Origin of the sequence: Pseudonocardia xinjiangensis, from assembly GCF_012911925.1 — a bacterium.
Lineage (GTDB): Bacteria > Actinomycetota > Actinomycetes > Mycobacteriales > Pseudonocardiaceae > Pseudonocardia > Pseudonocardia xinjiangensis.
The window spans coordinates 1-42,590 of record NZ_JAAXKY010000054.1 but is presented as its reverse complement, the minus strand read 5'-3'; the positions used below and the strand labels follow the sequence as shown (position 1 = coordinate 42,590).

Here is a 42,590-nt window from a genome sequence, read left to right as displayed (position 1 = left end):
CCCCACCCCCGCGAGTCGCCCGAACCGGACCCGCGAGTCGCCCGAACCGGACCCGCGAGTCGCCCGAACCGGACCCGCGAGTCGCCCGTTTCCCGTGCGCGAGTCGCCCGAACCGGCCCCGCGAGTCGCCCGTTTCCCGTGCGCGAGTCGCCCGAACCGGCCCCGCGAGTCGCCCCGTTCCGCCGCGCGAGTCGCCGTTTTCCGTGCGCGAGTCGCCCCGCTTCATCCCGGTTCGATCCCGAGCACCGACCAGCCGCGGTCCGCGAACCCGGCGGCCGTGGCGACGCTCGCCGAGGCCAGGTTGCCGGGCGCGTGCAGGTAGGTGGGGACGGCGCCCTCGTCGAGGACGCGGCGCGCGGCCTGCGCCACCAGCCGGCGGGCCAGGCCCCGGCCCCGGGCGGCCTCGGCCGTCACCACCGCGAGCTCGTGACCGTACGCGTCGTGCCGTTTGATCCCGACGCCGGCGAGGTGGACGCCGCTGGGCGGGTCGACGGCGACCAGCACCTCGCCGGCGAACGGCCGCAGCCACAGGGGGACCGACGGCGCGTCGGCGGCGATCCACTCGCCGGCGTCGGGCAGCGCGGCGGGCGAGGTGGTCCAGCGGAACACGCCGGTGAACCACCTGCCGGCGAGCCCGGCTGTCGCGGGGATCTGCGTCAGGTCCGCGCCGTCGTCCACGAGCGCCGCGACGGCGGCCACGGCGTGCGGCGGCACCGAGAGCACGCCGGCTTCGGGCGTCGACACCCCCACCACGGCATGCACCGTGCCGTCCCAGGCCGGCTCGCGGCGCCGTCGGGAGCCGACGACCGTGAGGCCGGGGCCGGTACCCGGCCACCGCCCGAGCCAGCTGGACAGGTGCGCGGTCAGGCGTGGGTCGGACACACCGGAGTAGACCATGCGCGACCAGACGGCCGGACAACACCGAACGGGCTAACCCCGGCGATCCGTTCGGAGTAGCCAGAGGGCATCCTGCCGCCATGGAGATCGAGGTGCGGGCCCTCGGCGAGGACGATGTGGAGGGTGCCGACCGCATCCTGCGCACCGCGTTCGGAGCGTTCCTCAACATCGACATGAACGACGACACCGACGTGATCGGCACGCGCTTCCGTGCGTCGCACACCGTCGCGCTCGCCGCGGTCGTCGACGGGACCCTCGCCGGTTCCGCACTGGTGACGCTGTGGGGCAGCGTGGGCTATCTCGGTCCGGTGTCCGTGACGCCGTCGCTGTGGAACTCCGGCGTCGGCAGCCGGCTCGTGCAAGCGGCCACGGAAGTCCTCGACGCGGGGGACGCGACCCACCAGGGCCTTTTCACATTCCCCGAGAGTCCCAGGCACCACTGGCTGTACCACAAGTTCGGGTTCTGGCCGCGGTTCCTCACGGTGATCATGTCGCGCCCGGTGGCAGGGGAGGCGCCCGAGCTGGGGTGGCGGATGTCGGCCGCCCCGGCCGACCGGCGGGAGGCACTGCTGGACGCGTGTGCCGCGGTGACCGACCCGATCATGCCGGGCCTGGACGTCCGCGGCGAGATCATGGCCGTGCTCGACCAGGGTCTCGGCGAGGTCGTGCTCGTCGGCGAGCCGGACGCGCCGCGCGGGTTCGCCGTCTGCCACACGGGGCCGGGCACGGAGGCGGGCAGCGGGAGGGTCTACGTGAAGTTCGCCGCCGTGCGTCCCGGGCCGCACGTGGCGGACGTGTTCGCGGCCCTGCTCGCCGCCTGCCACGGCTTCGCCGCCGGGGTCGGTGCCCGCAAGCTCGTCCTCGGGGTGAGCACCGCCCGCCACGAGGTGTACCGACACCTTCTGGCCACCGGGTTCCGCGTCGACACCGCGGGCGTCACCATGCACCGGCCGAACGTGCCCGGCTACGCCCGCGAGGACGTCTACCTGCTGGATGACTGGCGCTGACCGGGCCGCCCGCCCCACCTGCGAGTCACGCACAGATCCGGCGACTCGCGGGCGGAATGCGGGCGACTCGCGGGCGGAGAACGGGCGACTCGCGGGCAGAAAACGGGCGACTCGCGGGGCAGAGGCGGGCGACTCGCGGGGCGGAGGGCCGTCGCCGCCCCGCCCCGCTGCGATGCTGCTCGTCAGTCCGCTCTCAGCGCGGCACGTGCTGCCTCTGCGGTTCGGGCGGCGTAGCCCCGGCCGAACAGCACCGTATGCACGAGCAGGGGGAAGAGCTGGTGCAACGGGACGCGCTGGGCCCAGCCGTCGGCGAGGGGGGCCGTCCGGTCGTAGGCCCGCAGCACGGTGTCGAGGTGGGGGCACCCGAACAGCGCCAGCATGGCGAGGTCGGTCTCGCGGTGCCCGCCGTGGGCGGCGGGGTCGATCAGCCACGCGCCTGCGGGGGACCAGAGCACGTTGCCCGACCACAGGTCGCCGTGCAGCCGGGCAGGCGGTTCGGCCGGTCCGGCCAGCGCGGGGAGCCGATCGCACACGAGTTCGACGACGGCGGCCTCGTCACGGGTGAGGTCCCCGGCGTCGGTCGCGGTGCGCAGGTAGGGGAGCAGCCGGTCGGCGGCGTACCACTCGGGCCAGCTCGGGGCCGGCTCGTTGCGCATCGGCGCGTGTCCGATCCAGGCCGCTGACGGTCCGTCCGGCGGCGCGGCGCCGAAGGCGGGAGCCCCGGCCGCGTGCAGCCGGGCCAGCCCGCTGCCCAGGGCCGCCGCGGCGGCGGAGTCGGGTGCGCCGGGCGGGACGAACTCCGTGACCAGCCGCTCCGGGTCCACGTCCAGCACCGCGGGCACGGGCGTCGCACCAGCCACCCGCAGCCAGCTCAGGCCGGCCGCCTCGGCGCGCAGGGCGCTCGCCTCCGCCTTCTTGACGACGACCGTGCGCCCGTCGGCGAGCTCCACCCGCTCGGCACCGCCGCCGAGCGGAGCGCCGGCCCGCACTGCGACGCCGAGGACGGTCATCGCCGGCTGCGGACCCAGTCGACGAGACCCGGCATCGCCGCCCGGATCATGGTGAGCACCTCGGTGAACCCCTCGACGCCGCCGTAGTAGGGGTCGGGTACCTCGGCATCGTCCGGGGCGTCGGGGTCGAAGGAGCGCAACAGCCGTACCCGGTCGGGCTCGGAGATCATCGCCCGCAACGCGCGGCGGTGGGACTGGTCGAGCGCGACGAGCAGGTCGGCCGACAGCTGCTCCGCGTCGATCTGCCGTGCGGTGTGCGTGTCCGGGTAGCCCTCGGCCCGCAGCAGTGCGGCGGCCCGGTCGTCGGCGGGGGAGCCGATGTGCCAGCCGCCGGTGCCCGCGCTGCTGACGCGCACGGCGTCGGCCAGGCCCGCGCGCTCCAGCTCGTGGACGAAGACCTTTTCGGCGATGGGGGAGCGACAGATGTTGCCGGTGCAGACGAAGACCACGGACAGGGGCGTGGGGGCGTCGCTCACCCCGCCAGTCTGCCGAGACGTTGGTCCCCGACGTCAACGGCCCCGGCTGCGCCCGAAGCGGCCGAGGGTCCGGCTCGCCGGGCCCGCCCCCGTAGGCTGCCGCGATGGATCTCGCGCGGGACGGAGCCGCAGCGGACGGTCTGGCGGACCTGCGTCACCACGGGGACGTCGAGGCCGAGCCCGGCCTGCTCGACTTCGCGGTGAACGTCCAGGGCGCCGGTCCGCCGTCGTGGCTGCGTGATCGGCTTGTCGCTGCGCTGCACGGGCTGGGTCGCTACCCGGCGGCCGCACACGACGCGCTGGCCCGGGAGGCGGTTGCGGCGCGGCACGGGCGCAGGGCCGAGGAGGTGCTGGTGCTCGCCGGGAGCGCGGAGGGCTTCGCGCTGCTGCCGGCGTTGCGTCCCCGGCTCGCCGCCGTGGTGCACCCGGGTTTCACCGAGCCCGAGGCTGTGCTGCGGGCCGCGGGGGTGCCGGTGGTGCGGGTGCTGACCAGCGAGTCCGACGGCCATCGGCTCCACCCCGGCGACGTCCCTCCCGACGCCGACCTGGTGGTGGTCGGCAACCCCACCAACCCGACGGGGGTGCTGCATCCCGTGGCCGACGTCCGGGCGTTGGCCGCGCCGGGCCGGGTGCTGCTGGTGGACGAGGCGTTCGCCGACGCGATCCCCGGCGAACCGGAGTCCCTCGCGGGCAACGGCGACGTGCCGGGCCTGCTCGTGTTCCGCAGTCTCACCAAGACCTGGGCGCTGGCGGGGCTGCGGGCGGGGTACGCCCTCGGTGAGCCCCGCCTGCTGGCCCGGCTCGCCGCGCCGCGCCCCCCGTGGCCGGTCTCGACGCCCGCACTGGAGGCCGTCATCGCCTGTTCCGAACCCGGCGCCGTCGCCGAGTCCCACCGGTCCGCCGAACGGCTGGCCGCCGCCCGTGCCGAGCAGGCCGAAGCCCTCGCCGCCGTCCCCGGCGTCACGGTGCTGCCGGGACGGGCGCCCTACCTGCTGCTCCGGCTGCCCGACGGGCGGGGCGAGCGGGTGCGCACCCTGCTGCGTGAGGCCGGCATCGCGGTGCGTCGCGGCGACACGTTCCCCGGCCTCGGGCCCGACCATGTCCGCGTGGCGGTCCGGCCGGCTCCCCAGGTCGCCCGGCTCGCCGCCGTCCTGGCCGAGACGCTCGTGGAGGTCGGCGCATGACGACCACCGTCGGCGACGTCATCGCCGCGCTGGAGAAGGCGTACCCACCGGCACTCGCGGCCGACTGGGACGCGGTCGGGCTCGTCTGTGGTGACCCCACCGAGCCCGTGTCCTCGGTGCTGTTCGCGGTGGATCCGGTGCCCGAGACCGTCGACGAGGCGATCGACGGCGCCGAGGGCGCGTCCCAGCTGCTCGTCACTCACCATCCGCTGCTGCTGCGCGGGGTGCACGGCGTGGGCGCGGACACCCCGAAGGGTGCGCTGCTGCACCGGCTGATCCGTTCGGGCACCGCGCTGTACACCGCGCACACGAACGCCGACTCCGCCGATCCCGGCGTCTCCGACGCGCTGGCGTCCGCGATCGGCCTGGAGGTCACGGGTCCGCTGGTCGGCGCCCCGGGCGAGCCACTCGACAAGATCGTCACGTTCATCCCGGTCGGCCCGGCCATCACCACGGTGCACGACGCGCTGTCCGCAGCCGGTGCCGGCCGGATCGGCAACTACAGCCACTGCTCGTTCGCCACCGCAGGCACGGGGCAGTTCAAGCCCCTCGACGGCGCGGATCCGACGATCGGGTCGGTCGGGAAGCTGGAGCGGGTAGCGGAGACGAGGCTGGAGATGGTGCTCCCGCGCGGGCGCCGGGCGGCCGTGGTCGCCGCGCTCCGGGCCTCGCACCCGTACGAGGAGCCCGCGTTCGACGTGTTCGAGCTCGCCGACCTACCCTCGGCCCAAGGGCTCGGCCGGATCGGCACGCTGCCCGCGGCCGAGCCGCTCGCGGCGTTCACCGAGCGCGTCGCGGCGGCGCTGCCGTCCACGGCGTGGGGAGTGCGGGCCGCGGGTGATCCGGAACGGCTGATCGAGCGGGTCGCGGTCTGCGGCGGGGCGGGGGACTCGGCGCTGGACGCGGCCGTCCGCGCGGGCATCGACGCCTACGTCACCGCCGATCTGCGCCACCATCCGGCGTCGGAGCACCTGCTGGCCGGGACACTCGCCGGGCGTCCCACCCCGGCCCTCGTCGACGTCGCACACTGGGCGTCGGAGTGGCCGTGGTGCGTGCAGGCGGCGGACGTGGTCCGCACGGCGCTTGCCGGTAGCGTCGAGGTTCGCGTTTCGCGCCGCTGCACGGATCCCTGGACGGTGGCGCCGACGACCGGAAGGCACGAAAAGATGGATGTGATGGCTGAGTGAAGGCCGACCCCGCCGTCCAACGGAAGCTGCTGGACCTCTCCGAGGTCGACGCCGAGCTCACCCGGCTCGCCCACCGCCGCCGCACCCTGCCCGAGCACGACGAGCTGACCCAGGCCGAGGCGGCGGTGCGCCAGGCCAAGGACAAGCTGGTCGAGGTGGAGACCGCCGCGGGCGACCTGGACCGCGACATCCGCCGCATCGAGCGTGACGTCGACGGGGTCCGGGCTCGCACCGAGCGCGACAACCAGATGCTCACCGGCGCCGGTATCGGCGCGAAGCAGGCCAGCGACCTGCAGCACGAGCTCGAGACGCTCGCCCGGCGGCAGAGCATCCTCGAGGACGAGCAGCTCGAGATCATGGAACAGCGCGAGGCCATCGGCGTCGACGTCGAGCACTCCCGGGAGGCGCTGGCCGCGGCCGAGCAGAAGCTCTCGGAGCTGGCCGAACGGCGCGACTCGGCGCTCGCCGACATCGACGCCGCGGAGGCCGGCAGGCGCCGCGCCCGCGAGGAGGCGCTCCCCGGCATCCCGGCCGACCTGCTCGCCGCCTACGACAAGCGGCGCGAGCAGCGGGGGGTCGGGGCGGCGCTGCTGCTGCAGCGGCGCTGTCAGGCGTGCCGGTTGGAGCTGGACCGCACCGCCATCTCCGAGCTGCGCGGCGCACCCGCCGACGAGGTGGTGCACTGCGAGGAGTGCGGCGTGATCCTCGTCCGGACGAAGGAGTCGGGTTTGTGAAGCTCATCGTCGAGGCCGACGGCGGCTCCCGCGGCAACCCGGGCCCGGCCGGGTACGGCGCCGTGGTGCTCGACGCGGACACCGAGGAAGTGCTCGCGGAACGCGCCGAGGGGCTGGGGATCAGCACCAACAACGTCGCGGAGTACCAGGGCCTCATCGCGGGGCTGCGGGCGGCGATCGAGCTGGGCGCCACCGAGGTGGAGGTCCGGATGGACTCCAAGCTGGTCGTCGAGCAGATGTCGGGACGGTGGCAGGTCAAGCACCCGGCGATGAAGCCGTTGGCGCTGGAGGCGGGCGGCCTCGTACGGGAGCTCGACTCGGTGCGGTTCGGGTGGGTGCCGCGTGCGCGCAACTCGCGGGCGGACGCCCTCGCCAACAGGGCCATGGACGAGCAGGCCGGAGTGACGCGGCAATGACCGAGCTGCCCTCCACGGTCGCCACCGCCCCGGCCTCCGCGTCGTGGACCGGTCAGGTCGGGGCCCCGTCCCGCCTGCTCCTGCTGCGGCACGGGCAGACCGCCCTGTCGGTCGAGCGCCGCTACTCCGGGCACGGTGACCCGGAACTGACCGACCTCGGCCGCCGGCAGGCCGCCGGTGCGGCCACCCGCCTCGCTGCCGTCCCCGGCGTCGCCGCCGTGCTCACCTCACCGCTGCTGCGGGCGCGCCAGACCGCCACCGCCGTGGCGGAGGCAACCGGTGCGCCGCTCGTCGTCCGGCAGGGCTTGATCGAGACCGACTTCGGCGACTGGGAGGGCCTGACGTTCGCCGAGGCCCGCGCCCGCGACCCCGAGCTGCACGCGGCGTGGCTCGGCTCCGAGGACGCGGCGCCGCCCGGCGGGGAGAGCTTCGCGGCCGTCGGCAGGCGGATCGAGACCGAACGTGCCGCCGTGGTGGACGAGTTCCCCGGATCCACGGTGGTGCTGGTGAGCCACGTGACGCCGATCAAGATGCTGCTGCGTGCCGCCCTGGAGGGCGGCCCCGGCATCCTCTACCGCCTGCACCTTGACCTGGCCGCACTGTCCATCGTGGACTTCTACCCCGACGGCGGCGCGAGCGTCCGGCTCGTGAACGACACCAACCACCACCCCGCGGCCTGACCACCCGCCGGTCAGCGGCGCTCACCGAGCAGGACGGCCACCCGGACGTCGTCGACGAAGTCACCCTTGGGTTGGGCCGACCTGAGCGCGTCCTCGACCTGCTGGGCGAAGGCGGGCCGGTCCTCCTTCCGCGGGAGCTGATGGGGCGACATCGCGGAGTAGAGGTTGCCGACGATCCACTCGATGTCGATCGCCTCGTGGTAGCCGAGCTCGGCGTGGCTCGTGGCGAACCCCGCGGTCTCCAGCTCCGTCCGGTAGCCCTCGCGCGTGACGTCGTCGGTGCCACATGTCGCGGTCAGTGGTCGTCCGAAGTGCTGCTCGAGGACGCCTCGCAACGCCCGGGACCAGGCGCTTGCCTGGAGCCAGATGGGCGTCCCGTTGGCGATCACCGCGACCCGTCCACCGGGAGGCAGCAGCTCGCGGAGGCCGGCGAAGAGCGTGGTGGAGTCCATGAGGTGGATCGCGCAGCTCACCGTCACGGCGGCGACGTGCGTGCCACCGAGCAGCCCTCCGAGGGTCGGGAGATCGGCGTCCGAACCGAGCACCCAGGACGCGGACCCCACCCCGTGCTCCCGTGCGGCCCGCCGGGCGTGGGCCAGCATGTCCGGCTCGGGGTCGACACCGACGACGTGCCGCACCCGGGACGCGAGCGGGATGGCGAGCTGCCCGGTCCCGCACCCGAGATCGACCACGACGTCCTCGGCTCCGACCCCGAGCTCACAGACCAGGAAGTCCGTCACCGGCGGCGGGTACCCCCGACGGAAGCGCGAGTAGTAGTCGGCAACCTCTCCGGCGAACGTCACGCGCCGAGCCTGCCCGCGCCCGCCGGTTCTGTCCGCGATGTCCGCTCGCGGTGAACGGTGGCGGGCCGAGTAGAGTTCGCAGCGCGGACGAGCTGGCCGGGCGGCCGCGGAGGTGGCCTTCGGGTCACCGCCGAGGAAAGTCCGGACTCCGTAGGGCAGGGTGGTTGTCAACGGCAACCCGGGGCGACCCGCGGGACAGTGCCACAGAGAACAGACCGCCTCGGCCCGGACGACAGTCCGGGAGCGAGGTAAGGGTGAAACGGTGGTGTAAGAGACCACCAGCACCCCGGGTGACCGGGGTGGCTCGGTAAACCCCACCCGGAGCAAGGTCAAAAGGCTCTCCAGCCTCAGGTACGGGGAGCTGCGCAGGCGTTCGAGGGCGGCCCGTCCGAGCCTGCGGGTAGACCGCTAGAGCCTGCCGGCGACGGCAGGCCCAGATGGATGGTCGCCGAACGGTGCGCCGCAAGGCGCCCGGGAACAGGATCCGGCTTACAGGCCAGCTCGTCCGCCCCCAGCCTGACCTGCCCAGATGGCACGGCTTCTCGCGTCCGGTCATCGGAGTCGGGCTGGCCCGGACGGCGCTGCACCGCCAGCTGCCGAAGGCAGCAGTCGATCATCGGCAGGCCGCCTCACCTCGCGCGAAGCCTCTCGAAGCTGACCGCCACGAGTTCACCCCGAGAGGTCGCTGGTCCCGTCTCCCGGCATCGCCCGCTGCGGGAATAGCGCCCAGCCGGCGCAAGTTCGCCGAGGCGTGGCGATCACTCTCCCGGCGGGCGTGCGCGCCCTGATCGACGGCCCGAATTTCGCGACGGTGGCGACGCTCGACCCGGACGGAGGTCCGCAGACGTCGGTCGTCTGGGTTGGCCTGGATGAAGGCGCCCTCGTGTTCAGTGCCACTGAGGACCGCCGCAAGGTTCGCAACTTGCGGCGGGATCCCCGCATCAGCGTGTCGATCACCGACGGGGCGAACCCGTATCGACACACCCAACTCCGGGGCACGGTGACGATCACTGAGGACCCGGACAAGACGCTGCCGAAGACACTGAGCCACAAGTACCTCGGCGAGGACCCACCCTCGGAGGGCTCGGAGGTTGAGCGGGTGATCGTTCGGCTCCACGTCGAGAAGGTCGCCGGCAACGTCCGGTGACCGGAACCGCACATCGGAGCTCGTCCGACGTCACATCTGCTTGGTCAGCTCGGTAGCGGCTTCGACGGCGATGTGGATGGCTCGGGTCGCGAGTGGTGATCGGGTGCGTCCGGCCGGCCAGTGCAGGTACATCTCGCGGGCGGGGGATGGGTGCAGTGGGTGGATGCTGAGCCGGTCGTCGGACGAGGCATCGGATCCGTGGAGAGCGAGCCATGGCAGCACCGCCGACCCGATGCCCGCCCGCACCATCGACAGGATGGTGTCGTGGCCGGCGGTCCGGAACACGATCCGTGGCTGTGCGCCGTAGCCGGCGAGCGTCCGCTCCAACCATCGCTGGTGATAGGTGGGCGGCCAGGCGACCATCGGAGCATCGTCGAGCAGCGTCACCGGCACTGGACCATCGGGGAACGCGCCGGCGCCGGCGACGAGGAGGTACGGCTCGTCGAGCAGCTTGACGTGCTCGACGTCGCCGCCGATCCGGCCGTCGTGGAACACCAGGTCGAGGTCTCCGACCTGCGGATCGTCCGGTTTCACCTCGGACAGCCTGATGTCGCAGCCGGGGTGCTCGTCCAGCAGCCTGCGCACGACGGCCGGCAGGATCAGGGTGGACACGCTCTGGAAGGTGCCGATGTCGATCCGGCCGCCACCCGCCCTGAAGCGGTCGACGGCGTCGGTCAGCGCCTCCGATCTGCTCAGTAGATCGCGGCCGTGGGTCAGCACCACCTCGCCGAGGGGAGTGATCCGTACCGGCCGGGGACCTCCGGGCCGGTCGAAGACGGGGCCACCGAGGGCCCGCTCCAGCGCGGCGATCTGCTGGCTCACCGACGACTGGGTGTAGCCGAGCCGGGCAGCTGCTCGCCCGAACGTTCCTTCCTCGGCGATGGCAGCCATGGTCCGCAGGTGGCGCAGCTCCACGTCGGCCATGAGCCTTAGCATAGGCGATGGCGATCAACTCGATCGGAAACAATCGCTTTTATTGATGCATCGGCGCCCATAGCGTCGTCGACATGACGACCGTCGGCACGCCGCGTCCCGAGCAGCTGTCCAGCCCTCGTGGTGCACCCCTGACGGCGCTGCATTGGGCGGACGTACGGACGCGGGTGGCCGAGGCGGGCGACTTTCTGCTCGCGATCACCGATCCGGATGGGCGGCCACACGTGGTGCCGGTGCTGGGTGTGTGGCTCGACGGAACGGTCTGTTTCGCCACCTTCCGGGAGTCCCGCAAGGCCCGCAACCTCGTGCGGAACAACGGATGCGCGGTCACGGTGCCCGGTCACGATGTCGACGTGGTTCTCGAAGGCGTCGCTCGTCTCGTGCGGAACGCAGCCCGACTCCAGAAGGTCGCGGACCTGTTTCCGGTCAAGTATCCGTGGTGGCATCCGTTCGTCAGAGATGGCGAGTTCTTCGATCCGGCCGACACCGCCCTCGACGATCCTCGGCACGTCTACGCAGTCGAGCCGGCGCAGGTGTTCGCATTCGGCAAGGAGAAAGGGTTCAGCGCCACCCGCTGGCGCTTCCAGAAGCGCACTTTCGAACGAAAGGAAAAGGCATCAATGGCAGCAATGACCGACGACGAATGGCGATCCTTCGTCGCAGCAGGAACACGGCTCGGGCACGTCGCTCTCGCCCGCGCCGACGGGCGGCCCCACGTCACCCCGGTCTGCTTCATCCTCGACGGCGATGAACTCGCCTTCGCCCTGTCGCCCGGGAGCGTCAAGGGCAGGAGCCTGGCCCGTGACCGGCGCGTCGCGGTCTGCGTCAGCGATGAGCGGCAGCCCTACAGCTTCGTGACCGTCGAAGGACATGCCCGAATCTCTGCCGAGCCGGACCAGGTCAAACACGTCGCCTCGGGCATCGCCGGCCGCTACTACCCCGCACTGCCCGCAGCGGACATCGCTGAGTCGTTCGTGCAGGAAGGCTTCACCGCCGTTCGCATCGGCATCACCACCGTCATCGCCCGATCCGGCCTCGGCTGACAGTCCCGCGCCGGCTCGCCGAGATCGTCGCCACCCTCGCCGGGCGCCGGCTCGTTCGTCCTAATCCTGCGGCGCGAAGCCGAGTTTCGGTGGAGCCGTGAATATTCACGTGCGGCTCTCGGGATTATCATTTCTGCGCTGCGTGCAATTTGGTGCGGTTTCCGTTTCGGTGGTGACTGTCCGCTGAACCTGTCTGCCGTCTGGGTGACATCATGTCCTGGCCATTGCCATGGCCTTTCATCGGTGGGCTACTTCGGGCAGTCGAGCCGCTGCGGTTGTCGACGCCCCGATGGATCCAGGGAGCGCACCATGCCCGTCACACCGAACCAGGGATCCACCGGCGGAGGGGATGCCGTGACTCTCACCGGTACCCGCTTCACGGGCACCACCAGCGTGCGTTACGGCATCCGCCCGGCCGCGAGTTTCACGGTACTGAGCGATACGACCACGGCCACCGTCACACCGTCGGGAAACGGCGCTGTGCCGGTCGCTGTGACAACCCCGGGGGGAACGGGGGTCGTCGGCACCTTTTTCTATCTGCCGCCGCCCTCTTTCCGTATCACCCCGCCTGCTGCCGGCCCGGTGGCGGGCGGTAACACGGTGACGTTCACCGGGCGGGGTCTCTCCACCACGAGCGAGGTCCGGTTCGGTACGCAGACCGCCGGATTTGTCGTCGATTACGACGGCCGGCTCACCGTGACCGTCCCGGCGGCGGCCGCGGCGGGTCCGGTCGCGGTCACCGTGCGGACCAGGGGTGGAATTGGCGGCGGGGCCACCTACACCTACCTCGCCCTCCCTTCTGTCACCACCGTGACGCTCGACTCGGGGCCGGTGGGCGGGGGCAACCTCGTCGTCATCACCGGAACCGCGTTCTCCGACACCACCGGCGTCACCTTCGGCGGGACACCGGCCGCCGTCTTCCGGATCGCCTCGGACACCGAGATCGACGTCCTGGTGCCGGCCGGAGCACTCGGCTCGGCCGATGTCTCGGTCACCACGCTCGGCGGTACCACCACCGCCGTGGACGCCTACACGTATCTGGGCACTTTCGCGGTGCTGGGCGGGGTGTCGGTCACCAACACCGGCCTGTCCCAGGTCACCGGAGACCTCGGGGTGAGCCCGGGAGTGTCGGTCACCGGATTTCCGCCCGGCCAGGTGAACGGGACCATCCATGTCTCGGATGCGGCCGCCGTCGACGGCCATGCTGATCTGGTCGCGACGTACGCCGACGCGGTCGCCCGGACCCCGGACGCCGGCCTCCCCGGAGATGTCGGCGGCGTGACCCTGACTCCGGGCGTCTACAACGCGGCTTCCTCCCTCGGGCTGACCGGCACGCTCACACTGGATGCCCTGGGTGACCGCAACGCCGAATGGATCTTCCAGATCGGATCGACCCTGACGACGGCGACCGCGAGCAGCGTCCTTCTCATCAATGGCGCCACGGCCCGCAACGTCATCTGGCAGATCGGAACCTCCGCCACCCTCGGCATCAACACCGCCTTCGCCGGCCGGATCCTGGCCGCTGTCTCGATCACGGTGAACGCCGGTGTGAGCGTCAACGGTCAGGTCCTCGCCCGCGACGGCGCCGTCACCCTGGACACCAACATCATCGCCCGGCCCTGGTGAACCACGTCGCTGCCTCCCGGCCACGGCGAGGAAGGCCCATCCTCGCCTTAGGCTGAATCCCACACGAAACGGACAGGAGGCCGAGGTGGCCGAGGCGACGGCAGCTGAGGAGATGGTGTCTGAGGTGATGGCCGAGCTGGCCGCGCTCGAGGACCCGAGAGCTCGTGAGGTGAACGAGAAGCACGGCGACGATCACGGAGTGAACCTCGGCAAGCTGCGCGCGCTCGCGAAGCGGCTGAAGACACAGCAGGAACTCGCACGACAGCTCTGGGCCACCGATGACACCGCGGCCAGGCTCCTGGCGATCCTGGTCTGCCGCCCGAAAGCGTTCGAGCGCGCCGAACTGGACACCATGCTGCGCCAGGCGCGGACCCCCAAAGTGCACGACTGGCTCGTGAACTACGTGGTGAAGAAGAACCCGCACGCCGAGGAGCTGCGGCTGACCTGGTTCCCGGACCCGGATCCCGTGGTCGCGAGTGCGGGCTGGGCGTTGACGACCGAGCGGGTGGCGAAGAAGCCCGATGGCCTCGACCTCGCAGGGCTGCTCGACGTCATCGAGGCGGAGATGAAGGGCGCTCCGGACCGCCTGCAGTGGGCGATGAACCACTGCCTGGCGCAGATCGGGATCGAGCACGTCGAGTACCGCGCCCGCGCGATCGAGATCGGTGAGCGCCTGGAGGTGCTCAGGGACTACCCGACACCCCCGAACTGCACGTCGCCGTTCGCGCCCATCTGGATCGGGGAGATGGTGCGCCGCCGGAATGACGGGTGAGGAGTCGCGCGCTCACACGCGTGCCGCTGCTCTGTGATGGACGTCAGCGGGGGCCGAGGCCGGTCTTCCCGTCGATGAGCTCGCGAACGATGTCGAGGTGACCGGCGTGGCGGGCGGTCTCTTCGATCATGTGCAGGATGACCCCGCGCAGGTCGGTGATCTGGTCTCCCAGGTACCCGGGATGACGGGCGCGTGGGGGTGACGACAGCGGCAGGGCCGCGACGATCGCGTCGGAGCGTGCGCACTGATCGCGGTAGAACTCGAGAACCACCGACGGCGGCCGCGAGGTGATCAGGGGAGTGTTGTCGTCGGGCCAGGGCAGCGGAACGGCGGAGCCGGTGGCGATCTCCTGGAACCAGTGCCGCTCGGCATGACCGAGGTGTTCCACGAGCCCCAACGGGGTCCAGCCCGACGGCAGGACCGAGGTCATGAGGGCTTCTTCGTCGAGCCCGTCGATGATCGCCAGCACGCTGGCTCGCTGCCACGCGAGGAACTCCAGGAAGGCCCTCGTCTCGTCGTCCACCGGAGCTGCCCTTCTCCTGAAACGGGAGCCGGACGCTAGCAGGCGGCGCGCCGACATGGTCAGCTGACGATCTCGGTGAGTGCTTCGGTCCAGGGTGTCCCGGGGTGCCGGCCGCTGGTCCGTGCCGTCAGGCGCGGACCAGCTTGCGTGCGGCGTCGCGGGCGCGGCGCTTGGTCAGCTCCAGCGCCTGCACCGGATCGCCGAAGACACCCTCGGAGAGGAACGCGGCGAAGCCGTGCGCGACCGCGCCCACGGCCTGGACGAGATCGAGGGCTGCGTCGGGATCGGCCCGCAGCTGCTCGGCCGGGCCGCGCAGCAACTGCAGAACCCGGTCGCCGGCCTGCGCCAGGTCCGCGTAGCGGTCTTTCCTCAGCCCGGCGCTGAAAGTGATCTCGAACAGGGCCCGCTCGTCGGACGCGAACTGCACATAGGCGGCGGCGAAGGCCGCCAGCTGCTCCACCGGGTCGTGGTCGGCGCCCATGGCTCTCTCGAACCGTTCGTGCTGCTCGTCGTACCCGCGCCGGGCCAGCGCGGCGAGCAGCGCGTCCCTGTCGGCGAAGTGCTTGTAGGGCGCCGCCACGCTCACACCGGCTCGGCGGCTCGCTTCGGCGAGGGTGAAGCCCTGCGGGCCGCGCTCGCCCACCAGGTCGAGAGCGGCCCGCTCGAGCGCGTTCCGCAGGTCGCCGTGGTGCTGCCCACGTCCCCGTCGCACCGCACCGGTCATGACGTCAGGTTAATCCGTTTCACGTTCAGCCGGGGGAGGCGAGCTGAGGCGGGGGGGAAGGGGCTACCGTGGTTAATGATGCTAACTTGGTTAGCGTCATTAACCACGATGATCAGGATGGAGAAGAAGCGATGTCGGTCTTCGTCTTCGACCACGTCGGCCTGTCGGTCACCGATCTCGACGTGGAGCGCCTGTTCTACGCTCGGGCCCTGGGGATGACCGAGGTCGAGGAGAGCTTCGAGATGCCCGAGGCGCAGGTCCGCTCGACGATCCTGCGCGCCGAGAGCGGTCTCAAGATCGAGTTGGTCGAGCGAGGTGGTTCGGCCGCGCAGGAGTTCGCCGATCCGTTCGACGCGGCGGGTACCCAGGGGTACTTCCACTGGGCCTTGTACGTGGCGGACCTCGACGCTGCCTTCCGAGACCTGTTGGCAGCCGGCGCGCAGGCGGTCTCCGGGCCCGCGAACGGCGTTCGCCCCGGGATGCGCTTCGCCTACGTGAAGGATCCCGAGGGCAACCTGCTGGAGCTGATCCAGTCGCCGAACTGATCGCAGGCTGGGCTCGGTGTGGTCAGGTGCCGTGGTGGGTCACGGCGTCGTGCAGCGTGGTTGCGTTCTCGGCCAGCCACTCCTGCTGGCGCAGGATGCGGTCCCCGATGCCCTGCTCCCACATGCGCTGCCAGCCGCCGCCCAGCCGTCGTGCTCGGTCCCGCATCAGGAACCAGGAGCGGTCCGCGCTGTTGCGTGCGACCGCCACCACCTGGCGCCGCTCGATCGGGTCGAGGCCGTACTCGTCGACGAGCAGCGCTGCGCGGGCAACGGCGTCGACGTCCCGGACGGCGGCCTCGCGGTCGGCGACCGGCATGAGTGGGGCCCACCACCGCAGCATGTTGCAGAGCTCTCCTACCCGGTCGGTGGGGCGGGCCAGGTCGAAGTCGATGAGGGCTGCCGCGTGTCCGTCGCGGAACACCACGTTCTCGGGGGTGATGTCCATGTGCCCCACGAAGCTCGGCGGGCCGGCGATCGAGGGTGGGGTGCCCGGCGGGTCCGGTTGCGTGCCCGTCCACGCGATCTCCGGGATGCCGAAGGACTGCGCGGCGTCGTCGTATCGGCGGACCAGGCGGGCGACGCCGGCGATCCGCTCGTCGTCAGCGACCCAAGCGGGCCACGGCCGCCCGGCGGCCTCGCCGCTCACGTAGGACAGAGCGTGGCGCCCGCGCGCATCGATCCCGAGAAAGCGGGGTGCACCGTCGAAGCCGACGCGCTCCAGGTGGGTCAGCAGTGCCTCGACCAGGTCGGAGCCGGGCTGTCGAGGACGCCGGACGGTGTCCCCGACGCGGACGACGCCCTCGGTGACGTCGCCCCCGAGCAACGGTTCCTCGGGACCGTCCTCGATGATCATCTCGCCGACGATAGCCGTTGCCGACACCGGCCGAGAGCCGCTCGACGTGGTGACGTCAACCGGGGTCAGGCCAGCGTGACCGGTGCGGTCGCAGTGATGAGCCGACGGGCGTAGGCGACGGGGTCGCGCGGCGCCGGGCGACCGAGGCGCCGACCGCCGCGCCACTGCGGGATTCGGCCGCGGCCGCCAGCGTGGCGTCGTTCCCGGCTACGAAGACGGGCGCGTCGCGCCACAGCTCGTGCAGGTCGACGTCGCGCCACAGCAGGGTGGCCGCGTCGAGGCGATGAGCGGGCGAGACCGTGCCGGGGACGGACAGGCCCAGTGCTCGCGGCCGATCCGCGTACCGGTCGCGGAAGGCGTCGATCGAGGCAGAGAGCGCTGCGGCGACCGTGGGCCAGTCGGCCCCGTCGTGTCGTCCGTGCTCGGTCGAGCGAGTCGCCCAGGGCGGCCACCCCCGGCCGCGGTCGGTGGGCCGGGTTCCTGTGGGCAGGCGCGGCAGGGATCCTGTGGGGGAGCTACTTCGTGCCGGCTCAGTGGGCCGCGGTTCCCCCTCAGGTGAGCAATTTCCCGCTCGCGCTGGGAATTCTGGGTGGGGCCCTTGTCCTGGCTCTCCCCGCCGGCGAGCCGGTCAGGTTGGGCCTGCGCGCCACGGGCACGCAGCTCGGCGCCGGAGTTCTCTTCGGCATCGGCAATCTCGCCCTGCTCGCCCTGGTGGCACGGGTGGGCACCGGTACGGGCTTCACCGTCGCCCAGCTCAGCCTCGTGGTCAACGCCGGCATCGGGATCTGGGTCTTCGGCGTTCCCCAGCCGGGCACGCGCCAGGCCCGGAAGGTACTGGCCGGCATCCTGATCGCCGGGATCGGCGGCTGCGTCATCGCCGCGATGCGGTAGCACCATCAGCGGGCCCGTGGCGGCCGCCCGGATCTTCTGAGGTGAACAGCGGGCCGGCCCCGGCTCGCGGGCTCCCACGTCTCGTCAGGCCGGTGACCTTCCCGGAGCGGGAGAAGGCGGCACGACCACCGCCGTCAGCACCGCCCCGGCAACGGCGAGCAGCACGGCGGTGTTGACCGCCACTGCCAGGCCTGCGACCTGCGCCAGGACGGGGCCGAGTACTGCGCCTGCCAGCGTCGCTGCCGCTTCCGCGATCCCGAAGACCGCGCTGACGCGCCCGAGTGCCGAGCCGGGGATGGTGCGCTGCCAGACGGTCCGTGACGCACCGAGCACCACCGACCCGGACGTCCCGATGACGACGGCCGCGATGAGCGCTGCCGGTAGTGCGGTCACGTTGACCAGGAGGGCGAACCCCACAGCCGTCACGGCCTGGGCGCTGGCGAGCGACGGGCGGATCGGCATGCGGTCCACCAGTAGTCGGAGCAGCGGGGCGCCGAGGAGGAACCCGACGCCGAGTGCGGACAGGACGAGACCGGTGGCCGTCGGTCCGCCGAGCCGCTGGACGCCCAGCGGCACCAGCAGTGCGCTGAGCGCGGCGTTCGCCAGTAGGAACACGCCGGTTGCCGGCAGCAGCGCCGAGACCAGGGGGTGCTCGCGCAGGACCTGCAGGCCGGCGCGGAAGGACTCCCGCCCGCCTCGACGATCTGGTCGGTCTCGCCGCCTGGTGGCGAAGATGGCGACGGCTGAGAACAGGTAGGTCGCGACGTCGATGGCAACCAGTGCCGGAAACCCTGCCGTGAGCAGCAGTGCGGCGCCGAGCGGCCCTCCGACCAGCCGGACGGTGCCGTTGATGACGGCGTTGAGGGCGTTCGCGCTGCTGAGAAGTGCGCCCGTGCCGACGACGGCGGGCACGTGGGCCTGCATCGCGGGCATGAAGACGACGGTCGCGGCGCTCTCGATGAGGACGGCCACGTGCACGATCCACGGTGCCGTGTCGGCGGTGAACAGCAGGGCGATGGCGGCCGCGCGCAGCACGTCGGTGCCGACCAGGAGCTTCCGGCGGTCCACCCGGTCGGCCAGGACTCCCGCGACCGGGCCGAGCAACAGGAACGGGAGGTACTCCGCAGCGACGACGAGCCCGGTCGCCAGCAACGAGTCGGTGGCGGCGAGCACGTGTGCCGGGGCGGCGATGGCCAGCAGCCAGGACCCGAGCCCGCTCACCAGGTTGGCGCTCCACAGCAGCCTGAAGTCGCGCACGCGCAACGCCTGCAGCATGAGATCCCTCGATGGTGTCCCGTCGGATCGTGTTCTGTGAAGATACGAGTACCAGAATCGCTTCTGTGAAGATAGGGTGCTCAGCATGGAGCTGCTCGGCAGGCGACTACGTGCGTTGCGTGCCGCGGCCGGCCGCACGGTGGCCTCGGTCGCGGCGGACGCCGGCCTGTCGGTGCCCTACATCGCGAACCTGGAGAACGGGCGGGGCAACCCGACCATGGCCGCGCTCGACCGGCTGGCCCGCGCGCTGGGAACCGAGCTGTCGGTCGAGCTCGGTCAGCCGGGAGCGGAGCCGGCAGTGGAACCGCCCGCTTCCCTGGTTCGGGTGGCCCGCACCGAGCGGTTCCGCAGGGTCACGATCGAGCTCGCCGGGTCGAACCGGAGCCCGAGCGAGGTGGCGGCCGCACTGGTCGACCTGCTCGCGCGCGTGGGTCCGGCTCTCGGCGTGGAGCCTGATGACGTCGACTGGTGGCGGCTGCTCGACGCGCTGCTGCTCGTCGGTCTGTACTCCCATCGGAGCACGGGCACTGCTCCATGACGGGAACTGCTGGCCGCGGGCTCCGGCCCCGGTCAGCGGGGCGGTGGCTGCGCGTTCAGCCTCCTCCTCCGTTGTGACCGGGATGTCCTGACAATAGAAGTGTTCTGCTCCGGCGGAGCGATACCCGTGCCGATCGGCGAATTCAAGGACTCTGTTCGCCTCCACCTGTGAGATGCGCGGCGAAGCTGTTGATCTGCTGTGAGTGGGCGCACGAAGGGCAACGAAGCCCTGCCGTGCTTCGTCAACAGATCGTGAGGGGAAATCGTTGGCGCGGACTCGTGAGGAACACCCTGCTCGTCGTGATCCTGGCCGTGCTCGTGGGAGCGGGCACCGTGATGGTCGAGGATCGCACTGAGGCCGGCACTCCCGTTGCCGCCGTGCCCGCCGCCGTTCTGCCCAGACCCATCGACTCTCCCGTGGCGATGCCCGCCCGCGGCGCGGACGACGCCGCCGACGCGGCAGCAGCCTCGTCGGCGGCCGTGAACGCCGCGACGCAGGCCGTGGACGCCTTCGACCGCTCGAACGGCAACACCCAGATCGGGGTCGCCGTTCTCGACCGGTCGACCGGGCAGGAGTCCGTCGGCGCCGAAGGCGCCACCGACTTCTACTCGGCGTCGGTCGTCAAGCTCTACACGGTGGTCGCCATCCTGCACCGCGTCGAGACCGGGGCCGTGAAGCTGACCCCGACGGACACCTCCGACATCCAGCGCGCGCTCGTCGCCAGTGACGACAACGCGATGGACGCGCTGTGGGAGAAGTTCGGTGGCGCCCAGACCGTCGCCCAGACCATCTCGCTGGTCGGGCTCAAGGACAGCAAACCGCCGATCGACCCGTCCCAGTGGGGCGAGACGAAGATCTCCGCCCGCGATGTGGTGGCGGTGTACCAGTACGTGCTGACGACGATGAGCCCGAGCGGGCGGGCCATGATCATGAACAACCTGGCGAACGCGCGCGACCTCGGGGCGGACGGCTTCAACCAGGCGTTCGGGCTGATCGCTCCGCCCCGGCCGGCCAACGTCGCGGCCAAGCAGGGCTGGATGTGGATCGGCTCGGACTTCGACCTGCACACCACGGGCGTGCTCGGCGCCGACCACCGGTATGTGATCGCCGTGCTCAGCAAGAACCCGGCGCGGGTTGGGTCCGCCGCGGTCCGGGCGACCGTGACGACAGCTGCCCATGACGCCGAGGCCGCGTTGCCCCAGCCCTGATGGCGGCGGAGGCAACAGCGGACGGCAGGGGACTCGTGGGGGAGTTCGTGCTGGTCACGAGCTCGCCTCCTTCAAGAACGACCCGCATCGCACGCAGGCCGTAGTACAGCCGGGACTTGACGGTGCCCTCGGGCACCCCGAACTCACGCGCGGCCTCGCGGACCGAACGGCCGTGGAAGTAGCACGCATGCAGGGCGGAGCGGTGTTCCCGGGACAGCCGGTTCAACGCGGCGGTGACCGTCCAGCGCTGGACGGCCCGGTCGATCGTGTCCTCCGCGATCAACTCCGGGACCACGTCGGTCGGGTACTCGATGCGCTCCGGGCGCGACCGCCACTCGTCGATCGCGATGCGTCGGGCGACGGTGAACAGCCAGGTGCGCTGGGAACCCCGGGCCTCGTCGAGAGCGTCGAGGTGGCGCCACGCCCGCAGCATCGTCTCCTGCACGACGTCCTCGGCCTTGCTCGCATTTCCTCCCGTGAGGCGCATGGCGAACGATCGGAGAGCCCCACTGTGACGATCGTGCACGAGCCGCATCAGCGCCGCGGCCCCGGACGGATCTTCGTGGCGCAGGCGGGGATCACGCGGCGGATTGTCCTTCTGGTCCGGCACCCGGCCAGCATATCGGAGTATTTTATTCCGTCCGGACTGGTGTTATCCGAACGGAATGCAATCGTCCGTTCGGGTATCGTTTTACCTGGAGAACCGGGCCGGTCGCGAGTATATCGTAATTCCTACGAAAAACTGGATGGTCAGCTCCGACCGTATTGTCTTATTGTTTCTGCCTCATGCCGCGGCGACCGGGCAAAACTTACCCCGGGTGCAGGCCAAGAAGTGGTGATGGCCTGCGCCACATCTGCGCTCCCGGTGAACCAGACGTCATCGTGGCTCGTCAGGGGGCACGTGATGCGGTCAGCAGGTTTCCCCGGTGCGGTGCCGTCGTGAGCGGGCACGAGGACGTCTGCCTTGCCTTGGGCGCCTACCTGGTCGGCAGTCTCGTGGCGGCCGAACGCGAGGAGTTCGACGTCCATCTCGCCGGTTGCCCGACGTGTCAGAGCGAGCTGGCGGAGCTGGCGCCGGTGGTGGTGCTCCTGGAGTGCGTGGACGTCGCCGGCTGGGCCAACCGTGCGCAGGTGACCGGTGGGAGTCCATGCTCTGGATGGCCGCGGCGCCGGGCCTCCGGACGGCGCAGTGCCGGCATCGGTGGCTGCGGCGACGGACAGCGGGCATGGTGGTTGAGGTGGCGCAGCGGCTGATCATCCGGGTTGCGGGCGAGTCCGGGAAGGGGTGGCGCTCGTGAGATGGGTGTCCTGCGCGTCGCAGTCCGTGGACTGTGACAAAGGTCGCACCGGAAAAGTGATGTTCCCCGCTGCGTGCTGCGCCCCCGCCCACCGGCATACTTTACTGGTTCTTTGCCGGTGGGATTCACGGCACATGGGGTTCCGCTGAACCTTGCGGCTCTCCACATCGTGGTCAGAAGTGTTGCAGCCGCGGTGCCTTTCGGGGTGCCACCAGCGATCAGGAGGTACAGATGCACCGCAACCGACTCGGCGTCCCCTCCGGCGTTCCTTTCGCCGTCTCAACAGCATCGCTGATCCACCACATTGTGGAGGATGCTCTGTCCGGCCACGGCGAGCGGGATGTCCGGTTCGCTCTGCCTCCGACCCGTGGTTCGGCGAGCTGATGGAGGAACCACGTCCGTCGGCGACGGGGGAGCCCGCGCCGCCGACTCCTCCGTCGGGCTCCGTGGCGGTGACCGCCGGCGGGTCCGACAACGCTGCCGATCGGCTCGTCCTGTCCATCTGTCGCGCGCTGAGCGCGGCGCTGCTGCTGGTGGTGGGGGGCAGCCATCTGGTGCTCTACTTCGTCGGCTACGGCAGCATTCCGACGATCGGGGTGTCGTTCCTGCTCAACGCCGTCGGGGGCACGCTGTTGGCGCTGGCGGTGGTCGTCGTCCGGCCGCGCTATCTCCGCCTCGTGACGGTGCTGGGGGCCCTGTTCATGGCGGCGACCCTCGGGGCGCTCGCGCTCGCGCTGACCGTGGGACTGTTCGGTTTCGTCGACGAGCTCACGACGCCCCTGGTCCCGACCACGCTGGTCCTCGAGTTGGCCGGGGTCGTGGTCCTCACGGTGACCGCCGTGATCGCCAACCGCATCCGCCGGTCTCGCTGACGGGACGGTCCTCCGCTCCGGAGCCGGTCTCCGCGGGGGAGGTGTCCGGCCCGTCCCTGGCGTATATTGTTGGTAATGCTAAGGACCTTGCCGGACGAGCGCTACAAGTGGGTCGCGCTCTCGAACACGACCATCGGAGTGTTGATCGTCACGATCAACATGTCGATCCTTCTCATCGCGCTGCCGGACATCTTCCGCGGAATCGGCATCGACCCGCTCGCGCCGGCCAACATCAGCTACCTGCTCTGGCTGATCATGGGCTATCTCGTGGTCACCGCCGTGCTCGTGGTCAGCTTCGGGCGGCTCGGTGACATCTTCGGGCGCACCCGGATGTACAACCTCGGCTTCGCGGTCTTCACCGTCTTCTCCGTGCTCCTGGCCGTCACCTGGACCCACGGTGCTGCCGCCGCGATCTGGCTGATCAGCATGCGGGTGCTGCAAGGCGTCGGAGGCGCTCTGCTGCTCGCCAACTCCACGGCGATCCTCACCGATGCGTTCCCGGCCGACCAGCGCGGTCTCGCACTGGGTATCAACCAGGTGGCCGGGATCGCCGGCTCGTTCCTCGGGCTCGTCATCGGCGGGGTGCTCGCGCCGGTGAACTGGCACTGGATCTTCCTGGTGTCCGTGCCCGTCGGGGTGTTCGGAACGATCTGGGCCTACCTCAAGCTGCGCGAGACCGGGGTTCGCCGGCCCGCCCGGCTGGACTGGTGGGGCAACGTCACGTTCGCGGTGGGCCTCGTCGCGGTCCTCACCGGCATCACCTACGGCATCCAGCCCTACGGCACGCACGTCATGGGGTGGACGAGTCCGGCGGTGCTCGGGCTGATCGTCGGCGGTGTCGCCGTGCTGATCGGCTTCGCGGTGATCGAGACCCGGGTGCCCGACCCGATGTTCCGCCTGACGCTGTTCCGGATCCGGGCCTTCACCGCCGGCAACCTGGCCAGCCTGCTCGCCGCGCTCGGCCGGGGCGGGCTGCAGTTCATCCTGATCATCTGGCTCCAGGGGATCTGGCTGCCCGAGCACGGCTACGACTTCGAGCAGACGCCGCTGTGGGCCGGGATCTACATGGTGCCGCTGACGGTGGGCTTCCTGGTCGCAGGACCGGTGTCCGGCATCCTCTCGGACCGGTTCGGTGCACGCGCCTTCGCGACCGGGGGAATGGTGCTCGCCGCCGTCAGCTTCCTCCTGCTCGACGTGCTGCCCGTCGACTTCGACTACCGCGCGTTCGCGGTGCTGCTCCTGCTGAACGGGCTGGCGATGGGGCTGTTCAGCTCGCCGAACCGCGCCGCGATCATGAACAGCCTGCCCGCCGAGCAGCGTGGCGCCGGCGCCGGCATGACCTCGACGTTCCAGAACTCCGCCACGGTCCTGTCGATCGGCGTGTTCTTCACGCTGCTCATCGTGGGTCTGTCCGGGACGCTGCCCGGCGCCCTGACCTCCGGCCTCGTCGCGCACGGCGTCCCCGCCGACGTCGCGGCGCGGGTGGCGGGCCTGCCGCCGGTCGGCACCCTCTTCGCCGCGCTGCTGGGCGACAACCCGATCCAGAACCTACTCGGTCCGCAGGTGCTCGCCGCGCTGCCGCCGTCGCAGGCGCAGTTCCTCACCGGGCGCGCGTTCTTCCCCGAGCTGATCTCCGGGCCCTTCGCGGCCGGCCTCACGCTGGCTCTGGGGTTCGCCGCGGCGGCCTGCCTGGTGGCGGCGGTCGCCTCGGCGCTGCGGGGCGGGAAGTACCTCCACGGTTCCGACCAGCCCGAGCCGAGCACGGTCCACGCCCGGGCCTGACCCGGCCCGCCCGGAGCCGTCCTGCAGCAGTGGGTCCAGGTACGGGTGGCCCGTGAAGTGCACCCCGAACATCTCGTGGGTCTCCCGCTCGTGCCGACTCGCGCCGCGGTGGAGACCGGTCGCGGTGGGCAGCCGGAGGTCGCCTGCCGGCACGAGCGTGCGCAGGAGCAGGTGGTGGCGTCCCGCGGGGCAGTGCAGGTGCGCCACCACCAGGACTCCGGGGGGATCGACGCCGAGACCGTCGGCGCCTCGCAGGAAGTCGAAGGACGAGCAGCCGATCTCGTCCCGCGCCCATTCCAGTGCCTGGCACCACGCGGTGGGCGCCACGGTCACCGTGAGCATCCCGTGGCCGATCTCCGGGTCGCCCATCGCCAGCGCGGCCCCGGCGAGCAGGGCGATGTCCTCGGCGTCCATGCCTGTCACCACATCCCGGTCGGCGCGTAGGGGCCGGGGGAGACCGGCACTGCTCCCACGGTGACGCGGGTCGCCCCGGCCGTCCATGGAGAGTCGGCCGCGAACCGTCAACCGATCGCTCAAGAGTCGTGGTGGCCCGGGTTGCAGCAAAGCCACTTTGACGCAACGACGTTGCATGAAAGTGGCTTTGCTGCAACGGGGTCCGGGCCGGCCGGGCGGTGGATACTTCACGGAATGGCGAAGCGTAGGCCCGGAAGTCTTGATTGATCGGTCAGGAGTTGGGGCCCATGCTCGGGCCATGTCGGACCGGTGGAGTGCAGGCGTCATCCCTTACGCGGAGATGGGCTACTGGCAGCCCGACTACGTGCCGAAGGACACCGACATCCTGTGTGCCTTCCGCATCACCCCGCAGGAGGGGGTGCCGCCCGAAGAGGCGGGCGCCGCCGTGGCGGGGGAGTCGAGCACCGCCACCTGGACCGTGGTCTGGACCGACCGGCTCACCGCCCACGAGCACTACCAGGCCAAGTGCTACCAGGTCGAGGCCGTGCCCGGCTCGCCGGGGCAGTACATCGCGTGGATCGCCTACGACCTCGACCTGTTCGAGGAAGGCTCGATCGCCAACCTGACCAGCTCGATCATCGGCAACGTGTTCGGCTTCAAGGCGCTCAAGGCCCTGCGCCTGGAGGACATGCGGATCCCGACCCAGTACGTGAAGACGTTCGCCGGGCCGCCGCACGGGATCGTGATGGAGCGGGAGTACCTGGGCAAGTACGGCCGCCCGCTGCTGGGGGCGACCACCAAGCCCAAGCTCGGGCTGTCCGCCCGCAACTACGGCCGCGTCGTCTACGAGGCCCTGCGCGGCGGGCTCGACTTCACGAAGGACGACGAGAACATCAACTCCCAGCCGTTCATGCGCTGGCGCGACCGGTACCTGTTCTGCATGGAGGCGGTCAACCGCGCGCAGGCGGCGACGGGGGAGGTCAAGGGCCACTACCTCAACGTCACCGCAGGCACGATGGAGCAGATGTACGAGCGCGCGGACTTCGCCCGCGAGCTCGGCAGCGTCATCGTGATGATCGACCTGACGGTCGGCTACACCGCGATCCAGTCGATGGGCGCGTGGGCGCGCCGCCACGGCGTGCTGCTGCACCTGCACCGGGCCGGGCACGGCACCTACACGCGGCAGAAGACCCACGGCGTGAGCTTCCGGGTGATCTCCAAGTGGATGCGCCTCGCCGGGGTCGACCACATCCACGCCGGTACGGTCGTGGGCAAGCTGGAGGGCGACCCGACGATCGTCGCCGGGTTCTACGACACGCTGCGGCTCGACCACGTGCCCGCCGACCCGGTGAAGGGCCTGTACTTCGACCAGGACTGGGCGTCGCTGCCCGGGGTGATGCCGGTGGCTTCCGGCGGGATCCACGCCGGCCAGATGCACCAGTTGCTGCACCACCTCGGCGAGGACGTCGTCCTGCAGTTCGGTGGCGGCACGATCGGCCATCCCATGGGCATCGCCGCGGGAGCCACCGCCAACCGGGTCGCCGTCGAGGCGATGATCAAGGCCCGCAACGAGGGGCGCGACGTCATGGTCGAGGGCCCCGAGATCCTCAAGACGGCAGGCAGCCGCTGCCGCGAGCTCGACGTCGCGCTGGCCACCTGGGGCGACATCACGTTCGACTACGCCTCCACCGACACCCCGGACGTGGTCGCCACGCCCACCGGGGTCTGAGGAGCCACCCGTGCGCATCACCCAGGGGACCTTTTCCCACCTTCCCGACCTGACCGCCGCAGAGATCACCGCGCAGATCGGGTACTGCCTCGACAACGGCTGGCCGCTGTCGGTGGAGTTCACCGACGACCCGCACCCGCGCAACACCTACTGGGAGATGTGGGGGCTGCCGATGTTCGACCTGGCCGACCCGGCCGGGGTGATGCTCGAGGTGGACGCCTGCCGCACCGCCCACCCCGACTGCTACGTGAAGCTCAACGCCTACGACGCCCGGCTCGGCAGGCAGACGACCGCGCTGTCGTTCATCGTGCAGCGCCCCGAGCCGGAGCCCGGTTTCCGCCTGGAGCGCCACGAGGGCGCGGACCGGCGGATCACCTACACCACCACGTCCTACGCGACGGACCGGCCGCAGGGCGAGCGGTACGGCCCGAGCCCCGTTGCAGGAAAGCCACGTTGATGCCACGAGGTTGCGTGAAAGTGGCTTTGCTGCAACCGGGGCAGGGGCTCCCGTGAGCGCCGGCGCCCGGCCGGGCTTCGCGATGCCGGGTGGTGCGGTGGCGCCCGAGCCGGAGGTCACGCCGGACGACGACGGGGCGCCACCCCTGCTGGCCCCCGACGCGGTGGTCGACCTCGCCGCCGAGCGCAGCGCCACCGGGGTGGACGACGTGCTCGCCGCGCTCGACTCCGAGCTGGTGGGGCTGGCGCCGGTCAAGGCGCGGATCGCCGAGATCGCCGCGCTGCTGCTCGTGGACCGCACCCGTGCGCGGTTCGGCATCACGACCGCCCCGCCGAACCTGCACATGTGCTTCACCGGCGGCCCGGGCACCGGCAAGACGACGGTGGCGCTGCGGATGGCGGGCCTGCTGCACCGGATGGGCTACCTGCGCCGCGGGCACCTGGTCACCGTCACGCGCGACGACCTGGTCGGGCAGTACGTGGGGCACACCGCGCCCAAGACGCGTGACGTCCTCAAGCGCGCGATGGGCGGCGTGCTGTTCATCGACGAGGCCTACTACCTGCACAAGGCGGAGAACGAGCGGGACTACGGGAGCGAGTCCATCGAGATCCTCCTGCAGGTGATGGAGAACCACCGCGACGACGTGGTGGTCATCCTCGCCGGCTACGCCGCCGAGATGGACGTGTTCTTCCGCAGCAACCCGGGCATGAGCTCGCGGATCGCCCACCACATCACCTTCCCCGCCTACACCGCCGACGAGCTGGAGCAGATCGCCGACCGGATGGCCGACCAGCTGGGTTACGTGTTCGCCGCCGATGCCCGGCCGGTGCTGCGCGACTACCTGGAACGGCGGATGGCGCGCCCCCGCTTCGCCAACGCGCGCAGCGTCCGCAACGCCGTGGAACGGGCCCGGCTGCGCCAGGCGCGCCGGCTGGTCGACGGGACGGACCAGCGGGTCGACCGTGACGCACTCACCACGATCGAGGCGGCCGACCTGCTCGCGAGCCGGGTGTTCGACCCCCATCCGGGCAGTTCAGAGCCGGGTGAGCGGGGTACCGCCGGAGGTGGTGGGTCCGGGACCATGCTCGTGTGACCACCAACGCCCGCCTGCGGGCACTCGTCGAGCTGGCCGACGCCGGCTCGGTGCGTGGCGCTGCCCAGCGCCTGGTGGTCACCGAGTCGTCGGTCTCGGCCGCGGTCAGCGCACTGGCGGCGGACGTGGGGGTGCCGCTCGTGCGCCGCAACGGCCGCGGGGTGCTGCTCACCCCCGCCGGGGAGCGCTACGCCGGTTACGCCCGCCGCATCCTGGGTCTGCACGACGAGGCGATGGCCGCGGCGCGCGGCGAGGCCGACCCGGAGCGGGGGCTGCTCCGGCTGGCCGCTGTGACGATGGCGGGGGAGCACGTCGTCCCGGCGCTGCTCGCCTCGTTCCACAAGCGCCATCCAGACGTGACGCTGCAGCTGGAGGTGGACCACCGGGCGCGGGTGTGGCCGCTGCTCGCCCAGCACGAGGTCGACCTCGTGCTCGCCGGGCGTCCGCCCGACGACCTGGCGGACGGGATCCGCGCGGTCAGCGCCAACAGCCTGGTCGTGGTGGGGTCTCCGCGGTCGGCCGACGGCTTCTCCCCGGCCGACGCGACGTGGTTGATGCGCGAAGCCGGTTCGGGCACCCGCGCCACCTGCGAGGCGCTCCTCGCGGCGCTGGAGGCCGACCCCCCGACGCTCGTCCTCGGCTCGCCGGGTGCGGTGATCGCGGCGGCCGAGGCGGGGCTGGGCGTGACGCTGGCGTCCCGGCAGGCCGTGGCCCGGCAGCTCGAGGGCGGGGAGCTGGTGGAGCTGCCGATGCCGGGCACCCCACTGCACCGCCCGTGGCACGCCGTGAGCCACCGGCACGCCACGGCGTCCACCGACATGTTCGTGAAGCATCTCCTGACACACCCGGAGCTGAGCTGGACGGCGCCACCGGCGGCCCGCTGACCTGGGGAGAGTCCTTACAGCGTCGGGACCGTCACCGTGACCGTCGTGCCCGAGCCGCGGCGCGAGCTCACGGTCAGGGTGCCGCCCACGAGCTCGGCCCGCTCAGCCATGCTCCGCATCCCGTAGCCCGGGGCGCCCGGCTCCAGGTCGCGCGCCTCGAACCCGCCCGGCCCGGTGTCGAACCCGCAGCCGTCGTCGCCGACCTCCAACCGGGCCGTGCCGGCCCGCACGGCGAACCGCAGCTCCACGCGGGTGGCCCTGGCGTGCTTCTGCACGTTCTGCAGCGCCTCCTGCGCGATGCGGTACAGCGCGATCTCGACGTGTTCGGGCAGGCGGTCGTCGCCGAGGTCCAGCTCGCAGTCGAGATCGGGCACCGTCCGGCACAGGCTGGACAGGCCCCCGGCGAGCCCGAGGTCGTCGAGCACCGGTGGGCGCAGGCCGCCGACGGCGATCCTGGCCTCGTCCACCGTGATGTCGGCCAGCTCGCGGGCGCGGATCAGCTGCTGCTGCGCGTACGCCGGGTCGGAGCGCAGCGTGCCTGCCGCCGCGTCGAGGTGGTACCCGAGGCTGACCAGGCGCTGGGAGATTCCGTCGTGGATGTCGCCCGCGAGCCGGCGCCGCTCGGTCTCCTGCGCGGCGATCACCTGCTCGGTGAACTGCTCGTGGGCGCGTTCCCTCGCGGCGAGCCTGCGGTGCAGCCGCGCGGAGTGCAGCGCACCCGCCACCAGCCTGCCGATCGAGGTGAGCAGCCGGATGTCGCGGGCGGTGAACTCGCGGCGGGCCACCGTGTGCACGTTGAGCACCCCGACCAGGCCGGCCAGGTCGCTCGTCATCGGCACCGACGCCATCGAGGTGTAGTCGGCACCGCGCAGGGCCGGGATCGGCAGGTAGCGCGCATCCGCGTGCTTGTCGTCGACGAGCACGGCGGGCTCCCCGTGCGCCGCGACCCAGCCCGCGATGCCGATCCCGATCGGCAACCGCACCCGGCCGACCTCGGCGTCGAACGGCGGGGTCGCACCGGCGAGCGTGAGCGAGCGGCCCGCGTCGTCGAGCACGTGCACGAAGCAGACGTCGGTGGCCGTGGCCTCCACGATCAACCGGGCGACGGCGGCGGCCAGCGGCTCGACCTCCGGGCCCGACGAGGTGGCCTCCACGATGGCCAGCAGCAGCGCGTTCTCCGCCTCGAGGTCGGCGAGGCCGCCGAGCGCGGGCCGCCGTGCCGTGGTCACTGGAAGATGCCTTCGCGCAGAGCGGCGGCCACGGCACCGGCCCGGTCGTTCACCACGAGCTTGCGGTAGATGGAGCGCAGATGGCTCTTCACCGTCTCGTCGCCGACCGTCAGGCGGGTGGCGATCGCCCGGTTCGACAGGCCGCTGACGATCAGCGAGAGCACCTCGCTCTCGCGGTGGGTGAGGCCGTGACGCGCTCCGGGCCAGAACTCCCCGCTGTGCAGCCGGGCCGCCGAGGCGACGGCACGGCCGGCCAGTCCGGGATCGATGACGGTCTCGCCGGCGTGCACCAGTTCGAGGTGGCGCACCAGGTCCTCGCCGGTGATGCGCTTGATCAGGTAGCCCGCTGCCCCCGCCCGCAGCGCCTGGAACAGGTACTGCTCGTCGTCGTACACCGACAGCAGCACCACCCGCCGCCCGGCCCGCTCCTGGCAGAGCCGGCGGCACAGGTCGAGGCCGCTCGCCCCGTTCAGCCGGACGTCGGACAGCACGATGTCGGGGTCCAGGCCGTCGACCAGCGGGACCGCGTCGTCGGCGCCCTCGGCCTCGCCGACCACCCTGACCCGGCTGCGGAACGGCGCGAGCATCGCCTTCAGGCCGTGGCGGACCATCTCGTGGTCGTCCACGAGGACGATACGAAGCGGCCCGGTCATCTACCGACGATAGGTCCATGGCCCCCGGCCGAACAGCCTTCGTACGTGCGGATCCCCCGCCCGACCCCCGTTGCGGGGGACTCCGTCACGTTCGGACCGGCCTACGGTCGGTCCATGGCGGACAAGGCGTTCCGGATCGTGCGTGCCGGCCCTGGCTCACGCCCGGTGATGCTCGCGATCGCGGGGGACAGTGCGGCCGGCAAGACCACCCTCACCCGCGGGCTGGTGCAGGCACTCGGCCCCGACAACTGCGTCTCGATCTGCGTGGACGACTACCACCGGTACGACCGGGCCGAGCGGCGCGACCTGCCCTTCACCGCGCTGCATCCCGACTGCAACCACCTCGACATCATGGAGCAGCACCTGCAGCTGCTGGCCAGTGGCCAGCCCATCCTCAAGCCGGTGTACGACCACTCCACGGGGAAGCTGGCCCGGCCCGAGCGCGTCGAGCCCAACCGGTACATCATCGTGGAGGGCCTGCTCCCGCTGCACAGCAAGCTCTCGCGAGCCTGCTTCGACGTCACGGTGTTCCTCGACCCGCCGGAGGAGATCCGCCGCGGCTGGAAGCTGGCCCGGGACACCTCGGCGCGGGGCTACTCCCGCGAGCAGGTGCTCGCCGAGCTCGACCGGCGGACCTCCGAGTCGGAGGCCCACATCCGCCCGCAGCGCAGCCACGCCGACATCGTCGTCCGGTTCGCGCCGATCGCCGTGCGCGACGATCCGCCGGGCACCCCGCTCTCCGCCGAGCTCGTGCTCCGGCCCACGATCCGCCATCCCGACCTCGGTGGCGTGCTGGCCAACCACCGGACGATGCACGTGAAGCTGTGCCGCGACACCGACGGCAGGCCGGTCGACACGCTGCACGTGCACGGCTACGTCCCCACCGAGGAGAGCCGCAGCCTCGAGAAGGCGATGTGGGCGCTGCTCGACCAGCCCGGTGACGTGCCGGACGGGCTGGGCGTGCTCGGCGCCGAGCAGCGCAGCGAACCGCTGGCGATCACCCAGCTGCTGCTGCTCTTTCACATGCTGGACGCCGCCTAGTTCGTCCGCACGGCCAGAATGACGTCATGACATCCCGATCACTGCCGTCGCCCGAGCTCGTCGAGGTGGCGCCCGGCGCCTTCGCCTACGTCCAGCCGGACGGCAGCTGGATGGTGAACAACACCGGCGTCGTGACCGGCGGGGACGGCGGGTACGTCCTGGTCGACACCACTTCTACGGAGGCGCGCAACCGCGCGCTGCTGGCCGCGGTGGAGACGGTCAGCGACCGGGCGCCGCGCGCGCTGGTGAACACCCACCACCACGGCGACCACACCTTCGGCAACTGGCTGATGCCGGCAGGCACCCCGATCATCGGGCACGTCACCTGCCGGGAGGACGCGCTCGCCGCCGGTCTGCTCGCCGCGCAGGTCCTGGCCGGCCCGGACTACGGGCACATCGAGGTCCGCCCGCCCGACCTGACCTTCACCGACAGCATGACGCTGCACCTCGCCGAGCGGGAGGTGCAGCTCATCCACGTCGGACCGGCCCACACCCGCAGCGACGTGCTGGTCTGGCTGCCCGAGCAGCGCACGCTGTTCGCGGGGGACCTCGCCTTCGCCGGCGGCCAGCCGTTCCTGGCGGAGGGCAGCGTCGCGGGCTACCCGGCGGCGCTCGGGGTGATCCGCGACCTCCGGCCCGAGGTGCTCGTGCCGGGCCACGGCCCGGTCCGGCGGGGCGACCAGGTCGGTGAGCTGCTCGATGACATGGCGGAGTACGTGGCGTTCGTCGACGCCGTGGCGCGCGACGGGCACGCCGCGGGCCGCAGCCCGCTGGAGGTGGCTACGGCCGCCCGGGACAACCGGTTCGCCGCCTGGCAGGAGAGTGAGCGGCTGGTCGGCAACCTGCACCGGGCCTACTCCGAGCTCGACGGCAACCCGCTGGGCGCCCCACTCTCCCTGGCGGTGGTGTGGCCGGACATGGTGGCGTTCAACGGCGGCCCGATCGGCTGCTTCGCCTGACGGAGCGGCGTCGAGCGATGGGCCGTGGTTGTCTGGTCGGGAGGGTCCGCGAGCGGGGGAGGTCGTCCCATGCACACACTCGACGCCGAGGAGTCGGCGATCGTCGACACGGTCCGCGACTTCGTCGACCGTGACGTCCGGCCGGTGGCGCGGGAGCTGGAGCACAGCAACACCTACCCCGAGAAGCTGATCGACCAGATGAAGCAGCTGGGGATCTTCGGGCTGGCGATCCCCGAGCCCTACGGGGACGTGCGCGTGTCGACGCCGTGCTACGCGATGGTCACCGAGGAGCTGTCGCGGGGCTGGATGAGCCTGGCCGGCGCGATGGGCGGCCACACCGTGGTGGCGAAGCTGCTGCTCGACCACGGCACGGAGGAGCAGAAGCAGCGCTACCTGCCGCGGATGGCCACCGGTGAGCTGCGCGCCACGATGGCGCTCACCGAGCCGGGCGGCGGCTCGGACCTGCAGGCCATGCGCACGGTCGCCCGCCGCGACGGCGACTCCTACGTGATCAACGGCGGCAAGACCTGGATCACCAACGCCCGCCGCGCCGGCGTGGTCGCGCTGCTGTGCAAGACCGACCCGCAGGCGCAGCCCGCGCACAGCGGGATCAGCGTGCTGCTGGTGGAGAAGGTCCCGGGGTTCACCGTGTCCGCGGACCTGCCGAAGCTGGGGTACAAGGGCGTCGAGAGCTGCGAGCTGTCCTTCGACGACTGCCGGGTGCCGGCCGGCGCGCTGCTCGGCGGGGTGGAGGGCCGGGGCTTCGCGCAGATGATGCGCGGGCTAGAGATCGGCCGGATCCAGGTCGCCGCCCGGGCCACCGGTGTCGCGCGCGCCGCGTTCGACGACGCGCTGCGCTACGCCCAGGAGCGCGAGAGCTTCGGCAAGCCCATCTGGCAGCACCAGTCGGTGGGCAACCTGCTCGCCGACATGGGCACGAGGATCACCGCCGCCCGCCAGCTGCTGCTGCACGCGGCGCAGCGCTACGACTCGGCCGAGCGGGCCGACCTCGAGGCGGGGATGGCGAAGCTCTTCTGCTCGGAGACCGCCATGCAGGTGGCCATCGACGCGATCCGGGTGCACGGCGGCTACGGCTACTCCACCGAGTTCGACGTGGAGCGCTACTTCCGCGACGCCCCGCTGATGATCGTGGGGGAGGGCACCAACGAGATCCAGCGCAACGTGATCGTGCGCCAGCTGGTGTCCCGCGGCGGGCTGTGAGCCCGCCCCGTCAGCGGATGCCGCCGCGCTCGTGTGCCTCCTCGATCGCGGCGAGGGTGGAGCGCAGGTGCGCCACGGTGAGCCCGACCGCCCCGTCGGCGTCGCGGGCGCGGTAGAGCCGGACCAGCTCGTCGTGCTCGTGGTTGGCCTGGGGCACCTGCTCCGGCCGGGCCTCGAGCGACAGGCTGACGTAGGCCGACGCGCTGTCGCGCAGGCTCGCCAGCATCCCGGCCAGCCTGCTGCCCTCACCGATCTCGCTGAACACGGCGTGGAAGTCGCGGTTCAGCTCCACCCAGGTCGACAGGTTCGTCTCGGTCTGCATGCGCAGCGCGAGCGCTTCGGCGCGGTCGAGCTGCTCGTCGGTGATGTGGTCGACGACGCGGCGGACCATCAGCGGTTCGAGCGTGATCCGCAGCTCGTAGATCTCGCGGACCTCCTCCATGTCGAGGGGCCGCACGATCGCTCCACGGTGCGGGTCGAAGACCACCAGGCCCTCGCTGGCCATGTCGCGCAGGGCCTCGCGGACCGGTGTGGTGCTCACTCCCAGCTGGCTGGCCAGCTCGGCCTGCACCAGCCGCGTACCCCCGGCGAGGGTGCCGCCCAGGATCGCCGAGCGCAGTGTGGCCAGCACGTACTCGTGGGCCGTCCTGGACCGGCCGACCGGCCTCAGGTTACTGAGAGTCAACGATGCCTCCACCCTGTGTGGTTGTCCGGGAGATTCTAGTTCTGATCCGGACCACCGGGATGTCCGCCTCGCGCGGCCACCACCTCACGGATCCGGCTCAGGGGACATCCGGTCGCCAGGAGTGACCACAGCAGGATGCGCGCCTTGCGCCCGTCGAGCCAGCCGGCCGGCATCACCCCGCGCGCGAGCAGGTCCTCCTCGGAGCCGGCGAACCCGTAGGTGTGGGAGAGCACCGAGCCCTTCCCGGTACGGCTGGCGAGCAGCACCGGGCCGTTCTCGATCGCCTCGGACACGACGTCGGCCACAGCGGCGGGCACGTGGCCCGCACCGAAGGCGGAGAGCACGACACCGTCGTATCCCGCCTCGCACACCAGGCGCAGCAGGGTGCCGTCGTCGCCGAGACTGCTCTCGAGCAGCGCCACCCGCGGGACGTGGGCGCCGGCCGGGCGGGGGAGGGGCGCCCAGCGGCGGGGCCGGTTCGCGTAGGTGACGTTCCCCTCAATGATGCGGCCGAGCGGCCCGAACGGCACCGAGGTGAAGGCGTCCATGGCGGTGCTGTCGGCCTTGCGGATGCGGGCCGCCGCGTGCACCTCGTCGTTGATGGTGACCAGGACTCCGAGGCCACGGGACGACGGTGCGGTCGCCACCGCCGAGGCCGCGAGGATGTTCGCCGGACCGTCGGCGCCTGCCTGGCGGGGTGAGCGCATGGCCCCGGTGAGCACGAGCGGCTGTTCCCGGTCCCAGTGCAGGTCCAGCAGGTAGGAGGTCTCTTCCATGGTGTCCGTGCCCTGGACGAGAACGGCTCCGGCGGCCCCGGCGTCGACGGCGGAGCGGGCCCAGTCCAGTGCCGTGAACAGGTCGCCGAAGGTCAGCGACGCGCCCGGCGCGGAGGCCAGGGTGCGTGTCTGCAGCTCGGTCGAGCCCGCGAGCGCAGGCACCGCCGCCAGCAGGTCGGCGACGGTGAGGGAGGGCGTGACTCCCGCGCCGTCGGCACCGCTGGTCATCGTGATGGTGCCCCCCAGCGAGCCCACTGCCAGACACGGCTTGGTCATCCCACGTTCTCCTCACCTTGACGCCCTGCAGTCTGCACTTTATATGATGCAAAATCGAAGCTGTCGTGAAGAAGGGCGTTGCCGTGGCTCGTACCGAAGTGGAAGGCGCCGTCGGCCGGTCGGCCGGCGTGGCCCGCCTGACCACGGCCGTCGCGATCACCAGCCTCGTCGTGCTGGCGGGGTCCTACGTCGTCAATGCGATGGACCGGCAGGTCTTCCCGGTCCTGCTGACGCCGATCCGTGCCGAGTACGGCTTCTCGCTCGGCCAGGGCGGCCTGCTGGCGACGATCTTCACGCTGGGGATCGGTGTCTCCGGCGTTCCCGCCGGCTACCTGCTCGACCGGCTCTCCCGCAAGACGGTGATCATCGTCGGGATCCTGATCTACTCGGGATTCACCCTGCTCACGGCGGTTGCGGCCGGCTTCTGGGACATGCTCGCCTACCGGGCGCTGTCCGGGGTGGGGGAGGCGCTGCAGAACGCCGCGCTGTTCGCGGCGGTCGGGGCCTACTTCTTCGCCAACCGCTCGCTGGCGCTGGGCAGCCTGAACTTCGCCTACGGCCTTGGCGGGTTCCTCGGCCCGCTCATCGGCGCGAAGCTGGCCGGCACCGACCAGTGGCGCGTCCCGTTCGTCGTCTACGGCCTGATCGGGCTGGGGTTCTGCGTCCTCATCGCGGTGGTCATCCGCAAGGCCTTCACCGAGCGGAAGGAGGTGGCCGGGGACCTCGACCGGCGACCGGACGTCGACCACGTGCCGGTGCGGCTCTACAACCGCAACATCGTGGCGCTGGGCGCCGCCGGCGTCGTGGTGGGGATCTCGATGTACGGCTACATCGGGCTCTACCCCACGTTCCTGGTCACCCAGCTGCACTGGACCAGCGGGCAGGCCGCGCTCGCCGCGAGCATGTTCGGGCTCGGCGCACTGCTGGGGATCCCGGCGGGCTGGCTCGGGGACCGCTTCAACCAGCGCACCGTCATGATCGTGTCCCTGGTGGCGGGCGCCGTGGTCGGGTACCTGCTGTTCAACGGCCCGACCGGCGCCACCGCCCAGTACGTGCTCTCGTTCGCCGAAGGCGCGATCGCCAGCGGGTTCCTGTTCGTGAACATCTACTCGGCGATGCAGCGCGCGGTCCGTCCGCACCTGATCGGCCGGGCGTCGGGCGTCTACGTGAGCGCGTTCTACATCCCGGCCGCGTTCGCCGGCTACGTCTTCTCCGCGCTGGTCGCCGCAGCGGGCTGGGGTGGCGCCGCGGTCTGGCAGCTCACCGTGCTGCCGCTGCTCGGGGTGGTCGCCCTGCTCTTCGTCGACGTCGGCAAGTTCGCGAACGCCCGCGTCCCGACCCGCTCCCTGCACTCCTCGGAAGGGGTGGCGTGACCATGGACCAGCGACAGCTCGGCCCACGCCGGTGGCGTGAGCAGCGCTGGATCACCGACTCCGTGCTGCGCACCGACGGGCTGGAGTGGGACCAGCCCCGCGTGGCCTACACCCTGCGTCCGATGGGCGTGGACGCCGTGCCGGACTTCCGGGTGGCGCAGTCGCGCATCCACAAGTTCGCCGACATGGTGCCGGTGTTCACGGAGCTGGCGCAGCGCCGCGAACGGCTCGCCGAAGCGGCCACCAACCCGGTGGCGGCCCGCGAGCACTGGTTCCACGCCGCGCTGCTCTACGTCACCGCGGAATGGCCGATCTGGCAGGACTGCCCGCAGCTCGTGGCGCTCGACGACCGCAAGAACGCCTGCTACCAGGCCTACGCCGAGCTGGCCGACCACCACGTCGAGCGGGTGGACATCCCGTTCGAGGGCGGCGCCGTCCCGGCCTGGTTCCACCTGCCCCGCGGCTACACGAGCGGGCCGCTCCCCACGGTCATCTCCTGCGGCGGCATGGACGCCCCGAAGGAGCTCAACGTCAACCTGTACGGCGACAAGTTCCTCGAACGCGGGTTCGCGGTGCTGGCGTTCGACGGGCCGGGACAGGGCGAGGCCCCGGTGCGGGGTGTGAAGTTCACCCCCACCGCCTGGATCGAGGCCGGCGAGAAGATCGTCGACTGGTGCCGCTCGCGTCCCGAGGTCGACTCCGAGCGCATCGTCGGCTTCGGGCTCTCCTTCGGCTCGTACTGGATGTCGCAGATCGCGGCCACCCAGCCGGCGCTGCGGGGCTCGGCGGTCGGCCTCGTCTGCCACGAGCCCGGTTGCCACATGATCTTCGAGATGGCCTCGCCCTCGTTCAAGGCCCGGTACATGTGGATGTCCGGCCTCGAACACGACGAGGCCGCGTTCGACGCGATGGCCGAGCAGATCGACCTGCGGCCCCTGATCGGGCAGATGTCGGCGCCGTGGCTGGTGGTGGCGGGTGACGAGGACGAGCTCTCGCCCATGGAGCACAGCTACGACCTGGCGCGGCGCTGCCCCAGCCCCGCCCCGATGCTCGTCTACCAGCAGGGCAGGCACGCGCTGTCCCTGCCGACGCCGTCGGTGGCACTGGGCCCCAACTGGCTGACCTACGCCGCCGACTGGCTGCTCGAACGCACCGAGGGCAAGCCCGCCGAGGACCTCGTCGACTACGTGCTCCCCTCCGGACAGATCGAACGCCGCTCCCACCCGAAGGAGGCCGCTGCGGCATGACCCTCCCCCTACTGACCGGCCGGCGCCCCGCCGTCGTGACCATCGACCTGCACCGCGGCCATCTCGACCCCGCGGTGGCCACGATGCCGCTGCCCGCCGAGGCGGCCGCCCGCGTCACGAAGGCCAACGCCGAGTTCCTCCACGAGGTCCGGCGCCGCGAGGTGCCGGTGGTGCACGTCGTCACCTCCTACCGGTCCGTCGCGGAGATCGCCTCCAACCCCTGGTGGGCAGCGGTCGCCGACACCGATGCCAGCCGCGCAGGCGTGCTGCGCCACCAGCTGCCCGGCAGCCCCGGTCTCGAGCTGATGCCCGAGGTGTACGACGAGGACTACGACCTCGTGGTGACGGGTAAGAAGCGCTACGACTGCTTCGCGGCCACCGACCTGGACCACGTGCTGCGTTCCCGGTCGCTCGACACTCTGCTGCTGACGGGCGTGAACACCAACAGCTGTGTCCTGGCCACCACCGTCGCGGCGAACACCCGCGACTACGCACCGGTGGTGGTGGAGGACTGCGTCGACACGATGGACCGGCAGGCGCACGAGGCGGCGCTGACCGTCATCCGGCAGGCATTCGGCTGGGTCGCCCCGGCCGGGGAAGTTCTGGAGGCACTGTGAGATCCGTCGACACCCACGCCCACGTCATCCCCCCGGCACTGGTGAACGCGATGTACGCCGGAACGGCCCCGGACGGCATCGCGATCGCGGAGCGCGACGGCGCGCCCTGGGTGGTGCACCCGCAGGGCTACCGCTACCCGCTGCTCCCCGAGTTCCACGACGTGCAGGTGCGGCTCAAGGCGATGGACGCCGCCGCCATCGACGCCGCCGTCCTGTCCGTGGCGCCGACGATGTTCCTCTACTGGATCGAGGCCGCCCAGGCCGTCGAGGCCGCGCGGGTCGTCAACGACGCCATCGCGGGGATGGTCGCCCAGGCGCCCGACCGGTTCACCGGGCTGGCGGCCCTGCCGATGCAGGATCCCCGTGCCGCGGTGGCGGAGCTGCGCCGGTGCGTCACGGAGTACGGGTTCCGCGGCGCCCATGTGGGCCCGCACATCGAGGGGCTCCCGCTCGACCACGACAGCCTGCGGCCCGTGCTGGCCACGGCGGAGGAGCTGTCCGTCCCGCTGCTCGTGCACCCGTACTACGTGGGCGCGACGGGTGACTGGCTCACCGACTTCTACCTGACGAACCTGCAGGGCAACCCCTGGCAGACCGCGGTCTGCGCGTCCCGGCTGATCTTCTCGGGCACCCTCGACGCCCTGCCCGGCCTCGACGTCGTGCTGGTCCACGGCGGCGGACACCTGCCCTACCAGGTGGGCCGGCTCGACCACGGGCACCGGGTGCGGCCGGAGGCGAAGGGCTGCGAGCTCCCGCCGAGTGAGTACCTGCGCCGGTTCCACTTCGACACCCTCACCCACAGCACGGCCGCCGTGCGCTTCCTCATCGAGCAGGTCGGCTCGGACCGCGTGGTGCTGGGCACCGACATGCCGTTCGACATGGGCGCGGGCGGTGTCGACGAGCAGCTGGCGGGACTGGAGCTGAGCGACGCGGAGATCGAGTCGATCGCGCACGTCAACGCCGAACGGCTCTTCGGCAGGCCGCAGGGAGACGACGGGAAGTGACGGACAGCATCTTGGCGGAGCCCCTCCTGCTGCACATCGACGGGAAGCAGACCGCTGCCGCCGACGGCGCGACGTTCCCCCTGCGCAACCCGGCCACGGGGGAGCACCTGTGCGAGGTCGCGCACGCCGGCGCCGCCGATGTGGACGCCGCCGTCGCCGCGGCCAGGGCCGCGTTCGAGGACCGGCGCTGGTGCGGGATGCGGCCACGGGACCGGGCCCGCATCCTCAACCGCGCGGCCGCGCTGCTCGCCGAACGCATCGACTCCTACGCCCGGCTGGAGACCCTGCAGATCGGGCGCCCGATCCGGGAGATGCGCGCCCAGCTGCGCCGCCTGCCGGAGTGGCTCGAGTACTTCGGTGCGGTGGCGCAGTCGGCCGAGGGGACCGCGCCCGACTTCGGGAGCGGCTACCTCAACGTGGTGCGGCGCGTCCCGCTCGGTGTGGCCGGCCTGATCACGCCGTGGAACCACCCGCTGCTGATCACGATGAAGAAGCTGTCGGCGGCTCTGGCGGCCGGCAACTCCATCGTGGTGAAGCCGAGCGAGCTCGGCCCCGCGGTGCCGACGGCGCTCGTCGGGCTGCTGGAGGAGGCGGGAGTGCCGGCGGGCGTGGTCAACACGGTCACCGGCCTCGGCGCCACCACCGGCCGGTTCCTGTCCGAGCACCCGGGCCTCGACAAGCTCGACATCACCGGCGGCACCGAGACCGGGCGGGTGGTGGCGGCCAACGCGGGCCGCGCGCTCATCCCGGTCACCGCGGAGCTCGGTGGCAAGGCGCCCGTCATCGTCTTCGACGACGTGGACGTCGACGAGGCGGTCGCGGGCGCGCTCTTCGCGGCGTTCATCGCGACCGGGCAGACCTGCGTGCAGGGAGCCCGGGTACTGGTCGCGGAGAGCAGGTACGACGCCGTGGTGGAGCGCCTCGTCGAGCGCACGACGCGGCTGCGGCTGGGCGACCCGCTCGACCCCGAGACGCAGATCGGCCCGCTCGTCTCCGGGCCGCAGCGGGAGAAGGTGGCAGCTGCCGTCGACCGCGCGCGGGAGCAGGGCGCCTCGGTGCTGTGCGGCGGCCGCGTACCGGACGACCCGCGGTTCGCCGACGGCTGGTTCTACGAGCCGACGGTCGTCGCCGACGTCACCCCGGCCCACGACCTCTGGTACGACGAGGTCTTCGGCCCGGTCACCCTCGTCCGCCCGTTCCGGGACGAGGCCGACGCGATCGCGCAGGCCGACGACTGCCCGTTCGGGCTCGCCGCGTCCGTCTGGACCCGCGACGTCGGACGTGCCGTGCGCGTGGCCGACCAGCTCGACATCGGCATCGTGTGGATCAACGACCACCACCGCATCGACCCCGCGTCGCCGTGGGGCGGGTCGAAGGACAGCGGTATCGGCTCGGAGAACGGCTGGGACTCCTACCGCGGCTACACCCGCACCCAGAGCGTGATCATCAACTCGGCGCCCGGCTCGCCCGACTGGTTCGCCAGCAGCGCGGACCTGCGCTACTCGTAGCCCACGACCAAGGACGGACCAGATGCCCGACATGGACCTCGTCGTCGCCGGCGCAACGGTGGTCACCGCACAGGGACGTCGCCGTGCGAACGTGGCCGTGCAGGACGGCCGGATCAGCTATGTCGGACCGGACCAGCCGTCCGCCCGCGAGACCGTGGACGCCGGCGGGTTGCTGGTGCTTCCCGGTGGCGTCGACACGCACGTGCACCTCATGGACCCGGGGAGCACCGACCGGGAGGACTTCCCGACCGGCACGAGCGCCGCGGCCGCCTCCGGAGTGACCACGATCATCGAGCACAGCCACGGCCAGCCGGTGGTGAGTGTGGACGATCTGCTGGCCAAGCGCGAGTACCTGCGCGAGCGGTCCAACGTGGACTACGGGCTCGCGGCGCACGCGTGGCCCGGGCGGGCATCGGCCGTGGCGGACCTCGCGGCTGCCGGCGTCGCCTTCTTCAAGGTGTTCACGTGCACCACCCACGGCGTGCCCGGCCACGACGCCGCGGCGCTCAAGGAGCACCTCACGCAAACGGCGCTCGTCGACGCCGTGAGCCTCATGCACTGCGAGGACGAGTCGCTCACCGGTGCCGCCGAGAAACTCCTGCGGGAGGCCGGCCGCGACGACGGCGGGCTGCTGCCCGAGTGGCGCAACCGGGACGCCGAGGTGGTCGCGGCCGCTGTCGCCGCCCTGCTCGTGCGCCGCACCGGGGCCACGGCCACCATCGCGCACGTCAGCCACCCCGAGGTGGCCGAGTACGTGGCGCAGGAGCGCGCCCGCGGCGGGCGGCTGGCGGCCGAGGCCTGCCCGCAGTACTTCCTGCTCCGCGAGGAGGAGGTGCTCGAGCAGGGCGCGCTGCGCAAGTTCACCCCGCCCGCCCGGGCTCTCCGCGTACACCCTGACGACGTCCTCGTAGGACAGATGCCCGCGTGCCACCGCGTCCAGCAGCAGCGACATCGTGCTGTCCAGGCCGGGGAGCCCGAAGTGGACGTTCCAGATGTCGCC

The 42,590-nt window shown here is 71.7% G+C and carries 42 protein-coding genes, 1 other RNA gene and 2 pseudogenes; 30 read left to right on the top strand and 15 right to left on the bottom strand.

Translation table 11 applies throughout. The features are described 5' to 3' along the window. Positions 1–222: 222 nt before the first annotated feature. On the bottom strand, positions 223–882 hold the full coding sequence (locus HF577_RS17705) for a GNAT family N-acetyltransferase (RefSeq protein ID WP_169396981.1): 660 nt from the start codon (positions 880–882) through the stop codon (positions 223–225). Between the two features lie 95 nt (positions 883–977). Here HF577_RS17705 and HF577_RS17700 point away from each other — a divergent pair, with 95 nt between their 5' ends. Beyond that, positions 978–1,904: a GNAT family N-acetyltransferase gene (locus HF577_RS17700; protein WP_169396980.1), complete on the top strand. Its 927-nt coding sequence runs from the start codon at positions 978–980 to the stop codon at positions 1,902–1,904. Between the two features lie 182 nt (positions 1,905–2,086). Here HF577_RS17700 and HF577_RS17695 read toward each other — a convergent pair whose 3' ends face one another. Both HF577_RS17695 and HF577_RS17690 read right to left on the bottom strand, forming a co-directional pair. Next, positions 2,087–2,914 carry a fructosamine kinase family protein gene (locus tag HF577_RS17695; protein WP_169396979.1) on the bottom strand — a complete coding sequence of 276 codons (828 nt, stop codon included), beginning with the start codon at positions 2,912–2,914 and terminating at the stop codon, positions 2,087–2,089. Beyond that, positions 2,911–3,390 carry a low molecular weight protein-tyrosine-phosphatase gene (locus HF577_RS17690; RefSeq protein ID WP_169396978.1) on the bottom strand — a complete coding sequence of 160 codons (480 nt, stop codon included), beginning with the start codon at positions 3,388–3,390 and terminating at the stop codon, positions 2,911–2,913. The genes HF577_RS17695 and HF577_RS17690 overlap by 4 nt, the downstream gene beginning before the upstream one ends. Positions 3,391–3,494: 104 nt before the next feature. Between HF577_RS17690 and cobC the strand changes: the two genes are divergently transcribed. From cobC to HF577_RS40195, 4 genes and pseudogenes are all read left to right on the top strand, one after another. Continuing rightward, on the top strand, positions 3,495–4,574 hold the full coding sequence (gene cobC, locus HF577_RS17685) for an Rv2231c family pyridoxal phosphate-dependent protein CobC (RefSeq protein ID WP_169396977.1): 1,080 nt from the start codon (positions 3,495–3,497) through the stop codon (positions 4,572–4,574). After that, the gene (locus HF577_RS17680) at positions 4,571–5,761 is read left to right on the top strand and encodes a Nif3-like dinuclear metal center hexameric protein (protein ID WP_169396976.1); all 1,191 of its coding nucleotides are present in this window, start codon (positions 4,571–4,573) and stop codon (positions 5,759–5,761) included. The genes cobC and HF577_RS17680 overlap by 4 nt, the downstream gene beginning before the upstream one ends. Next, positions 5,758–6,495 carry a zinc ribbon domain-containing protein gene (locus HF577_RS17675; RefSeq protein WP_169396975.1) on the top strand — a complete coding sequence of 246 codons (738 nt, stop codon included), beginning with the start codon at positions 5,758–5,760 and terminating at the stop codon, positions 6,493–6,495. Before HF577_RS17680 ends, HF577_RS17675 begins: the two co-directional genes overlap by 4 nt. Next, positions 6,492–7,591, top strand: a pseudogene (locus HF577_RS40195) (bifunctional RNase H/acid phosphatase). The gene HF577_RS17675 and the pseudogene HF577_RS40195 overlap by 4 nt, the downstream one beginning before the upstream one ends. Positions 7,592–7,602: 11 nt before the next feature. On the opposite strand, the gene HF577_RS17665 reads toward HF577_RS40195, so the two are convergent. Beyond that, positions 7,603–8,394: a class I SAM-dependent methyltransferase gene (locus HF577_RS17665; RefSeq protein ID WP_312859201.1), complete on the bottom strand. Its 792-nt coding sequence runs from the start codon at positions 8,392–8,394 to the stop codon at positions 7,603–7,605. Positions 8,395–8,482: 88 nt separating this feature from the next. Here HF577_RS17665 and rnpB point away from each other — a divergent pair. Together rnpB and HF577_RS17655 are read left to right on the top strand one after the other, a co-directional pair. Then, positions 8,483–8,902, top strand: an RNA gene (gene rnpB, locus HF577_RS17660) — RNase P RNA component class A. A gap of 243 nt (positions 8,903–9,145) precedes the next feature. Next, a complete protein-coding gene (locus HF577_RS17655; protein WP_169396974.1) occupies positions 9,146–9,541 on the top strand; it encodes a PPOX class F420-dependent oxidoreductase in 396 nt (131 codons plus the stop codon). 30 nt (positions 9,542–9,571) lie between these two features. Here the strand turns inward: HF577_RS17655 and HF577_RS17650 are convergent, their stop codons facing one another. Further along, positions 9,572–10,465 (bottom strand): LysR family transcriptional regulator, encoded by an 894-nt coding sequence (locus HF577_RS17650; protein ID WP_169396973.1) that lies wholly within the window; start codon positions 10,463–10,465, stop codon positions 9,572–9,574. A gap of 83 nt (positions 10,466–10,548) precedes the next feature. Between HF577_RS17650 and HF577_RS17645 the strand changes: the two genes are divergently transcribed. From HF577_RS17645 to HF577_RS17635, 3 genes are all read left to right on the top strand, one after another. After that, a complete protein-coding gene (locus tag HF577_RS17645; RefSeq protein ID WP_169396972.1) occupies positions 10,549–11,517 on the top strand; it encodes a TIGR03618 family F420-dependent PPOX class oxidoreductase in 969 nt (322 codons plus the stop codon). Positions 11,518–11,826: 309 nt separating this feature from the next. After that, positions 11,827–13,143 carry an ice-binding family protein gene (locus tag HF577_RS17640; RefSeq protein ID WP_169396971.1) on the top strand — a complete coding sequence of 439 codons (1,317 nt, stop codon included), beginning with the start codon at positions 11,827–11,829 and terminating at the stop codon, positions 13,141–13,143. 112 nt (positions 13,144–13,255) lie between these two features. Beyond that, complete coding sequence (locus tag HF577_RS17635) at positions 13,256–13,915, top strand: DNA alkylation repair protein (protein ID WP_169396985.1); 660 nt, start codon at positions 13,256–13,258, stop codon at positions 13,913–13,915. Between the two features lie 43 nt (positions 13,916–13,958). Here HF577_RS17635 and HF577_RS17630 read toward each other — a convergent pair whose 3' ends face one another. Both HF577_RS17630 and HF577_RS17625 read right to left on the bottom strand, forming a co-directional pair. Then, a complete protein-coding gene (locus tag HF577_RS17630) occupies positions 13,959–14,438 on the bottom strand; it encodes a DinB family protein (RefSeq protein ID WP_312859200.1) in 480 nt (159 codons plus the stop codon). Between the two features lie 127 nt (positions 14,439–14,565). Further along, positions 14,566–15,162, bottom strand: a complete 597-nt coding sequence (locus HF577_RS17625) for a TetR/AcrR family transcriptional regulator (protein WP_169396969.1) — start codon at positions 15,160–15,162, stop codon at positions 14,566–14,568. A 68-nt stretch (positions 15,163–15,230) separates the two neighbouring features. On the opposite strand from HF577_RS17625, the gene HF577_RS17620 reads away from it, so the two are divergent. After that, complete coding sequence (locus HF577_RS17620) at positions 15,231–15,707, top strand: VOC family protein (RefSeq protein ID WP_211174431.1); 477 nt, start codon at positions 15,231–15,233, stop codon at positions 15,705–15,707. 22 nt (positions 15,708–15,729) lie between these two features. Here the strand turns inward: HF577_RS17620 and HF577_RS17615 are convergent, their stop codons facing one another. Then, complete coding sequence (locus HF577_RS17615) at positions 15,730–16,560, bottom strand: phosphotransferase (RefSeq protein ID WP_169396968.1); 831 nt, start codon at positions 16,558–16,560, stop codon at positions 15,730–15,732. A gap of 321 nt (positions 16,561–16,881) precedes the next feature. On the opposite strand from HF577_RS17615, the gene HF577_RS17610 reads away from it, so the two are divergent. Beyond that, positions 16,882–17,451 (top strand): GRP family sugar transporter, encoded by a 570-nt coding sequence (locus HF577_RS17610; protein WP_312859199.1) that lies wholly within the window; start codon positions 16,882–16,884, stop codon positions 17,449–17,451. 84 nt (positions 17,452–17,535) lie between these two features. Here the strand turns inward: HF577_RS17610 and HF577_RS17605 are convergent, their stop codons facing one another. Continuing rightward, positions 17,536–18,726 carry an MFS transporter gene (locus HF577_RS17605; protein WP_169396966.1) on the bottom strand — a complete coding sequence of 397 codons (1,191 nt, stop codon included), beginning with the start codon at positions 18,724–18,726 and terminating at the stop codon, positions 17,536–17,538. 85 nt (positions 18,727–18,811) lie between these two features. On the opposite strand from HF577_RS17605, the gene HF577_RS17600 reads away from it, so the two are divergent. Both HF577_RS17600 and HF577_RS17595 read left to right on the top strand, forming a co-directional pair. After that, positions 18,812–19,264, top strand: coding sequence for a transcriptional regulator (locus HF577_RS17600; protein ID WP_169396965.1), 453 nt, complete (start codon positions 18,812–18,814; stop codon positions 19,262–19,264). 278 nt (positions 19,265–19,542) lie between these two features. Continuing rightward, complete coding sequence (locus tag HF577_RS17595) at positions 19,543–20,472, top strand: serine hydrolase (protein WP_169396964.1); 930 nt, start codon at positions 19,543–19,545, stop codon at positions 20,470–20,472. Here HF577_RS17595 and HF577_RS17590 read toward each other — a convergent pair. Further along, on the bottom strand, positions 20,378–21,082 hold the full coding sequence (locus tag HF577_RS17590) for a sigma-70 family RNA polymerase sigma factor (protein WP_312859198.1): 705 nt from the start codon (positions 21,080–21,082) through the stop codon (positions 20,378–20,380). The genes HF577_RS17595 and HF577_RS17590 overlap by 95 nt on opposite strands. Positions 21,083–21,411: 329 nt before the next feature. Between HF577_RS17590 and HF577_RS17585 the strand changes: the two genes are divergently transcribed. The 3 genes from HF577_RS17585 to HF577_RS17575 all read left to right on the top strand — a co-directional run bounded on the left by HF577_RS17585 (position 21,412) and on the right by HF577_RS17575 (position 24,424). Then, positions 21,412–21,726, top strand: coding sequence for an anti-sigma factor family protein (locus tag HF577_RS17585; protein ID WP_169396963.1), 315 nt, complete (start codon positions 21,412–21,414; stop codon positions 21,724–21,726). Between the two features lie 490 nt (positions 21,727–22,216). Continuing rightward, positions 22,217–22,642, top strand: coding sequence for a hypothetical protein (locus tag HF577_RS17580; RefSeq protein ID WP_169396962.1), 426 nt, complete (start codon positions 22,217–22,219; stop codon positions 22,640–22,642). 75 nt (positions 22,643–22,717) lie between these two features. Continuing rightward, positions 22,718–24,424 carry an MFS transporter gene (locus HF577_RS17575; protein WP_169396961.1) on the top strand — a complete coding sequence of 569 codons (1,707 nt, stop codon included), beginning with the start codon at positions 22,718–22,720 and terminating at the stop codon, positions 24,422–24,424. An 81-nt stretch (positions 24,425–24,505) separates the two neighbouring features. Here HF577_RS17575 and HF577_RS40190 read toward each other — a convergent pair. After that, positions 24,506–24,766: pseudogene (locus HF577_RS40190) on the bottom strand (NADH-quinone oxidoreductase subunit C); the annotation flags it as partial. Between the two features lie 370 nt (positions 24,767–25,136). Here HF577_RS40190 and HF577_RS17565 point away from each other — a divergent pair. Genes HF577_RS17565 through HF577_RS17550 form a run of 4 tightly spaced genes read left to right on the top strand, consistent with a single transcriptional unit; the run spans position 25,137 to position 29,001 of the window. After that, the gene (locus HF577_RS17565) at positions 25,137–26,567 is read left to right on the top strand and encodes a form I ribulose bisphosphate carboxylase large subunit (RefSeq protein ID WP_169396960.1); all 1,431 of its coding nucleotides are present in this window, start codon (positions 25,137–25,139) and stop codon (positions 26,565–26,567) included. A 10-nt stretch (positions 26,568–26,577) separates the two neighbouring features. After that, positions 26,578–27,024 (top strand): ribulose bisphosphate carboxylase small subunit, encoded by a 447-nt coding sequence (locus HF577_RS17560; protein WP_169396959.1) that lies wholly within the window; start codon positions 26,578–26,580, stop codon positions 27,022–27,024. A gap of 52 nt (positions 27,025–27,076) precedes the next feature. Next, positions 27,077–28,117 (top strand): CbbX protein, encoded by a 1,041-nt coding sequence (gene cbbX, locus HF577_RS17555; RefSeq protein ID WP_312859197.1) that lies wholly within the window; start codon positions 27,077–27,079, stop codon positions 28,115–28,117. Then, the gene (locus tag HF577_RS17550; protein ID WP_169396958.1) at positions 28,114–29,001 is read left to right on the top strand and encodes a LysR substrate-binding domain-containing protein; all 888 of its coding nucleotides are present in this window, start codon (positions 28,114–28,116) and stop codon (positions 28,999–29,001) included. Before cbbX ends, HF577_RS17550 begins: the two co-directional genes overlap by 4 nt. 14 nt (positions 29,002–29,015) lie before the next feature. Here HF577_RS17550 and HF577_RS17545 read toward each other — a convergent pair whose 3' ends face one another. Further along, positions 29,016–30,230: a GAF domain-containing sensor histidine kinase gene (locus tag HF577_RS17545; RefSeq protein ID WP_169396957.1), complete on the bottom strand. Its 1,215-nt coding sequence runs from the start codon at positions 30,228–30,230 to the stop codon at positions 29,016–29,018. Next, the gene (locus tag HF577_RS17540; RefSeq protein ID WP_169396956.1) at positions 30,227–30,883 is read right to left on the bottom strand and encodes a response regulator; all 657 of its coding nucleotides are present in this window, start codon (positions 30,881–30,883) and stop codon (positions 30,227–30,229) included. Before HF577_RS17540 ends, HF577_RS17545 begins: the two co-directional genes overlap by 4 nt. A 114-nt stretch (positions 30,884–30,997) precedes the next feature. Here HF577_RS17540 and HF577_RS17535 point away from each other — a divergent pair, with 114 nt between their 5' ends. The 3 genes from HF577_RS17535 to HF577_RS17525 all read left to right on the top strand — a co-directional run bounded on the left by HF577_RS17535 (position 30,998) and on the right by HF577_RS17525 (position 34,104). Then, on the top strand, positions 30,998–31,924 hold the full coding sequence (locus HF577_RS17535; RefSeq protein WP_169396955.1) for a phosphoribulokinase: 927 nt from the start codon (positions 30,998–31,000) through the stop codon (positions 31,922–31,924). Positions 31,925–31,950: 26 nt separating this feature from the next. Beyond that, entirely contained in the window at positions 31,951–32,883 is a 933-nt protein-coding gene (locus HF577_RS17530) for an MBL fold metallo-hydrolase (RefSeq protein WP_169396954.1), read from the top strand. A gap of 69 nt (positions 32,884–32,952) precedes the next feature. Continuing rightward, positions 32,953–34,104: an acyl-CoA dehydrogenase family protein gene (locus HF577_RS17525; protein ID WP_169396953.1), complete on the top strand. Its 1,152-nt coding sequence runs from the start codon at positions 32,953–32,955 to the stop codon at positions 34,102–34,104. A 10-nt stretch (positions 34,105–34,114) separates the two neighbouring features. Here the strand turns inward: HF577_RS17525 and HF577_RS17520 are convergent, their stop codons facing one another. Further along, positions 34,115–34,789 (bottom strand): GntR family transcriptional regulator, encoded by a 675-nt coding sequence (locus HF577_RS17520; protein WP_169396952.1) that lies wholly within the window; start codon positions 34,787–34,789, stop codon positions 34,115–34,117. A gap of 35 nt (positions 34,790–34,824) precedes the next feature. Beyond that, complete coding sequence (locus HF577_RS17515; protein WP_169396951.1) at positions 34,825–35,841, bottom strand: asparaginase; 1,017 nt, start codon at positions 35,839–35,841, stop codon at positions 34,825–34,827. 83 nt (positions 35,842–35,924) lie between these two features. Here HF577_RS17515 and HF577_RS17510 point away from each other — a divergent pair, with 83 nt between their 5' ends. The 6 genes from HF577_RS17510 to HF577_RS17485 all read left to right on the top strand — a co-directional run. Next, positions 35,925–37,214 (top strand): MFS transporter, encoded by a 1,290-nt coding sequence (locus HF577_RS17510; RefSeq protein WP_169396950.1) that lies wholly within the window; start codon positions 35,925–35,927, stop codon positions 37,212–37,214. Positions 37,215–37,216: 2 nt separating this feature from the next. Next, positions 37,217–38,461 (top strand): alpha/beta hydrolase, encoded by a 1,245-nt coding sequence (locus HF577_RS17505; protein ID WP_169396949.1) that lies wholly within the window; start codon positions 37,217–37,219, stop codon positions 38,459–38,461. Further along, complete coding sequence (locus tag HF577_RS17500; protein WP_169396948.1) at positions 38,458–39,078, top strand: cysteine hydrolase family protein; 621 nt, start codon at positions 38,458–38,460, stop codon at positions 39,076–39,078. Before HF577_RS17505 ends, HF577_RS17500 begins: the two co-directional genes overlap by 4 nt. Further along, positions 39,075–40,082 carry an amidohydrolase family protein gene (locus HF577_RS17495; RefSeq protein ID WP_169396947.1) on the top strand — a complete coding sequence of 336 codons (1,008 nt, stop codon included), beginning with the start codon at positions 39,075–39,077 and terminating at the stop codon, positions 40,080–40,082. The genes HF577_RS17500 and HF577_RS17495 overlap by 4 nt, the downstream gene beginning before the upstream one ends. Next, positions 40,079–41,590 (top strand): aldehyde dehydrogenase family protein, encoded by a 1,512-nt coding sequence (locus tag HF577_RS17490; RefSeq protein WP_169396946.1) that lies wholly within the window; start codon positions 40,079–40,081, stop codon positions 41,588–41,590. The genes HF577_RS17495 and HF577_RS17490 overlap by 4 nt, the downstream gene beginning before the upstream one ends. 22 nt (positions 41,591–41,612) lie before the next feature. Beyond that, the coding region (locus HF577_RS17485; protein WP_169396945.1) for a dihydroorotase at positions 41,613–42,590 on the top strand (978 nt) is incomplete at its 3' end.

What these genes read in the sequence shown, in the direction of transcription:
- HF577_RS17525 (WP_169396953.1), top strand. Translation starts at nt 32,953, where the DNA reads ATGCACACACTCGACGCCGAGGAGTCGGCGATCGTCGACACGGTCCGC.
- HF577_RS17540 (WP_169396956.1), bottom strand. Translation starts at nt 30,883, where the DNA reads ATGACCGGGCCGCTTCGTATCGTCCTCGTGGACGACCACGAGATGGTC.
- HF577_RS17635 (WP_169396985.1), top strand. Translation starts at nt 13,256, where the DNA reads ATGGTGTCTGAGGTGATGGCCGAGCTGGCCGCGCTCGAGGACCCGAGA.
- HF577_RS17530 (WP_169396954.1), top strand. Translation starts at nt 31,951, where the DNA reads ATGACATCCCGATCACTGCCGTCGCCCGAGCTCGTCGAGGTGGCGCCC.
- HF577_RS17575 (WP_169396961.1), top strand. Translation starts at nt 22,718, where the DNA reads ATGCTAAGGACCTTGCCGGACGAGCGCTACAAGTGGGTCGCGCTCTCG.
- HF577_RS17535 (WP_169396955.1), top strand. Translation starts at nt 30,998, where the DNA reads ATGGCGGACAAGGCGTTCCGGATCGTGCGTGCCGGCCCTGGCTCACGC.
- HF577_RS17650 (WP_169396973.1), bottom strand. Translation starts at nt 10,465, where the DNA reads ATGGCCGACGTGGAGCTGCGCCACCTGCGGACCATGGCTGCCATCGCC.
- HF577_RS17605 (WP_169396966.1), bottom strand. Translation starts at nt 18,726, where the DNA reads ATGCTGCAGGCGTTGCGCGTGCGCGACTTCAGGCTGCTGTGGAGCGCC.
- HF577_RS17640 (WP_169396971.1), top strand. Translation starts at nt 11,827, where the DNA reads ATGCCCGTCACACCGAACCAGGGATCCACCGGCGGAGGGGATGCCGTG.
- HF577_RS17565 (WP_169396960.1), top strand. Translation starts at nt 25,137, where the DNA reads ATGTCGGACCGGTGGAGTGCAGGCGTCATCCCTTACGCGGAGATGGGC.
- HF577_RS17700 (WP_169396980.1), top strand. Translation starts at nt 978, where the DNA reads ATGGAGATCGAGGTGCGGGCCCTCGGCGAGGACGATGTGGAGGGTGCC.
- HF577_RS17695 (WP_169396979.1), bottom strand. Translation starts at nt 2,914, where the DNA reads ATGACCGTCCTCGGCGTCGCAGTGCGGGCCGGCGCTCCGCTCGGCGGC.
- HF577_RS17515 (WP_169396951.1), bottom strand. Translation starts at nt 35,841, where the DNA reads ATGACCAAGCCGTGTCTGGCAGTGGGCTCGCTGGGGGGCACCATCACG.
- cobC (WP_169396977.1), top strand. Translation starts at nt 3,495, where the DNA reads ATGGATCTCGCGCGGGACGGAGCCGCAGCGGACGGTCTGGCGGACCTG.
- HF577_RS17500 (WP_169396948.1), top strand. Translation starts at nt 38,458, where the DNA reads ATGACCCTCCCCCTACTGACCGGCCGGCGCCCCGCCGTCGTGACCATC.
- HF577_RS17505 (WP_169396949.1), top strand. Translation starts at nt 37,217, where the DNA reads ATGGACCAGCGACAGCTCGGCCCACGCCGGTGGCGTGAGCAGCGCTGG.
- HF577_RS17625 (WP_169396969.1), bottom strand. Translation starts at nt 15,162, where the DNA reads ATGACCGGTGCGGTGCGACGGGGACGTGGGCAGCACCACGGCGACCTG.
- HF577_RS17615 (WP_169396968.1), bottom strand. Translation starts at nt 16,560, where the DNA reads ATGATCATCGAGGACGGTCCCGAGGAACCGTTGCTCGGGGGCGACGTC.
- HF577_RS17645 (WP_169396972.1), top strand. Translation starts at nt 10,549, where the DNA reads ATGACGACCGTCGGCACGCCGCGTCCCGAGCAGCTGTCCAGCCCTCGT.
- HF577_RS17600 (WP_169396965.1), top strand. Translation starts at nt 18,812, where the DNA reads ATGGAGCTGCTCGGCAGGCGACTACGTGCGTTGCGTGCCGCGGCCGGC.
- HF577_RS17680 (WP_169396976.1), top strand. Translation starts at nt 4,571, where the DNA reads ATGACGACCACCGTCGGCGACGTCATCGCCGCGCTGGAGAAGGCGTAC.